49 protein-coding genes, 1 tRNA gene, 6 pseudogenes and 1 other annotated feature (1 of these 57 only partly in view) are annotated in these 57,671 nt (G+C 60.1%); of the genes and pseudogenes, 23 read left to right on the forward strand and 33 right to left on the reverse strand.

Annotated features, from left to right (window positions below; translation table 11 throughout):
* Positions 1–472: 472 nt before the first annotated feature.
* A complete protein-coding gene (locus tag E4K65_RS36305; RefSeq protein WP_135178180.1) occupies positions 473–1,816 on the reverse strand; it encodes a tyrosinase family protein in 1,344 nt (447 codons plus the stop codon).
* A 941-nt stretch (positions 1,817–2,757) separates the two neighbouring features.
* On the opposite strand from E4K65_RS36305, the pseudogene E4K65_RS36310 reads away from it, so the two are divergent.
* Positions 2,758–3,276 (forward strand): annotated as a pseudogene (locus E4K65_RS36310) (transposase family protein); the annotation flags it as partial.
* 1,146 nt (positions 3,277–4,422) lie between these two features.
* Positions 4,423–4,608 (forward strand): hypothetical protein, encoded by a 186-nt coding sequence (locus tag E4K65_RS36315; protein WP_135178181.1) that lies wholly within the window; start codon positions 4,423–4,425, stop codon positions 4,606–4,608.
* A 562-nt stretch (positions 4,609–5,170) separates the two neighbouring features.
* On the opposite strand, the gene E4K65_RS47825 is transcribed toward E4K65_RS36315, so the two are convergent.
* From E4K65_RS47825 to E4K65_RS36335, 5 genes are all read right to left on the reverse strand, one after another.
* Entirely contained in the window at positions 5,171–5,341 is a 171-nt protein-coding gene (locus E4K65_RS47825; protein WP_167771433.1) for a hypothetical protein, read from the reverse strand.
* Positions 5,342–5,374: 33 nt separating this feature from the next.
* On the reverse strand, positions 5,375–5,629 hold the full coding sequence (locus E4K65_RS36320) for a hypothetical protein (protein WP_347340979.1): 255 nt from the start codon (positions 5,627–5,629) through the stop codon (positions 5,375–5,377).
* Between the two features lie 704 nt (positions 5,630–6,333).
* Positions 6,334–6,582 (reverse strand): hypothetical protein, encoded by a 249-nt coding sequence (locus E4K65_RS36325; RefSeq protein WP_135178183.1) that lies wholly within the window; start codon positions 6,580–6,582, stop codon positions 6,334–6,336.
* 44 nt (positions 6,583–6,626) lie between these two features.
* Positions 6,627–6,884 (reverse strand): hypothetical protein, encoded by a 258-nt coding sequence (locus tag E4K65_RS36330; RefSeq protein WP_135178184.1) that lies wholly within the window; start codon positions 6,882–6,884, stop codon positions 6,627–6,629.
* A gap of 19 nt (positions 6,885–6,903) precedes the next feature.
* Positions 6,904–7,119 carry a hypothetical protein gene (locus E4K65_RS36335; RefSeq protein WP_135178185.1) on the reverse strand — a complete coding sequence of 72 codons (216 nt, stop codon included), beginning with the start codon at positions 7,117–7,119 and terminating at the stop codon, positions 6,904–6,906.
* A gap of 411 nt (positions 7,120–7,530) precedes the next feature.
* Between E4K65_RS36335 and E4K65_RS36345 the strand changes: the two genes are divergently transcribed.
* Positions 7,531–8,025, forward strand: a complete 495-nt coding sequence (locus E4K65_RS36345; protein ID WP_135178187.1) for a hypothetical protein — start codon at positions 7,531–7,533, stop codon at positions 8,023–8,025.
* A gap of 429 nt (positions 8,026–8,454) precedes the next feature.
* Here E4K65_RS36345 and E4K65_RS36355 read toward each other — a convergent pair whose 3' ends face one another.
* From E4K65_RS36355 to E4K65_RS49015, 5 genes are all read right to left on the reverse strand, one after another.
* Positions 8,455–8,697 carry a hypothetical protein gene (locus E4K65_RS36355; protein ID WP_135178188.1) on the reverse strand — a complete coding sequence of 81 codons (243 nt, stop codon included), beginning with the start codon at positions 8,695–8,697 and terminating at the stop codon, positions 8,455–8,457.
* A 60-nt stretch (positions 8,698–8,757) separates the two neighbouring features.
* Positions 8,758–8,982, reverse strand: coding sequence for a hypothetical protein (locus tag E4K65_RS36360; RefSeq protein ID WP_135178189.1), 225 nt, complete (start codon positions 8,980–8,982; stop codon positions 8,758–8,760).
* 15 nt (positions 8,983–8,997) lie between these two features.
* On the reverse strand, positions 8,998–9,462 hold the full coding sequence (locus tag E4K65_RS36365) for a hypothetical protein (RefSeq protein ID WP_135178190.1): 465 nt from the start codon (positions 9,460–9,462) through the stop codon (positions 8,998–9,000).
* An 854-nt stretch (positions 9,463–10,316) separates the two neighbouring features.
* Positions 10,317–10,493 carry a hypothetical protein gene (locus E4K65_RS47830; protein ID WP_167771434.1) on the reverse strand — a complete coding sequence of 59 codons (177 nt, stop codon included), beginning with the start codon at positions 10,491–10,493 and terminating at the stop codon, positions 10,317–10,319.
* Positions 10,494–10,668: 175 nt separating this feature from the next.
* Positions 10,669–10,947: a hypothetical protein gene (locus E4K65_RS49015; RefSeq protein ID WP_135178191.1), complete on the reverse strand. Its 279-nt coding sequence runs from the start codon at positions 10,945–10,947 to the stop codon at positions 10,669–10,671.
* Between the two features lie 204 nt (positions 10,948–11,151).
* On the opposite strand from E4K65_RS49015, the gene E4K65_RS50080 reads away from it, so the two are divergent.
* The 3 genes from E4K65_RS50080 (at position 11,152) to E4K65_RS36385 (ending at position 12,610) form a co-directional block, all read left to right on the forward strand.
* On the forward strand, positions 11,152–11,313 hold the full coding sequence (locus E4K65_RS50080) for an Arc family DNA-binding protein (RefSeq protein ID WP_135178192.1): 162 nt from the start codon (positions 11,152–11,154) through the stop codon (positions 11,311–11,313).
* A 131-nt stretch (positions 11,314–11,444) separates the two neighbouring features.
* On the forward strand, positions 11,445–11,570 hold the full coding sequence (locus E4K65_RS49580) for a hypothetical protein (RefSeq protein ID WP_283813916.1): 126 nt from the start codon (positions 11,445–11,447) through the stop codon (positions 11,568–11,570).
* A complete protein-coding gene (locus tag E4K65_RS36385) occupies positions 11,567–12,610 on the forward strand; it encodes a tyrosine-type recombinase/integrase (RefSeq protein WP_135178194.1) in 1,044 nt (347 codons plus the stop codon). Before E4K65_RS49580 ends, E4K65_RS36385 begins: the two co-directional genes overlap by 4 nt.
* 8 nt (positions 12,611–12,618) lie before the next feature.
* Here the strand turns inward: E4K65_RS36385 and E4K65_RS36390 are convergent, their stop codons facing one another.
* A complete protein-coding gene (locus tag E4K65_RS36390) occupies positions 12,619–13,431 on the reverse strand; it encodes a FadR/GntR family transcriptional regulator (protein ID WP_209312122.1) in 813 nt (270 codons plus the stop codon).
* A gap of 172 nt (positions 13,432–13,603) precedes the next feature.
* Here E4K65_RS36390 and E4K65_RS36395 point away from each other — a divergent pair, with 172 nt between their 5' ends.
* Genes E4K65_RS36395 through E4K65_RS36420 form a run of 6 tightly spaced genes read left to right on the forward strand, consistent with a single transcriptional unit; the run spans position 13,604 to position 20,819 of the window.
* A complete protein-coding gene (locus E4K65_RS36395; RefSeq protein ID WP_135178195.1) occupies positions 13,604–14,569 on the forward strand; it encodes a dihydrodipicolinate synthase family protein in 966 nt (321 codons plus the stop codon).
* Between the two features lie 23 nt (positions 14,570–14,592).
* Positions 14,593–15,705, forward strand: coding sequence for a BMP family ABC transporter substrate-binding protein (locus tag E4K65_RS36400; RefSeq protein WP_209312123.1), 1,113 nt, complete (start codon positions 14,593–14,595; stop codon positions 15,703–15,705).
* Between the two features lie 11 nt (positions 15,706–15,716).
* Positions 15,717–16,793 carry an ABC transporter permease gene (locus tag E4K65_RS36405; protein ID WP_135178197.1) on the forward strand — a complete coding sequence of 359 codons (1,077 nt, stop codon included), beginning with the start codon at positions 15,717–15,719 and terminating at the stop codon, positions 16,791–16,793.
* A 3-nt stretch (positions 16,794–16,796) separates the two neighbouring features.
* Positions 16,797–17,723 carry an ABC transporter permease gene (locus E4K65_RS36410; RefSeq protein WP_135178198.1) on the forward strand — a complete coding sequence of 309 codons (927 nt, stop codon included), beginning with the start codon at positions 16,797–16,799 and terminating at the stop codon, positions 17,721–17,723.
* 40 nt (positions 17,724–17,763) lie between these two features.
* Positions 17,764–19,278, forward strand: coding sequence for an ABC transporter ATP-binding protein (locus tag E4K65_RS36415; RefSeq protein WP_135178236.1), 1,515 nt, complete (start codon positions 17,764–17,766; stop codon positions 19,276–19,278).
* Between the two features lie 35 nt (positions 19,279–19,313).
* On the forward strand, positions 19,314–20,819 hold the full coding sequence (locus tag E4K65_RS36420; RefSeq protein ID WP_135178199.1) for a CoA-acylating methylmalonate-semialdehyde dehydrogenase: 1,506 nt from the start codon (positions 19,314–19,316) through the stop codon (positions 20,817–20,819).
* Positions 20,820–20,986: 167 nt separating this feature from the next.
* On the opposite strand, the gene E4K65_RS36425 is transcribed toward E4K65_RS36420, so the two are convergent.
* A tRNA-Ile gene (locus E4K65_RS36425) sits at positions 20,987–21,062 on the reverse strand.
* Positions 21,063–21,211: 149 nt separating this feature from the next.
* A pseudogene (locus tag E4K65_RS36430) lies at positions 21,212–21,352 on the reverse strand (IS3 family transposase); the annotation flags it as partial.
* 1,087 nt (positions 21,353–22,439) lie between these two features.
* On the opposite strand from E4K65_RS36430, the gene E4K65_RS36445 reads away from it, so the two are divergent.
* A complete protein-coding gene (locus E4K65_RS36445) occupies positions 22,440–23,483 on the forward strand; it encodes a GSU2403 family nucleotidyltransferase fold protein (RefSeq protein WP_135178200.1) in 1,044 nt (347 codons plus the stop codon).
* Positions 23,484–23,547: 64 nt separating this feature from the next.
* Complete coding sequence (locus E4K65_RS47835) at positions 23,548–23,700, forward strand: Sec-independent protein translocase family protein (RefSeq protein WP_167771436.1); 153 nt, start codon at positions 23,548–23,550, stop codon at positions 23,698–23,700.
* A 1,598-nt stretch (positions 23,701–25,298) separates the two neighbouring features.
* On the opposite strand, the gene E4K65_RS36455 is transcribed toward E4K65_RS47835, so the two are convergent.
* Positions 25,299–26,996: an outer membrane beta-barrel protein gene (locus E4K65_RS36455; protein WP_135178201.1), complete on the reverse strand. Its 1,698-nt coding sequence runs from the start codon at positions 26,994–26,996 to the stop codon at positions 25,299–25,301.
* A 1,165-nt stretch (positions 26,997–28,161) separates the two neighbouring features.
* Here E4K65_RS36455 and E4K65_RS49020 point away from each other — a divergent pair.
* From E4K65_RS49020 to E4K65_RS36465, 3 genes and pseudogenes are all read left to right on the forward strand, one after another.
* A pseudogene (locus tag E4K65_RS49020) lies at positions 28,162–28,279 on the forward strand (LabA-like NYN domain-containing protein); the annotation flags it as partial.
* A 463-nt stretch (positions 28,280–28,742) separates the two neighbouring features.
* Positions 28,743–31,781, forward strand: coding sequence for an EAL domain-containing protein (locus tag E4K65_RS36460; RefSeq protein ID WP_235885879.1), 3,039 nt, complete (start codon positions 28,743–28,745; stop codon positions 31,779–31,781).
* A gap of 541 nt (positions 31,782–32,322) precedes the next feature.
* Positions 32,323–32,616, forward strand: a pseudogene (locus E4K65_RS36465) (IS66 family transposase); the annotation flags it as partial.
* A 55-nt stretch (positions 32,617–32,671) separates the two neighbouring features.
* Here the strand turns inward: E4K65_RS36465 and E4K65_RS36470 are convergent.
* From E4K65_RS36470 to E4K65_RS36540, 15 genes and pseudogenes are all read right to left on the reverse strand, one after another.
* The gene (locus tag E4K65_RS36470) at positions 32,672–33,064 is read right to left on the reverse strand and encodes an avidin/streptavidin family protein (RefSeq protein WP_135178203.1); all 393 of its coding nucleotides are present in this window, start codon (positions 33,062–33,064) and stop codon (positions 32,672–32,674) included.
* A 473-nt stretch (positions 33,065–33,537) separates the two neighbouring features.
* Positions 33,538–34,893, reverse strand: a pseudogene (locus E4K65_RS36475) (IS3 family transposase).
* Positions 34,493–34,609, reverse strand: a sequence feature (AL1L pseudoknot). (Overlaps the previous pseudogene by 117 nt.)
* A gap of 314 nt (positions 34,894–35,207) precedes the next feature.
* Positions 35,208–36,455 carry an MFS transporter gene (locus E4K65_RS36480; protein ID WP_167771437.1) on the reverse strand — a complete coding sequence of 416 codons (1,248 nt, stop codon included), beginning with the start codon at positions 36,453–36,455 and terminating at the stop codon, positions 35,208–35,210.
* On the reverse strand, positions 36,452–37,687 hold the full coding sequence (locus E4K65_RS36485; protein WP_135178205.1) for an ATP-grasp domain-containing protein: 1,236 nt from the start codon (positions 37,685–37,687) through the stop codon (positions 36,452–36,454). Before E4K65_RS36485 ends, E4K65_RS36480 begins: the two co-directional genes overlap by 4 nt.
* A complete protein-coding gene (locus E4K65_RS36490; RefSeq protein WP_135178206.1) occupies positions 37,617–38,813 on the reverse strand; it encodes a saccharopine dehydrogenase C-terminal domain-containing protein in 1,197 nt (398 codons plus the stop codon). Before E4K65_RS36490 ends, E4K65_RS36485 begins: the two co-directional genes overlap by 71 nt.
* Positions 38,814–38,816: 3 nt before the next feature.
* A complete protein-coding gene (locus E4K65_RS36495; protein WP_167771438.1) occupies positions 38,817–40,055 on the reverse strand; it encodes an ATP-grasp domain-containing protein in 1,239 nt (412 codons plus the stop codon).
* The gene (locus E4K65_RS36500) at positions 40,052–41,947 is read right to left on the reverse strand and encodes a class I tRNA ligase family protein (protein WP_135178208.1); all 1,896 of its coding nucleotides are present in this window, start codon (positions 41,945–41,947) and stop codon (positions 40,052–40,054) included. The genes E4K65_RS36495 and E4K65_RS36500 overlap by 4 nt, the downstream gene beginning before the upstream one ends.
* Positions 41,944–43,206 (reverse strand): lysine N(6)-hydroxylase/L-ornithine N(5)-oxygenase family protein, encoded by a 1,263-nt coding sequence (locus E4K65_RS36505; RefSeq protein ID WP_135178209.1) that lies wholly within the window; start codon positions 43,204–43,206, stop codon positions 41,944–41,946. Before E4K65_RS36505 ends, E4K65_RS36500 begins: the two co-directional genes overlap by 4 nt.
* Positions 43,207–43,665: 459 nt before the next feature.
* The gene (locus E4K65_RS36510; RefSeq protein WP_135178210.1) at positions 43,666–43,986 is read right to left on the reverse strand and encodes a hypothetical protein; all 321 of its coding nucleotides are present in this window, start codon (positions 43,984–43,986) and stop codon (positions 43,666–43,668) included.
* A gap of 495 nt (positions 43,987–44,481) precedes the next feature.
* Positions 44,482–45,291: an ABC transporter ATP-binding protein gene (locus tag E4K65_RS36515; protein ID WP_135178211.1), complete on the reverse strand. Its 810-nt coding sequence runs from the start codon at positions 45,289–45,291 to the stop codon at positions 44,482–44,484.
* On the reverse strand, positions 45,288–46,079 hold the full coding sequence (gene rutD / locus E4K65_RS36520) for a pyrimidine utilization protein D (RefSeq protein ID WP_135178212.1): 792 nt from the start codon (positions 46,077–46,079) through the stop codon (positions 45,288–45,290). Before rutD ends, E4K65_RS36515 begins: the two co-directional genes overlap by 4 nt.
* A gap of 34 nt (positions 46,080–46,113) precedes the next feature.
* Positions 46,114–46,908 (reverse strand): ABC transporter permease, encoded by a 795-nt coding sequence (locus tag E4K65_RS36525; protein WP_135178213.1) that lies wholly within the window; start codon positions 46,906–46,908, stop codon positions 46,114–46,116.
* 1 nt (position 46,909) lies between these two features.
* Positions 46,910–47,296 (reverse strand): pyrimidine utilization protein C, encoded by a 387-nt coding sequence (gene rutC / locus E4K65_RS36530; RefSeq protein ID WP_135178214.1) that lies wholly within the window; start codon positions 47,294–47,296, stop codon positions 46,910–46,912.
* Positions 47,293–48,027 (reverse strand): pyrimidine utilization protein B, encoded by a 735-nt coding sequence (gene rutB / locus E4K65_RS36535; protein WP_235885880.1) that lies wholly within the window; start codon positions 48,025–48,027, stop codon positions 47,293–47,295. The genes rutC and rutB overlap by 4 nt, the downstream gene beginning before the upstream one ends.
* Positions 48,028–48,032: 5 nt before the next feature.
* On the reverse strand, positions 48,033–49,046 hold the full coding sequence (locus tag E4K65_RS36540) for an ABC transporter substrate-binding protein (protein ID WP_135178216.1): 1,014 nt from the start codon (positions 49,044–49,046) through the stop codon (positions 48,033–48,035).
* Positions 49,047–49,186: 140 nt separating this feature from the next.
* Between E4K65_RS36540 and E4K65_RS36545 the strand changes: the two genes are divergently transcribed.
* The 3 genes from E4K65_RS36545 to E4K65_RS47845 all read left to right on the forward strand — a co-directional run bounded on the left by E4K65_RS36545 (position 49,187) and on the right by E4K65_RS47845 (position 51,400).
* Positions 49,187–50,107: a LysR family transcriptional regulator gene (locus E4K65_RS36545; protein WP_135178217.1), complete on the forward strand. Its 921-nt coding sequence runs from the start codon at positions 49,187–49,189 to the stop codon at positions 50,105–50,107.
* A 278-nt stretch (positions 50,108–50,385) separates the two neighbouring features.
* Positions 50,386–50,814, forward strand: a complete 429-nt coding sequence (locus E4K65_RS47840) for a hypothetical protein (protein ID WP_167771439.1) — start codon at positions 50,386–50,388, stop codon at positions 50,812–50,814.
* A gap of 289 nt (positions 50,815–51,103) precedes the next feature.
* On the forward strand, positions 51,104–51,400 hold the full coding sequence (locus E4K65_RS47845; RefSeq protein ID WP_167771440.1) for a hypothetical protein: 297 nt from the start codon (positions 51,104–51,106) through the stop codon (positions 51,398–51,400).
* Between the two features lie 28 nt (positions 51,401–51,428).
* Here E4K65_RS47845 and E4K65_RS36555 read toward each other — a convergent pair whose 3' ends face one another.
* Together E4K65_RS36555 and E4K65_RS36560 are read right to left on the reverse strand one after the other, a co-directional pair.
* Positions 51,429–52,487, reverse strand: a complete 1,059-nt coding sequence (locus tag E4K65_RS36555) for a murein L,D-transpeptidase catalytic domain family protein (RefSeq protein WP_235885881.1) — start codon at positions 52,485–52,487, stop codon at positions 51,429–51,431.
* Positions 52,430–53,185: pseudogene (locus tag E4K65_RS36560) on the reverse strand (CobW family GTP-binding protein); the annotation flags it as partial. The gene E4K65_RS36555 and the pseudogene E4K65_RS36560, both read right to left, overlap by 58 nt.
* A gap of 66 nt (positions 53,186–53,251) precedes the next feature.
* Here E4K65_RS36560 and E4K65_RS36570 point away from each other — a divergent pair.
* Entirely contained in the window at positions 53,252–53,650 is a 399-nt protein-coding gene (locus E4K65_RS36570; RefSeq protein WP_135178219.1) for a TetR/AcrR family transcriptional regulator, read from the forward strand.
* A gap of 359 nt (positions 53,651–54,009) precedes the next feature.
* On the opposite strand, the gene E4K65_RS36575 is transcribed toward E4K65_RS36570, so the two are convergent.
* On the reverse strand, positions 54,010–54,237 hold the full coding sequence (locus E4K65_RS36575) for a hypothetical protein (RefSeq protein ID WP_135178220.1): 228 nt from the start codon (positions 54,235–54,237) through the stop codon (positions 54,010–54,012).
* Here E4K65_RS36575 and E4K65_RS36580 point away from each other — a divergent pair.
* Both E4K65_RS36580 and E4K65_RS36585 read left to right on the forward strand, forming a co-directional pair.
* Entirely contained in the window at positions 54,221–57,049 is a 2,829-nt protein-coding gene (locus E4K65_RS36580; RefSeq protein ID WP_135178221.1) for a S8 family serine peptidase, read from the forward strand. The genes E4K65_RS36575 and E4K65_RS36580 overlap by 17 nt on opposite strands.
* Position 57,050: 1 nt before the next feature.
* Positions 57,051–57,671: the 5' portion of a trypsin-like serine peptidase gene (locus E4K65_RS36585; RefSeq protein WP_135178222.1), read on the forward strand. The gene runs 1,443 nt beyond the window's last position; the window shows 621 of its 2,064 coding nt (coding positions 1–621); its start codon is at positions 57,051–57,053; the stop codon falls past the right edge of the window.

A 57,671-nucleotide genomic window follows, 5' to 3' on the forward strand; every position in this document is an offset into this window, starting at 1 on the left:
CAAAGGGCCTTCATCGTTCTGGTCTGCGGTTGCCTTCTTGAAAGACCTGCTGATCTTCAGGACTCTTAATCAGCGGGTCTCAGGTTCGAGCCACGGTGGCCAACCAAATATACCAATATTATCAGATGTTTAAGTCGTGTGATCCTTCACGGAGAAACCTAAGGAAGATTCTTGGGGCAAGCCTGGGTCACAATGCCTCGACGTCCCTTCGCAGCGATCGAATTTCGATCGAACAACATCGCGCCGACGTGATTGTCACGCTGTCGCAGGACAAACTGTCGTCACGGTTTAAGGGGGCGCCCCTTTCGGCCCGATATGACCAAGCTTGCATTTGCGCGGGCAGCGGCTTCCTCTTCCTGGTCGCTACTTGTTCAGCACCATCTTGATGCTAGGTTCTCGCAACGCCCGGTAATTAGGATCACCTGCTCCATCCGCGACATGTTTGGGCGAATTTTTCGGACTTCAACGTCACTTACCGATCCTGCGCGAGAACGGCGATGCTCGTGATCCTTAACGGGCTTCCTTGGAGATTCGGCCGGCCCGTACCGATGCTTTGCGTGAGCGCGACGGGCACGAAGGTGACGGCCGGAGACGCGGAATCGACGACTGTCGGGTCCTGAATCGTGAAATCCTGAAAGACCTCGTCGTCATGGTGTTCATGGACGAATAGATGTACGGAGCCAAGAAAACTCGGATCAGTGCGTTTCAACTCCCCGCTTGGAGCCGCGCGGGTCAGGTGAACATCGAAGCCGACGATCGGCAGTCTATTCAAGCCCGTTATCGCGATTCGGAGCAATAATCGTTTCTGAGAACGGTCGAAGGAGGCCGATCGTAAGGCATCAAGCATTCGAGAAGGAAATACGATCGTTGTGTTCTGAGCCGATCCCGCCTCAATTCTCGAATCAAGAATCGCGACCGCCTGAGTAGACTTTATTCTCGATGCCGTTCCGCTGTCTGCCACCACTAGCGCGGCGGGAAAGGAGGGTAAGGGAAGGGGCATGCTGGACAGGTCTTCGTACTTGAACTTCACTCCGAGCGCTCGGTGATCGAAGTATGATTTCCGCGGTTCGTTGATGCAGTTTCCCTTCGCATCGAAGAAGAACCATGGCCTCTCCATGAACCAAGAGGCGTCTGGAAGGGTACCCCACTTCTTGCCTGGCATGACGCTCCATTGCGTCCATATCCAATCGATATTGGTATGATGCACCGGAAAGATCGGATCGAAGCCCGCGGTCGGCGGTCGCGCCATGGCGCCAAGCGCATCGATCTCGATCTCATGGCCATTCTGATCATGGCCAACCGCAGCTCCGGGAATGATTCCCCCGACAACACGATGAATGTTGTCGTGAGGCCGGCTCTCGAGCAGTCCCCGCGTTCCAGGGGTGTTGTCCGCTATTCCCCCACCGATACCGGTATCCTCTGTGGCACCGAAGAAGACGTCCGTGGCCAGGACCGAAGTGTTGTCGACGACAGCGTCGGACAGCTCCAGCAGCGGCATGTTCGGTATTAGGGGATGTTCGTAGTAGGTCAGGTAGAAGTCGCGTTCCTTCATGAATAGCGGGTTTATGTTGTCGTCGGCGTCGTTGCCGGGATTGCCGTCCAGATGCTGTACTCCAAACGCCTTCGGAAATTTCCGGTTCGTGTTCGGGCCATAATTCCAATAGGGAAGCGAAAAGTTGCTGTCGCCGGTATGCTCCCGCAGAATTTGTTCGAAGTGGAACGGAGGCCCGATGCCAGGGTAGGAAGTCGGCGGAATGCTGCCCGAAGTGAGGACATTGGTTCCAGTACTTCTGATCGACCTGCGCCACTCCAGGATCCTGGTCCAAGGCCGCCTTGTAGTATTTGTAGCCTAGGTCCGTAGGATCCAGTTGGACGCCGTGGATCGCGGCTTGAAAGAACCAACTCAATGGATCGGACGGTTATCTTCCGGATGCGATCCACTGCGACCGTAACCGTGCCTTCGGATTCGATCTGCGTACCGTGCAATGGGTTGATCTCCACTGATTTTGGTCATCGACTGAGCTCCCCGCCTGAAATGAGAGCAAAGCCCTAGCCACCGACGATTGCAGAACCAATCGGGCGTGGCACTCGCGGCCGTAGTGCTTGAGCACTGCGAGCTGCGATCATCGATAGAAGCCGACCATGTAGCGGATTGCGACGAATGTGCCGACGGCAACTGCGGCTGTGATAGCGATTGAAAAGCGCTACTCGCGCCAAAAACTGGCCGGGGCTTAGTCCGTCCCATGAATTCATTTTCATGCTTTGCATTATAAACTCGGATTTGCGCCTGAGGCGTGAAGGCCTTCAGTTAGATGCGCGCGTAGATCCAGTCCCAGACCGATTGGGACAATCAACCACGATACTGACCACTCACCAGGTCGTGACCATATGCCTGTCGGCGCTGTCCATGTATTTTTGGATGTCGGCATATAGCGCCTCAGCGGTCGATGGTGCTTACATGAACCACACGGAATCGAGGCCCATCGTCTTAGTGTGACCCTAGCGTGAAATGTGATCGATCAGGTTCTGTCGCGCCTGCGCATAGTTCGCCCTATGTTTGTTTAGATCCCAAGTGACCAAGTACACAGCAATTACTGATTTCCATAGCTCACGTGACGCGCTCAGAATGAGCGTACCACACGCACTATGCGAGTAATCGACGGATGTGGGAATACAAACGCAGCTAATCATCGCGCGCGCTGAGAGCGCGCAGCAAATCGAGTAGCAATACGAGGTAGGCTGAGGTTTTCAGCTGCAGTGCGTCCCGGCAGAACCGTTGCCGATGCGCACGGTTCAGCCCACAGCAATCGCGGAGCGCGTCATCGCGAGAGCCCGAGAGCCCTCGCCAAGCGCTACGGAATCAACGAGAAGACTGTTCCGAAGTGGAAGCAGAGCGGGACTGTCACCGATCTGCCGACAGGCCCCAAGGAGACCAAGTCGACTGTCCTTTCCATCGCGGAGAAGGCGATCATCGTCGCTTTCCGGCGGCACACGCTGCTGCCACTCGACGATCGCGTCTATGCGCTGCAGCCGGCCATCCCGCATCTGACGCGGTCATCCCTGCATCGTTGCCTCCAGCGACACGGCATCAGCCAATTGCCGGAGGTAGAAGGCGGCGAGCCCTCGAAGAAGAAGTTCAAGGCTTGTCCGATCGGCTATTTCCACATCGATATCGCCGAGCTCCAGACCGCTGAAGGCAAGCTTTACCTCTACGTCGCAATCGATCGCACCAGCAAGTTCGCCTTCGTGCAACCGGCCAGCAAGACGGGACGCCTCGGCCTTCCTCGAAGCTCTGATCGCGGCCGCATCGGAGGTGACGCTTGCCATCGAGGACGCAGTCGTCGATCGCATTGGCCAGCGCAGGCCCCCAGGAAAGACTCGACGAACAACGACGTTGAGATCGACTTCGCGCTCAACCGGGTGGTCGGCTACCCGACATGCGCACAGCGCGGCACGAGTTTGAAGTTCGAGAGCGAAAGCCATCCCGCTCAGTCGGAGCTTCGAAAAATCTCAGACTTCATTCCTGGCGATAGGCTGTCGATTGGACAAAAGCTCGACGACCTTATGCCCGCGGCGCGGAGCATCGGGCCACATTCCGCTCCAATGCGGGATGCCGGCCGCGCGAAATTTCGATCCATTGATTAAGGACCAATACGATGTCTGATCCGACGCTAGGCTTTAATGTCGACACTGGCGGCCTCGAAAAAGGCCGCAGGCGTTGAGCGCTGCGGCCTTGTCCGGGAAAATTGTCTGTCAGTGCAATGTACGATACTTCCAGCCCGGTTGGCGACGATGATTCCAAAATCTGGCGGTGACGTTGAGTCCCGAAATCATGTTCCGAGTCGGAACACATCGGAGTGTGGCGGCCACGCTACATTAGTGCACGTTCGGTCGCAATCTTAGCAGCTGTCGAAAATTCGCGAGTGTTGCAGCGAGGCAATTTTCAGAACCGCATAGTTGGTACAATATCGACATCAGCCGGTCGGGAATTCGACCAGCGAGATCGGCTAGGCTCGGCACACGTTTCGGCGGGGGCAGTGTGCCGAGCCGCCGATCGCTAGCGACGGTGATGCCCGTTCAGGACGGCGCGAGTGGAAATCCAGCGCTGCACCCGTTTCGCGAACAGGGTCCGTGGTTACCCCGTCTCACGCTTGGGGCTGCCCTAATTCGGACACTCGTAAATCGAGATTAGGACACTTCAAGTTCTGCCCATGATCTGTTGGTGTTCAGGATTTGTAACGCCAACCTACCTCTAAGGGGTAGATTAGTTCATGTATGTTCCTGGCTGGCCGCACCCGCGGATGGGAAGTGAAGGCAGAGTGCGCTCTCCTCCTAAATGTCCCGTGGATCGTCCCAATCCGGCACATAAACGGTGGCACGACCCATGCTCGTCCAAAAGGCATCTTAGGAGACAGATGCCTCATGCCAACCTTTGTGGTGGGCTTTCAGGGGAAGGCCGATAGTGGGCTTGTTCAAGAACGTGTAACTGCGGATTCCGCAGCCGAGGCGGTGCGTCTCTTCCAAGCGAAATACCCGGCGCCCGCGTTCAAATTAGTGTTCATCACCCCGGCCCGCGGCGATAAGCCAAAGACAAAAGATGGCGACTGACTGCACTGTCCTAATTTGCGCCCGCGAGTATGGGACAGCACAACACCGGCTATTCTACGTGGACCGGCTTAACCGAAGACTCAGCACCATCACAAGAAAAGCCCCAGCCCGGGGGGCTATCCGGCTGGGACTCTAGTTTTCCGGCACAACCATTTGGATAGAAGTGCCAGCCTCCTCAAGATTCAACATCGCCGGTATGGCGAGAACTTGCGGAAAATAATCTAAGTTATGGCGCTCAAGGCGATTGTGTGATCCTCCCGCACTAGATGTGCCGTTTGGCGAATCCGCGCATGAAATTGCGAGTTTGGCGGCGGCACCTGAGTTGCCGCGCGGCCGGCATCCCGCGGCCCTTCAGCCAGACGAATGAGCTGTGCATCCTTCGGCGGCGCACAACAGCCTTTGTCTGGCGCTGCTTGCGACTCGCGGCTCTAATCAAAGAAAAAACTGACGAACTAGTCCACGGGGAACGGGACATGCTGGACGCCATCCAGATCAGCTGCGCGCTTTGGGGAATGATCGTCTGCGGCGCCATCAAAGCCGCGCAACTCGCCCACTATTTATTCTAGGGTAACAGCCAGATCACCAATGCTACTCCGCCCCAAATCAGGCCACCGATCCAGGCGGTCATGACAACGCCGGCTGTAGCGAGATGGGCTTCGCCGAGCAGGTCGGAGCCCCGAGGCGGCGCCGGCGTCTGCGTGTCGGTGGCTGCTGTGTTGACCTCTTGAGTCATGGTGTGTGTGCTGGCGACCCGTGGCAAACGGCCTCAGGCGGCGCGCTCCGATGCCGGTAGAAGGATGGTCTCCAGTTGCTTTTGCAGGGTGGCGACGGTCGTCCGCAGATTGTCGCGGCGTTCTCGCAACGTCAGAGCCAGCATCGGGTAGGAGTGGTTAGCGGGGTCGAAGACACGAGACTTGCGCTCTTCCTCCTCAATGTCGGCATCGAGGAATTGAACGCGCCGTCGGAGGTCGGAGATCAGCGCATGGAGCTGGGTTGGTGCGATCGCTTCGAAACGGGGCATCGGTTGCATCGGCTCGCCTCAATATGAAACAGGCCCACCTTGGGTCTGACGGATTGGGCATTGCAGAGCAAGTGGAGTGCCAGTCCTGAAGCGCGCTTAACTAACCCATTATATATATTGATGCCGGATTCGCGATCTGATCCCTTGGACGGGGAGGCGAATCACATGCGCGAACAGCTAGTGGTCACTCAATCATCGTGGACCGATTTGCGCCCCAGGTGCGAGGATTGCCACATCGTCACCGAGCTGCGATCCACCATTCTCGACCCCCGCGAAAGGCGTCAGATTTCGGTCTACCAATGCTCGAATTGCAGCCGGCTCGTCTGGAGGGATTATTAGTTCCGAGCGGTGCCCCAGTTTGATCTTGGAATGGCCTCGTTACACTGGCGGCTGGGGTTGGCCGACAAATTGCACGTGCATGTCGTGCAGGTACTGCACGTGGCGCTTTAAGGGGCCCGCCGGGGGCTGGCTGCGTGGCGGGTCCTCACCCCAAGCAAAAGGCCGCGTATGTCCCCCACGGCCCCGTCCCAGCACCGCACAGCGTTAAGGATGAATTGATGGTGCCGTTCACTGTCGCAGGCTGCGGTGCTAAATACCACGGAGCGATAGGTGTCCGCCTCTCGCTATCTGAATAACTCCCGCTGGCTCACAAGGCCGGCGGGTTTTTCTTTGGAGATCTTTCAGCGCAGCCGTGGGATAGCTTCCTAGATCGCGCCGATCTTCACGCAGATTGCATGGGCGACCATGAATACCGGGAGCGCAATCAGGAACCATAACATGGCGTCCGAGTCTCGATCCGGCGCAAACTCGCGGTTCGCGCCTGTCTCCTGGCCGTGAAGTACGATCGAAAAGGCCTGACTCGGTCTGGTGCGTTTGGCAGCGCGGCGCAAAAGCTGTTTGACAGTTGCTTCGCGGTTTTGCTCCGTCTCCGCGCGTTCTTCCAGGTCAGACATTGGCTCCACCTTTAACCCCGACTGGCCAGCCGGAACGATGCCGATCACTGCTTCTCTGCGGGGGCGTTGACGGCGCCGGGCGGTTCAGCCGGAGATGGCGGCGGTGACGTTTCCGACGCGGCCGCAGCAATGCAGTCACCCGCCCAGATCTTGATGCCTCGGACCGTGCCGACGAGTTTGCATCCTAATGGCGCCTGCGGCTTGGCCTGCACAGGCGGCTTTTTGGGGGCCTTCGGGGGAGATTGAGCAAGGGCGGCGGTAGTCGCAAAGAGCAGCACGACAAGTCCGATTAGCGGCTTCATGTTTCTTCCCCTCAGCACTTCATTTCCCCTTCGGCTTTGGCTTAAACCATTTCAATGGGAGCCCGATTGCGTAGGCGCGTGCCTTGACAGCGTGAACTGACCGATTCAGCGTTTTCGCGATCAGTTCGGGGTGAATGTTTGCCTCTGCCATCTTCCGAAAGGCATCATCCTCCGCTGGTGTCCACCGATTGCTGTGGGTAGACGTCATCTCACCAGCTTTTTGCGTATCGCTCATTTCCCCTTCGCCTTCAGCCCGATCTCGACCAGCCGGCGGATGGCCGTAGCTAACGCCGGCTTGTCATCCTGCTCGCTCGCCCAGGCGCGGATCTCCTTCTGAAAATCCTTAGACATCCGAACGCCAACCATCGGTTCCTTACCCGTAGCCGGACGCCCGCGTCCCTTTTTAGGATTATCCCTTATTGACTTCACCATGTTTTAGGATTATCATAAAATCAGGCCGAAAGGAAGCCCCAACTTCCTATCCGGCCCTAACCCAAGCCAGGAGTAGCCCCATGGCCCGAGCTGTGAATCAGTCTACCACACGTCTTTCCCAACTCTTCCGCGACCCATTCCTGCGCGCCGCTTTCAAGGCCGCTTGAGGACGATGGGCTAGCGCCTGTCGATATCGACCGGCCGAAGACGCTCCGTGGCGGCGACGCTGCGCTTCCTGAACTCGAAGCGGCATGAGGAGGGGACGATGCAGAAGCCCTCAAAGACCACTACAGCGCTTCCCCGGCGCGCCATCCTCGCCGGCCTTGCCGCGGCCGCCCCAGCCGCAGCAATCGCTTCCCTACCTTCCGCCGTGGCGACCGAACCCGACTCGATCTTTGCCGCCATAGCTGCCCATGAGCGAGCTGCCGAGGCCTACCCGGCGGCGTTAGAAAAGCAGTACGATGACGAGGCCGTCGAGCTTGCCGCAGAAGCCGACACGGAGACCGCCTGCGCCATGGTGGCTACCGTCCCGACGACATTGGCGGGCGCCATCGCGCTGATGAAGTATTCCATGACCGGTGAGCGTCGTTACGGATGTGAGTGGCCGGATCTTTTCGATCCAGAGGACCCCGACTATGAGCACGCCAAGACTTGGAGTTGGTTTCTCCAGCGCACCCTGATCCGGTCGCTTGAGGCCATTTCGGCATAGTCCGTCACTGACGGCAGGGCCGCCGGGGCTCCAACCGCCAGAATAGGAACACTTTTCGGCGCGGTGCATTTTTCCGATGCTTCAGGCCCGTCCCCCCACCCTGTCGGGCCTGGAGGCTCCGAGTACCTGGCGCGCGGCTCCAGCTTTTGCCCAAGGCTGGGGCCGTCGCCGTTTAAGGCCGCTTGACGACGGCAAATTGGGGCGGCGTGCCGCTCTCGAAATCGGGTCTGACTTCGGCCCCACGGTTGCCGCAACCGGCGCAAACGAAGCGCGGCTCTAGTTCAGAAAGTCGGACCTTGTCAGGTCAGCAATCGGCGCTCAGGGCAACGTGATGGCCGCAATGGCAATAGACCAGCACGCCGCGCACACCCATCTGCCGCATCTCGCCAAAGGTGATCTTCACCGGGCGCCCCTGGGTTTCCACCTCTCTTACCCCACATCCGAACCGGCTTCTCCTGCATGCCAACCCTTCTCTGTAGGCTGATAACGCTCTCCCTGTTTCACCAGCCAGCCGCCTTCAACCATCTTCTCTGCCAAAGCCTTCGAGCATGCCGGGTGGTTGCTACCGGGGTAATAGAGGCCGTCTCTGCGCTCGACCATAAAGCCGTAGACGCGCACCAGGCGAAGCGCCTTCAGCATGCCGGGAATGAGAACTACGGTCGTGCTCGTCATTGCTCTCCAAATTACGGCACCGCCGGAACGTTCCCGAGGCTACTTGGATTACGCCCTGATTTAATTTGTCAGTGGCGGCGGCGACTTGCTCTTTTCGAGCAGTTCCCGAACGAGTTTAAATTCAGATAGCAGCGCTGCGAGTCCAAATGTCATTACCGCAAACCCCATTGCCAGTGTGCCAAGTATTTCGTGGATCGCACTCTTGGCGACCACAAAGACTGAAAAGCCGCCCAAAATTTCCACAACTCCAAAAATAATTAAGAACGCAATCAACGCCGCCTCCATCGTTGAACCTCTGGGTCAGCGCCGACCCAGTTCGCGAAATGCTGTGTATTGCTGCTTCTCGCAGTAAACGCGCATGCGATAGTCGTCCGGCCAGTCAGCCGCACACTTGCTCCTGACGACGGAAGCTTTGTCACTCGGGACGTCTTGCGGGCTCCCCTCGGTCAGTGTGCGAGCCGCTTCGCGCTGTTGTTTTTCGCAATAGACCCTCATGCGGAAATCGTCGCGCCATTCCCCTTCGCACTTCTTACGAAGCGTGTTCTCAACTGCTGTATCGGGAAAGTCGCCGGGCCTAATGATTTGTACCTGGGTGATGCGTTGAGCCGGCGCCTGATCATCTGGTATCGGAGCTTGCGTCGAAGGCCTCGTCGCCGCAGTAGCGGCAGCCGGCGTTGTGGTGCCCACTTTCGGCGACATAAAGATTATTCCGCCGATTACCACGGCGATTGCAGTGACGATGTAAGAGCGAGCGCTGTCTGCCACTGCGTAAGTCCCCGACCACAGCCTGGAGCACGAAAATAGGACCATCGGAACCAATCGGAGTCGATGGCTATTTTGGGCTATTTCCCTTTCGTCCTCAGCCCCAGTTCTACCAGCCTGCGGATAGCCTCGGGGCGCCCCGGTAAATCCGGCTGGTTGCGGCGCCAATCATCAATGGCAGCAATGGCCTCCGGAGACCACCGCTCCCCCACCTGAATCCCTATTCCCGTAGGGGCGCGAAAAGTTGCTCAACCAAATCCTCAGCGGCGGGCCAGGCCGATTTCTTCCGTTTCGCCGCGATCTCGAGACGGTCACGATTGAGCTCGGCATGAAGCTGAGTCTTGATCTTGGGGGAATGTCGGTCGCCAGCAACTAGGCAATCATCTATCTCATCGTGCGAATGCAGATAGTTCGGCACACCTGGCGCCCTCATACCCCATTTCACACGCCCAGCTCGGCGGAATTCGTCCGCGATAGTCTCGATTAGTTCATCCCGAGCCTTCAGTGCCTCTCCATAGGCTTGGAGAGCGCTTGAAACGCTTCTGAACCCAGGCGCGTGACGCACTTGAAAAATGAAAGAGCCCGCCGGTTCACGCTGGCGGGCCTACTCTTGGGTCGCGCCAGCCTTGGCGAGCAGCTCTCTGATCCGCGCCACCTTCTCTTTGGCGCTACTCGGTCCCTCTATGGTCTTCCGGATGTCCTCGACCAGACCCTCTAATCTCAGTCGACGCGCGCAGTCAGCTTCGCGGCGGCGGGCATCTGCAATCTCATCGAGAGCAACCATACGGCGAGTATTGCCGATTTTTCCCGGTACGTCAAAGCGCCGTTGGCTGGCCCCAAGGGCGCCCAGCCCGCCTTCATCGGGTCTGCTTCACTCTGTCCGCGATTGCGCGTTCAACTTCTGAGGCGAGAACCGTCAGGTGATCGGCCAGCCTCGTGAAGAGCTCTCGTTTCTTCGGGTCAGTCGCCAGGTCTCGGATGAGGGCGGCGGCATCTGGCCGGAGCTTTTCCAACTGAGCCTGCATGTCTTTCATTGCAGCTACTCCGTTCTCTGAGGGGAACCGTACTGCCAAAAGTGTGAAAGCGAACAGAGCTGAATGCCGAGTTTTCCTAGGCTTGGGTGGCTGGACCGACGCAGTCCGGCACCTCCAGCGGCCCCGGCCTTCCACACCTCAAAAGCCCCCACGGCCGGGGCCGTCTTTTAAGCGGCTATCGATACCCCAAGCCACCGAAAGGCGCTTTGGCGTTCCAGTCGAAGTCCGGCCGAACGTCGGCACCGCGAGACCCACAGCCCTGGCAGACAAATCGCGGCTCGAGATCGGAGAGCCTTACATTGTCAGGCCAGCGGTCGGCGTCCAGAGCAATGTGATGGCCGCAATGGCAATAGACGAGCACGCCGCGCAAGCCCATCTCGCGCATTTCGCCAAAGGTGATCTTGATCGGCCGACCGTCTGCGTGGGTAGGTGTGTGGCGGACAGGGCGAGGCATGACGGCTATCGAAACGCGGCGCGAGCGAGAGTCAAATTGTCGATTCCTAGCGGCCCGTAAGGGTTTCGAGCTACTGCCGGTCGTGGGTGTGGAGCGCCAGCCCGCCGGTTCACGCTGGCGGGCCCCGTATTTTCCCGGCGTGCTCATGACTTCGGTGCCGCGCGAGTTCGTTGGCGAATGACTTCTGATATCGGAGAGTGTCGCATGTCTCAGCTAGAGTTCGAACGACAATTGGTTCGGCTGCCCGCGGACGTGAAACAATTCATACGTGAGCAGGCGGCGCGCAATTGTAGCAGTCAAAATTCTGAAATTGTGCGCGCTGTTCGCGCCCGGATGGAAGCAGAGCAGGAAAGGGCGGTGCGGTAATGTCCCTCGGCACTGGCGCACTGTCTCCGCGGGCGGCTTCCGCCCCGCGCTTCGCTATGAGGCGGGACGAGGCTGCGGCATCAGTGGCGGTCTCACCCAGCAAATTCGATGAGTGGGTCAAAGATGGCAGGATGCCGAAGGGCAGAAAGATTGATGGCGTCGTTTTGTGGGACGTGGGGCAGGTTCGTGAAGCCTGGGAGGCATTACGCGACAACCCGGCGGACGAAAGGAACCCGTTTGATGAGGTGGTCGCGTGATCAAAACGCGCCTGCGATACTGCGTCTATGACCCAGATCCCAGGGGAAATCCTCGTTATTACGTCCGCAAACCAGGATTCAAGAAGGTTCGAATTTGCGAGGTATTTGAGGATCGCAACGGCAATATCTCCCCCGAGTTCATGCAGGCGTACTTCGCCGCGCTCGATAGCTTGTCAAAGAAGGCCGCCGCGCCGCCTTCGACCCCGCGTGAGAAAACGTTCTACTGGCTCGTTGACCAGTACTGTCGCTCTGAAGAGTTCAAGCGCTTCGATGTGCTGACACAGAACGACAAGCGCGGGGTGCTCAATCGCTTTTGCGAGAGCGCGGGCAATCTGCCATACGAAGCGTTCCGAACCGAGGACGTGGAGCGCAGTCGAGACAAGCGCAGCGCGACGCCCGGCGCTGCTGACAAGCTGGTGAAGTATCTACGTTCATTGTTCAAGTGGGCAGTTCGCAAAAAGCACGCCAAGACCAATCCGGCGATCGGCGTGGAGAAGATCAACGAAACAGAGGGCTGGCATACTTGGACGCACTCTGAAGTCGAGAAGTATCGCAAGCACCACGAGATCGGCTCAAAGGCACGGCTCGCACTCGAGATAATGCTCAATATCGGCGCGCGTCGCTCGGATGCTTGCCGCATCGGCCGACAACACGAGGTTGATGGGTATCTGGAGTTTGTTGCGTGGAAGGGGCGTAACCGTGCCAGGACCCGCAAGACAATCGTCGCGAGATTCACCGCGGAGCTGAAACTCGCACTGTCGTCCACGCCGACTGGCGATCTTACCTACTTGGTAAACGATCTTGGCCGCCCATTCACTATTGCCAGTTTCGGCAACAAGATGCGCGAATGGTGTGATGCCGCGGGCCTTCCTCAATGCAGCTCCCACGGCTTACGCAAGGCAAGCGCAGTGGCGATGGCAGAAAGCGGCGCTCGTGCGCCGGAACTATGCGCGCTGTTCGGTTGGTCAAAGTTGGAGACAGCCGAGATCTACATTCGTGATACGCCGGACGAAGCTGAATTGACCGTCCTCTGTGAGTAGGACGTCCGTCACGACAGCGGTCGCAGGCGCGGCGCCATTTCCGAGTCAAGGATCAGTCGACCGTCGAGCCGGCCGTCCAGGCGCTTCACATATTGAGAAGCCTCTTCCATATGCGCCCTCATCAGCGCACGCACACGCTCGCTGTCTCGCGCGCGGGCGGCCTTCGCGATCTCCGCGTGAAACTTGACGTTGGCGCACCCGAATTTCGCGTGTTCCTCCGGCGGGGTCTGCGTGCTGAAGACAACCAGACGGCGGAGCATCTCGTTGATCAACTCGCACGCGAAGCGAAGAAACGGATTGGGGTTTGCGGCAGCCAGGATGTCATGAAAATCCAGATCTGCCTGACGTTGCCGAACGAGACGAGATGGTTCGTGAGAGGTCGGCTGGCAGGTTTCGATGTTGTGTTCCAAAGCATCTAGCTGTTCGTCGGAAAGAAACGGAACTGAGCCGGCGGCCAATTCCGGCTCCAGCAATCGCCGCGCCGCATAGATGTCCTCCATGCTGACTTCCTTAAAGAACAGATAGTTCTGCAACAGTTGAAACGTGCGTTCGAGCGGCACCTCGATAATCGTTGCTCCGCCGGTGGGACCCGTGCTGACCGTGATGAGTCCTTGGACCTCAAGAGATTTTAGCGCCTCGCGGATGGTGCTCTTGCTGACCGAAAACAGCCGCTGAAGCTCCTTCTCCATCGGGAGCTTGGCGCCCGGGCGAAGGTTTTTCTGGGTGATCAACTGCTTGATCTCTTCGGTGACGAGATCGGCCCGCTTTTGAATTTTCAGCCGCCCGGGCTGCTTCGGCATTTTTTCTAGTTCAAGCGTCATCCGAATTCTCCAAAGTCGTCAACAGGTTCCGCTGCCTGCTTCGGCCGGGTCAGGCGCGCGCCCACGAAACCAGCCGACTCGTCGATTGACACTTTTCCCATAATAGGCATATTCATGCAAATCCGGTTTATAATGATAAATAGGATGAACCGGTCAATAGCGGGAAACGAGCATGGCGGTCGGGCAAAACATTCCTGAAATCTGGGCGGCGATTCACACGCCTTTCGACGACTCTGGGGCCATCGACGAGGCCGGGGTTCGCCGGAATGTCCGCCACTACATCGCAGCTGGCCTCGCGGGAGTGTTCTGCAATGGGCTGATCGGCGAGGTCTGGTCGCTCACGTTGCAGGAGAGGAAGCGCGTTATCGAAGTGATCGCCAATGAGGCCGGAAGCCGCCTCGGGATCTCAGTGGTGATCTCGGGTCCTTCGGTTGAAGAGACCATCGAGCTTGGCGAGCACGCGCGTCGGCTCGGCGTCAGTCACGCCGTGCTGATGGTCCCGACCTCCGGGCCGCGATCCCCTGCGCAGCAGTTCGCGTATCTGCGCCACATTTGCACGCGTCTGGAGATGCCGATCGTCATCTTCAACGCCCGAACCGCTGCAGGCAGCCCATTGGATCCTGCCGTTTTCACGCAGCTTTGTTCGCTGCCCAACCTCAAGCTGCTGAAGACCACCGGCAATGCAGCCGAGAACGCTGCGCTTCGCCAAGCCGCGCGGAATGGCGTGCTCGTCTCCGATCCTCTGGAAGAGAACTTCTTCGGCAACATGCAGCGCGAAGGTCAGTCGATCCTGTATGCCGACCCTGAGCCCTACCTGTACCAACGCGGGGACTTTCGGCCGATCGCGAACTACGTGGCGCTGCTGGCGTCCGGACAAACGGAAGAGGCGGCGCGCATTTGCGCGTCACTCGCACCGCAACGGGTCGTCTTCAACAAGTGGATCATGGACCCACTGAAGAGCGGTCATATGCCGAACGCGGCGGTCAAGCACTGGTGCGATCTGATTGGCATCGCCGGTGGCGCCGTGCGCTCGCCCGTCACGCCCCTGTCCGCCGCCGAACGGAGAGAACTGGAAGCAGACCTCGTCGCATGTGATGCCCCAGGCCTGCTCTCTGCTGCCGAACGATCCTCGTCCTAGCCTGATCATCCAGGGAGAGAAAAATGACCTTGAAACCCTTCGACCGTCGCTCGTTCCTTCAGATGCTGGCCGCTGCCGGCTCCGCACCATTCGTGCTCGACATCGGGGCCGCCCACGCAGAAACGCCGCTCACGGTCGGGATCCTCTATTCTGGTTCAAAACAGGATTATGGCTTCAACCAGTCTCATGCGCAGGCCGCAGCGGCGCTGAAGAAGCAACCCGGCATCAAGGTGATCGAAGAGGAGCGCGTTCCGGAAACAATCGCCGCCCAGCGCAGCATGGAAGGGATGATCCGCCAGGATGGCGCTCAGCTCATCCTCGCGACGTCCTTCGGCTACTTCAAGCCTCACGTTCTGGAGATGGCGGCCAAATATCCGGATGTCACCTTCGCTCACACCGGCGGCGTCTGGACAGCGGGCATGCCCGAAAACATCGGCACGTTCTACGCCTACATTTTCGAGGCGCAGTACATTTCCGGAATCGTCGCGGGCCACATGACGAAGAGCAAGAAGCTCGGCCTCGTCGCTGCGAAGCCGACGCCCAATCTTCTGCGAAGCATCAACGCGTTCGCGATCGGCGCCCGTTCGGTCGATCCCGCCATTCAGGTGCAGGTCATCTTCACGGGCGACTGGGTGCTTCCCGTGCGCGAAGCAGAAGCGACGAATACGCTCGTCGACCAGGGCGCCGACGTCATCGCGGCCCAGGTGGATAGCCCGAAGGTAGTGATCGAGACGGCCGAGAAGCGCGGCGTCATGTCGTGCGGCTACCATTCGAGCCAAGCGGAGGTCGCTCCCAACGGTTATCTCACAGGAGCCGAATGGAACTGGATCACGCCATATCTTGTGTATGCCGGAAGCGTCCGGGGCGGCAAAAAGCCGGAGCACTATCTGCGTGCCGGCATCTCTGACCATTTCGTCAAGAATAGTCCTTTCGGAAAGCTCGTCACGCCCGAGGCCCGCGCGGCCGCCGATAAGGCAAGAGCAGACCTTATCGGCGGCACGCTCGTGGTCTACAGCGGCCCGCTCAAGGACAACAAAGGTAACGTGGTCATCCCTGCCGGCGTTATGCAGAGCAGCAACGACCGCGCGCTCGACGGTATCAACTACCTCGTTGAAGGCATCATCGGCCAAGTCTAAGGGGGGCGACCTTGTCTTCGATCTCTGGAATCGAGTCCCCGCCGTCGAACCCGCCGGGAACCGCAGCCCAGCTCAGCGTGGCCTTGCCCGTCCTGGCGGTGCTGCTTGCATCGGCGGTCTTTGCGGCCTTCGTCGCTTTGTATGGGCAAAACCCTTTCACGGTGTTCGGCCTGATCGTTCAAGGCGGCTTCGGCAGCAGCTTCGCTTGGCAGGATACTTTGTCGCGGGCCGCACCGTTGATCTTGGTTGGCTTGGCCGTTGCCATACCTGCACAGGCAGGGCTGGTGATCATCGGCGGCGAGGGGGCTCTGGTGCTCGGAGGACTTGCAGGGGCCGTCGTGACGTTGCCGTTTGCGGGAGCGCACGCACTTCCGATGCAAGTCATCATGTTGGTCGCCGGCGCTCTGGCCGGAGGACTCTGGTTCGGTCTGGCCAGTCTGCTCCGGCAATACCGGGGTGTGAATGAAACGATCTCGAGTCTGCTCCTGTCCTACATTGGGATCGCGATCTTTCACCATCTGACGGAAGGCCTGCTCCGGGATCCGGCGAGCCTCGACAAGCCGTCGACCCATCCGATCGATCCGTCCTACATGTTGCCCGTGCTGCCGGGGGTTGGCGTTCATGCCGGGCTTGCGGTCAGCCTGGCGCTGGCCATCATCGCCCACGTCGTGCTGCGCTACACACGATGGGGCTTTGCGCTGCGCGTGGTCGGCGGTAGCGCCAGGGTCGCGAGGATGGTCGGCCTGGCCGTGAATCGCTGGGTCATCGGTGCGACGTTTGTGGCGGGCGGAATGGCAGGAGTTGCCGGCGCGATCGAAGTGGCGGCCGTGCAGGGGACGGCCAACTCCTCACTTATCGTTGGATATGGCTATAGCGGAATCCTTGTCGCGTTCCTGGCGCGCCACCAGCCGCTCGCGATTGTCGCAGTCGCGCTCTTGATCGGCGGCATGCAGGCAAGTGCCAGCCTGCTGCAACGGCGCCTCGAGCTTCCCGACGCAACGATGCTGGTGTTTCAGGGCCTGATCTTCGTCTGCGTCCTCGTCGCGGATGCAATTGCGCAACAACTCCGAGAAAACACGCGGAGGTAAGGCATGGATGTGACATCAATCGGCTGGCTCACGCTGCCACTCGCAATTCTGGGAGGAGCGATTCGTGTCTCCACGCCCTTCATCTTCGTCAGCATCGGTGAGCTCATCACCGAAAAATCGGGGCGCATCAATCTGGGTCTCGAAGGTACGCTCATGCTGGGCGCCATGGCGGGATACGGGGTCTCCTATCTTTCTGGTTCGCCCTGGCTCGGCGTGCTCGCAGCGGGGCTGGCCGGAACCGCTTTCGGCCTGGTGCACGGTCTCCTCTGCAGCGTGAAGCGCGTCAACGATACGGCGATCGGCATCAGCCTCATCGTGCTCGGTACAGGCCTGGCGTTCTTCTTCGGCAAACCCTTGATCGAACCCAAGGCGCCAGCGCTTCCTTCGATATCTCTAGGATTCTGGTCGAGCGTGCCGCAAGTGCGAGCAGCGTCGGACGTGAACGCGCTGTTCTTTGTCGGAATTCTATTGGCCTTTGCAGTCTATGTCTTCCTGAACAGGACTGGCTGGGGACTGATGCTGCGCACCGTCGGAGACAGCGAGGATGCGGCACGCGCGCTTGGCTTTCCAGTGTTGCGGGTGCGCATCCTGGCGACGATGGCCGGCGGCTTCCTCGCAGGCATCGGTGGCAGCTTCCTGTCGCTCTCATATCCCGGGAGCTGGAGTGAGGGTCTTTCCAGCGGGCAGGGCATCATGGCGGTGGCACTCGTCATCTTTGCGCGTTGGCGTTCCATCAACGCCCTCGGTGCATCACTTCTGTTCGGCGGTGCAGGCGCCCTCGGGCCGGCGCTGCAGGGTGTTGGCGTCACCGGCTATTATTACCTGTTCAACGCGGCTCCCTACATCCTGACGCTGGCGATCATGGTGGCCTCGACTTCGCGCGCGGCTCCGTTCGCCGATGCGCCCGGCGAACTCAAGCTGCACCGATGAGAAACGCTGTAACAGGAATACATCCCCTGAGGATCGTCCGATGACCGCCCCGCAAGTCGAACTGTTGAACATGACGAAGCGTTTCGGAGCGAATCTCGCTCTGAACAACGTGTCGCTGCTGATCCGGTCGGGCACTGTCCATGCGCTGCTCGGGGAGAATGGCGCCGGAAAGAGCACGTTGGTCAAATGCCTTGTGGGGTTCTACCATCCGGAGAATGGCCATATCCAGGTCAACGGGCGCGAGCACAGGCTGAATTCGCCGAAGGATGCCGACGCGCTCGGCATCGGAATGGTGTACCAGCATTTCACGCTGGTTCCGTCCATGACGGTCGCGCAGAATCTCGTTGTCAGCGGGGCGAGACTGCCGGCCTACATCAACTGGCAAAGCGAGCTGAAGCGGCTGACCGAAGTCACCAAGAAGCTTCCGTTCCACGTCCCGCTCGACGTGCGAGTCTCTCAGCTCTCTGCGGGCGAGAAGCAGAAAGCCGAGATCGTCAAGCAGCTCTATCTCGGGCGCAAGCTTCTCATCCTGGACGAGCCGACATCCGTACTCACGCCGGCAGAAGCCGATGAGGTGCTCGGCTACGTTCGCAGCTTGACACGGGCCGGCGAGCTCAGCGCCGTTCTGATCAGCCACAAGTTTCACGAGGTCCGCCGATACGCCGATGACGTGACGGTGCTGCGGCGCGGCGCGTCAGTGCGAACGGGAGCCGTCGCGGACCTGTCGGACGATGCGCTCGCCGAAGCGATGATCGGCGAACCCGTCAGCAAGATGGTGCAGCACGCGCCGAAATCACCGCCGAAGCCCAACATTGTCCTCTCCATCAAGGACCTCTGCGTGAACGGGGACAATGGTCTTCCGGCCGTGAAGGATCTTTCGCTCGCGGTGCGCGAAGGCGAGATTGCCGGGATTGCCGGCGTATCCGGAAATGGACAGTTGGAGTTGGTCGAGGCCATGATGGGGCAGCGGGATCGCAACGGTACGATTACCGTCTCCGGCTCATCGTTCAACGGCACGCGAAAGGAGATCGCCCGCCTTGGCGTCTACGGGTTGCCGCAAGAGCCCCTGAAGAACGCCTGCATTGATCGCATGTCGCTGGCCGAGAACCTCGCCCTGCGCAATTTCGACCGGGCGCCACTCTGCCGCGGTATCGCGATGAATTATGGGGCGCTCGCTGTACAGGCCGAGAGGCTGGTTGCACAATTTCGTGTCAAAGCGCCTGGCCTGACCGCAAGCATGAACGCGCTGTCCGGAGGCAATGTTCAACGCGCCGTGCTGGCGCGAGAGCTCACCCAAGACGTTCGATTGCTGATCGCATCCAATCCGACGTTCGGTCTTGATTTCGTTGCCTGCGAAGAAACGTACCGCCGAATCGTTGAGGCACGGAACGGCGGAGCCGCAGTGCTGCTCATCTCGGAGGATCTCGACGAGTTGCTTGGCTTAGTCGACAGGGTCCTCGTCATGAGCGCGGGTCGCATCGTCCATGAAGTGTTAGCCGACTGCGCCGACAAGCGCGTGATCGGAAAATACATGGCGGGAATGAAAGCGGCCTGACTTGAGGCGCGCGTCAGATCAGAATCGAGAAGGAGATGTTCGTGGTCACGCAGATCAACCATTTCATCAATGGCAAGCGGGTGCCAGGCGGTACGGAGCGAAGGTTGCCTGTCTTCAACCCGGCAACGGGCGAGCAGACGGGTTCTGTCGCGGCCGCCAACGCGACCGATGTGGCGGACGCCGTGGCTGCGGCCAGCCGGGCAGCGCAGGGCTGGGCCGATACGACGCCCTTGCGACGGGCGCGCGTGTTGAATCGCTTTCTGCGGATCCTTGAAGACCGCGCAGGGCAGCTCGCCGACGTGATCGTATCGGAGCACGGTAAGGTTCATTCCGACGCCCTCGGAGAAGTTCAGCGCGGGATGGAAGTGGTCGAATTTGCGACGGCTGCCCCGCAGTTGCTCAAGGGCGAGCTCACCGAGAATGTCGGGACCCGCGTCGACAGCTATTCCACGCGCCAGCCGCTCGGGGCGGTCGCCGGAATCACGCCATTCAATTTTCCGGTCATGGTCCCGATGTGGATGTTTCCGGTCGCACTCGCCTGCGGAAACACCTTCATCCTGAAGCCGTCGGAACGTGATCCGTCCGCCTCGCTGATCATGGCTGAATGGCTGAAAGAAGCGGGCCTGCCGGATGGCGTCTTCAACGTGGTGCAGGGTGATAAGGAAGCCGTCGACGCGCTGCTGCATCATCCGGACGTCTCGGCGGTCAGCTTCGTAGGGTCCACGCCCATCGCGCAATACATCTATTCGACCGCCGCGAACACCGGGAAGCGTTGCCAGGCCCTCGGCGGGGCCAAGAACCACATGATCGTGATGCCCGATGCCGACATGGATCAGGCGGTCGATGCGCTGATGGGCGCCGCTTACGGCTCCGCCGGCGAACGCTGCATGGCGATTTCTGTTGCTGTACCGGTCGGCGAGAAGACCGCAGATAAGCTGATCGCCGCCTTGGAGCCGAAGGTTCGGGGCCTGAAGGTCGGGCCCGGTACTGATCCGGAAGCCGAGATGGGTCCTCTTATCACGCAGCAGCATCTGGAGAAGGTCCGAAGCTACATCGATGCGGGCGTTGCGGACGGGGCAAAGCTGCTCGTGGACGGACGCAAGTTCAGGATGCAGGGCTACGAGGACGGCTTCTTCCTGGGCGGGACGCTGTTCGATCATGTCAAGCCGAGCATGAAGATCTACAAGGAGGAGATCTTCGGGCCCGTGCTGTCGGTCGTTCGAGCGCCGGATTACGCGACGGCCGCGCGGCTGATCAATGAGCACGAATTCGGCAACGGAACATCGATCTTCACACGTGACGGCGATGCCGCGCGTGAATTTGCTCACCAGATCAAGGTCGGCATGGTCGGCATCAACGTGCCAATTCGCGTGCCGATGGCCTTTCACTCCTTCGGTGGATGGAAGGCGTCGATCTTCGGCGATCATCACATGCACGGACCGGAAGGCGTCCGCTTCAACACGCGAATGAAGACAGTGACAAGCCGCTGGCCAACCGGGATACGAGCCGGTGCCGAATTCGTCATGCCGATCATGTCGTAGCAGAAGTGCCGCCGAATCTATGTTCGTGTAGAGAAATCGTAGCCAACCCGAAGCCGGAGAAATAGTTTACGGACTGCTGAAGCGCGACTGCGAGCAACGAAGCGAGGCATTTCTGGTGCGGCGGCCGACAGGCTGTCAAATGAAAATCGGCTAAGTATTTGATTCGCTGGTGGGCCCGGCAGGACTCGAACCTGCAACCAGACCGTTATGAGCGGCCGGCTCTAACCATTGAGCTACAGGCCCTGCTGCGGGCGACGGCTGAATGACAGCCCGTAACCGTGCGGGGGCTCGTTTTACGGGGGGGCTGGCATTCTGGCAATACCATTGAAAGAAGTAGCGATTGAGTCTCGCCTTAGCTCCATTTTACGGAAGCGGCGACCATCGGTGAGCTAATCCGATAGGAAGTCGAGCGACCAGCGGCCGTTCGGCGCCATCGGCACCGTCATCGGCGCCCGGGTCCCGATCGCCCGCTTGCGGCCGCCACGGCGACGCACCGCAAGCTTCTCTTCCCGGTAGAGCCGGAACAGCTTCTTGGCCGCCAGTTCGATCCAGTCAATGTCGGGCTTGTTACGAAGACGAAAGCGGGCGATGCCTGTGCGGCCGGCCTGACGGACTTCAATGTATCACTGCTGGGAAATAGCAATCGTGGACATTCGTTTGAGGGCAAGGAGACCGATGTGACCAAGCTCCCGCCTGGCGTCATCGGACCAGAATTGACCGATGCCGAGCGACGAACACTTGTCGAGTACCTCAAGACGCTGTGAGAGATGCGTTGATAGGCGGTGGTTGCCCCGATCGAGGAGCAGTGCTGGCCCTCGTTGCCGGTTTTGTAAACCGGCCGACACGACGGCGGCCCGCGGCATTATCGCGCCAGATCGGGGTGCCCGCCGACCGTAGTCGAGCGGAAGGAAGGGTGAGATGGCGTTAAGTAATACGGAACTGAGCTACTACGACAGTAATGTCCTGCGCCGGCCGGACGACAGGCGGAAGAAATATCGCGAGCAGGTGGATCGCCTGATCGCCGAACTGTGCTAGGCGTGCGCGACAAGACCGAGTTCAAGATCACCAAGGTGGTGAAGGCGCCTCGGCCATCGAGACAGCGTACCCATCGAACATCGCCATTCTTCAGACGCTCGGCGCCTCGGCGATCGCGTAGGCTTCTTCTCTCGATCCGAACTCGTCAGGATGGCTCAACGTGCTGTACGCGCCCTCCATGACGCTTCGGGCACTATCGCGAGTACCATAAAAGTTGCTGAGATGAGGACCGTCAGCACCGCCCACAAAGCAATGCAGGAACTCCTGCGTAGCCGCTGTGCGAGTGATCGAAAACGAAGCCGTCGACCTGGTGCCTTCGTTGAACGATCGACAGTTGGCGGATCTCATCTACCAATTGGAACGTGATCTTGCCCTCGCGGGGGAAGCAACCGCTAGACAGGCGCTTGATCAGTGGTCTGATGGGGGCGGGTAGCGGAGCGGATGAAAGGCCACCGAAAGGGAACAAAAGTTCCCGGTTTCAACAGTTTGGCGTGATTATTCGATGGAGCTGTTGAAGTCATTGATATTTCATGATAAATGGCGTTTCAACACTAGCGCCGTAAACCAAATCCAAGTGTTGAAACCATGGATTTCCAAGAGCTTAACAACGACCAGCGCCGTGAGGTGGTCAACAGTCAGCAGCGTTTCCAAGCCCTGAGGGACGCCAAGGAGGCCCACGATGCTCATCGTGGTTCCCTGACTTGGGCGGAGTCCAAAGGTCGCGAATATCTCGTCCGGAGCTACTACGACAAAGCGGGCTTGCGGAAGCAAAGCTCGCTCGGCGCGCGTTCTCCCGAAACCGAAAAGATGAAATCTGACTTCGAGGCTAAGCGTGCCGCGGCAGAAGGCCGGGTGAAGAACTTGCGCGATACCATGGAGCGACAAGCCGCTGTCAATCGTGCGCTCGGCTTGGGTCGCGTGCCGTTGATCGGAGCCCGGATCATGCGCGCTCTCGATGGCTTCGGGATGTTAGGTTCTGGCATTCGGATTCTCGGAACGAACGCGATCTACGCTTATGAGGCCTCTTCCGGCGTCAGGATCGATCCGGGCTTGGCCACGACCGAAGACATCGATCTGCTGTTCGACGCGCGCGGCGGGCTTACGTTCGTAGCGGACGACGACGTCTCCGAGTCATCACTCCTGAAGATACTCCGACGAGTCGATACCAGCTTCCAACGCGCCAAGCAGACGTTCCGTGCTGTAAACCGGGATGGCTATCTCGTCGATTTGATCAAGCCGATGCAGAGCCCTCCCTGGAAGAAGGCTCCGGACAAGATCGGCTCGGACCCGGAAGACCTGACTGCCATTCAAATGGAAGGACTCGACTGGCTGCAGAATTCTCCGGCTTTCGAGGCGGTCGCAATCGACGAAAAGGGCGAACCGGTACGCATCGTCGCTCCAGACCCGCGGGTTTGGGCCGCCCATAAGCTTTGGTTGTCCCGGCGTGCGGATAGGGAGCCGCTCAAGCGACAACGAGATGCAGCACAGGCGGAAGCCGTGGGGGCTCTGGTCGCGAACTATCTCACTCACCTGCCATTCGACGCAGAGCAACTGAGGATGCTTCCGAAAGAAGTGGTAGACAGCGCGGCTCCACTTTTCGTTAAGAAAGACACCACGGCGCGAGGCTAGAAGGCTCGACAAGGAAGGGCCGGCGAAGCCGGCGCCGATCATCGGCGGCGCCATGATGATCAGCATGCTGCTGATCGTCGGCATGATCATCGGCATGCCGACGATCATCGTGGCCGGCATCATCATCCCCAGCGGCAGCAGCACCATCGGCACCAAACTTGGCCGCCGATCGGTCGATGATTTCGACCGGTCACGTAAGGCCGAGGAGCGAGCTTGATACCCGAAACAGTGGCGCAGCACTTAAGCGGTCAAGCAACACGCGCTCGTGCCCGAAAACTGAGACATGAGATGCCACGCTGCGATACGCTTGATTCCCGGGTTCGGGTGATCAATTTCGATGGATTTGACCGCTGCGACTGTGCGGAGTTGCGCTCCAGAACAGCCCACTTTGGAGGCCATGTCGAAGGCAATGTTTGACTTGAGAGTCCCACTGCCTAATCCACTCTCTTGGACCATGTTTGGCGCGAAAAACCAGCGCGCACGGCTCGTGGCTCTCTGTCCGAGGCGGTCTGTGTAGCGCCCAAGATCAACTCGCGAGTGATGCCGAAATGCTGGCGATAAAACCACCAGATGGCACAGCAGCGGTCCAGATCGGAGAGAAGGAGCAAGCGCTTCATTCTTCCGATGAACGTCATTACAAGTGTAAACAATCTGGAAACTCCTGTGGCATGTGCGGCACTTGTATCTATGAACGAGGGTCGATGATCCGTGCCGGCTGATGAGGGGCCGCTTCTGCAATGGAGCCTGAGTTCATGGTCGGAGACCTAGCGTTGCCTTTGAAGCTTAGAAACTGGCTAAGCACACGGGTATGAGCATCCGAAACTGCCCGGTATTACGATTGAAGTTCTGCTCGTGCAGCGACAAGATCTGGTAGGCGGCACCGAAACATCTCACCAGCCAGAGCGTTCAAGCGAGTCGAGGACATGCATCGCTTGACCCGAAATGAAGCGCGTAGGCAACGATTGCGAAATCTGCAGCCAGCGCCGCGACCGAGCAGTAGATGCCCGCGAGCGATAGGGCAGCTTCGTCTTTTCTCACATGTTTACCGAGGCCGAGTCGTGCCTACGCGGCCGCCAGTTGTATCGCAACAACGATGCAATCGTGACCACCTTAAGTTCATACACGACCTCGAATCCCCGATGGTCCAACCGCACTGTGGACGGCGCCGCACCTGTCCGCCGCAGTGTCACGGCTCGGGCTCGGTCGCGTTTATCCGGGTGACATCGCACACACGGCAGGTCGCAAGCGGTCTCCCGTCGGCATCCAGGGTCCTCTTTTGCGAAACTGAAAGAACCGACCGTAAGGGAGCCGGAAGACGCCCGTTACCCGGGGGCGATCTTCCCGGAACGATGGGCGACATTGAGCGGAATCCGCGGTGTCAACACGGCACGTCGAATATGTCGAAGATATCGGGAGAACTTCGCAAAATGAGCTTTAATGACGCGCCATTTACGAGGTCTCCTGATCTGAGCGCTTGGCTGAAAATCATCAAACCTTCACGTTGCTCACAAGCTCCATTAGTTATGGGACCGCAGCCACTTCGGGGTCATGTACGGCGGTCGGACCATGAACGCGTGTCTCTGACGGTCGACGCGCCGCCCCCAGTTGCGTTCTCACTCCCAACCAATTCTGGCCACCGTGCGCCCATGCGCGGGTTTGGGCCGCGTGCGAGAGGACAGGTCGAAGAGCGCCCCTCGATCTCGGAGAACTCCCCGTCAAGCGACCGCCGATTGTAGGCCCAAGACGACCGCTCTACCTTTCGCAGTCGTTCGGTCGCTGCTCTTCCCGAGCTTCGAGCTTGGCGTGGCAGCCCTCTCAATTTAACTTGTAGGAGGCCTGAAAGAACGTACCCCAGCGCTCCATGCTGAACTTTGCAAAACCGGTCGATGCGCCGAAGCAGTCGCTGCCTTTGCACGTGCTATTGCTGTGCTCTTCAGTCCACATGGCCCAATAGCGCCCGCCGACGCCGATGCTGAAGTTCTTGGTAATGAAGTAGGACAACACGCCTTCAATCTGGGCTCCCCCGCCACCGGTACCCCGTTGTTCATCAAAGGTGGTCAGGTCCCGCAAAAGATGATTGTCACGTCCCTTAAAATCAATCCAGGGCAGGTAAGCGACGTCAGTGCTTAAGCGCCAACGCTCGGTGAGCATGGTTTCGGCGCTTAGGCCGATACGAGGTGCATTCCATTGAGTATCCTGGCTGCCAACGATTTGATCAGCGGACGCTGGGCACCGATACATCGGGTTGGCAATCTGCACGCATCCGATCGTGTCGGAGCTCTGGGCGTAATAGGTCCAGCCAATAAATCCGCCAACCTTGTAGTTAGCGCCCCGCAAAAAATCGTAACCTAGATCCGCCGTGTAATAGGTGAACCTTCCGTTTGCCTGGCCCGATATTGTGTTGGCATACGACACTGATGTGGCGGCCCAATCTTCATCGTTCATGTTTCCTTTGTTGAAGCGCCCGGTGCCAACATTGCTCTTCAGAAATATTCCCCAAGGGCTGTCAAGACGGCCAAATAACTCCCCGGAAAATCCGTCAAGTCCGTGATAAGTCAGCCTCGATATGAGAATGCTGGGGTCTTCCAGGCGGCCAGAGGCCACAGCGCTGTGGTCCCATTGAAATCGTCCCCGGCTGAGCCAGAGCCGCGAGCCGCCTTCGAACGACCAACCGGGCGTGTAAGCCATCGGCGGCGCACCTGTGGGGGCTTTCGCGGACAGCGGCGCGTTGCCCCATTGCGCCGTCCACGGGTCGGTACCAAAATGGTAATTCAGGCCGATCTTTCCGATGTGATAGTTGCTGGACAGGCTAGTTGTGTTCGCCGGAAGAATGGCGAACGGGGGAAGCTGCACGGTCGGAGGCGTTTCGACCTTCGGCCCGCCGAAATGCAGGTAGTCATACTCAGCTGTGACGGACCATGCAGGCGTAAGCGCCTGCTCGACTCCCAGCCCGATGATGCCGCCGACACGACCATAAGCAAAATGGGTTGTCTCCTGTGGCATCCAGCCAAGCTCATAATTATTGACGACGTCGCCCTGATTGTTCTGCCAAGCGAGGCCTCCCTTGATGTAGGCCAGGGTGCGGCCCTGCGGGCCAAACGCGTAACCCATCCGACCGGTCCCCGTGGCAAAGACGTTGGGACCTGCCTTGCAGTTCGCGCTCACAACAGCGCTCGAGGCGGCAAGGCAGGTATTCGTGCCGTCGGAGACAGCACCGCTGGCATCCAACTGGACGCCAAACACCCAGCTGTTCTTCTGCCAATTGTAGCCGATCTGCCCACCTGCCAGGAAAACGGGGGTATCGATGATGTCGCCGTAGATCGGCGGACCGTAGGGATTACTGAAGGACGTCCTGCCGTAACCACCGCCGAGGTGCCCGCCAATATATCCCCCGGACCAGCTCCACACAGCCGGTGGCAGTTGCAATGATGGCTCAAGGTCTGCCGAAGTGGCCGCACCGCTTGCGACGAGCGCAATTGTTGTAGCTCCCCAAAAAAGAAGTGCAGATCGCATCAAATACTCCGCTGCGTTTCCCATCCACAACCGAGCGACGTCGTTCTGGCATCGGTGGTGACGCGGCGAATGAAGCAAGCAGCATGCCGCTTAAAAGCAGGCTCTCCAGGCGCCAGGTACGCGTCAAATTTGCGACATTGGGGCTCAAACCCGACAATCGTACTGTTAGCGTTCGACGGTAATGTCGCGCAACTCGAAGCCGCCATTCTCGCTGTAGCTACGACATTAGTTGTCGAGTCTCATATGAAGCGTTTGAGTCAGTGGACATTACAAATCGGAGCCGTGCGGCCTAGATGCCGGATCCGCCTATCTGCAGAGGGTGACACATGTACGCAGCGCCATCGAAGTCCGCACCCGTGGAAAGAAAGATCTGACGAGAGATTATTAGACAACGCGGCACCCGCAGGAGACGCTCGTCCATCAGCCTCGTCCGGCTTGTCATGAATACCTACGCGATAATCCGGCTCCGGCCTCAAATAGCTCTTGCTCGACCAAAATTTTCCAGTTGGAAATTCCGTGCTGGTGTCGTTTCCGCGTACGTCGATGGAAACGGTCGCGGCCGCGGAGCTATCCGAGCGCTACCGATTGTCGCCATTTATGACGTCGCAGAGAATTGCTAGCGGCGACTAAAAAATGCCGGCTGTTTGCAGCGTTGAACGAGGCGCAAAGTCTAGGGGACGCAGAATCAGGTCGTGGATCGAGGGCATTGGCGACCGCTTGCCCCAGCAACTCCGCGTCCGCCGCAGCGACCGACTCCGCACTCTTCGTCAAGGTGCGCTCGCGCGCGGGCGCTGCACGGTGATATTCTCGGCGAAGAAGCGCGTCTCGCCTCAGCGGAGGATAGGGCGTGGGTCTCGAACCGGCTTCGCGCAGGAAGTCCTCGACGCCTGCTGCGACTGATAGTCATCCTCGACGATGAGGATCCGTGGGGACTTTGGACACGCATTCACTCGCTTGTTGAAGCCCCCGGAAGGCTTGCCGCTTTGTGTAAAAGCGAACACGAAGCGAGGTTCCGGCTCTCATAGCAACTCCTTCGGCTGGCGAGAAACCAACGGATCTTGCCGCGGTGGCCCATGGGATGCGATCGGGAACCGGAAGATCGCATAGGCCAGTTGAGCTCCTTCGCTGATAAGATTACGTTGGGCGCCTCCTGCTTTCGTCGTGGGTCACGAAACCTGCCAAGCCAGTTTGTCAATTCCTTCGGGCGTCGCAAAGTCAAGGGCAACATGATCATCGAAATTGCGGTGCACGCAATGGAGCTTGCCGGCGAACTCGACGAGCTGGAGGCTCTCCGTTATCTCGCGAGCAAGCAATGTCGCGAGCCCGTCGCCTAGGCGTAGTACTACGGCGCCGCCGCGTTCGGAGCCGGACAAATCCATCCCGTAGTGAACCATTTCGTCGGCAGCGCCGAGCGGCGCAAGGCGCCGTTTAGGTTGCGGGGCCGGACTCCTAGGCACTCCGGCTCCCCTTCTGCCCTCGTTAGCTCGAGAGCAACTGCCGAATGGCGCGCCCAATGATGCTTTGATGGCAGGGTGCGACCGTGGAGCCAGCCGGGCGCCGGAGGGTGCTCTGCCGATCTCTGCTCCTGTTGCTAGTGAACTGCGGCTCCGCCCTCGCAATTTGCGCAGAGCCGTTAAGGCCAGAGATACCACATGTCTTTACGTGCCTTTCGGTACCCCCATCGTAGCCTGTGGCTCCTGGGCAGGGCACATGAGCTTACTTACGCGAGCGCGCGAGGCATTTTCCGTGGGCGACGTCGCCGATCCACTCGGCCGTTCGCTGCTCGTCGAACAATTTTCCATCCTTCGCAAGCAGGTCCCGGTTCTCTACGCGGTCCTGCTAGTTGACAGTATCAGCGTAGGGCTGGTCCTCCCATCAAGCATCTCGGCGTGGCTGAGGTTTGCCTTGCCTGGGGCCCTGCTCGCGGTCTGTCTGCTTCGCTTGAGCCAATGGCTCAGGCTGAAGGATACGGAATTCACACCCGAGCAAGCACATCACCAGCTCACTACGACACGCTTGTTTGCGGTTGTGCTGAATGGAGGGTTCGTCGTTTGGATCCTGGCACTTTTCGGTACGATTGAACCCAATCTGCGGGCGCCAATTGCCTTGCTGGTCTTCATGGGTTGCGTGGGTACCGCTTATTGCCTCGCCAGCTTTCCACCAGCCTCTCGCTTGACAATGCTGATTGCTGGCGCCCCGATCGCGACAATACTGCTCCCGTCGGCCAACGGTATGATGATCTCCCTTGGCATCAATCTTCTCCTGCTGCTGGCACTGCTTGGGCGGATGATCAACACCAACTTCCGGTCATTCGTCGAGCTGATCAAGGCGCATGGCCGGCTCAGCGAAGAAGGCGCTCGTGCGACCGCCTATGCGGAGCGCTTCGATACGGCGCTCAACAACATGTCACATGGCCTGTGCTTCTTTGACCAGGAGCAGCGCTTGATTGTGTGCAATCGGCAGTACCTGGAAATCTACGACCTCGATCCGGAAGTGGTTCGGCCCGGCATGAGGCTGAACGACATTGTAGATCTCCGGTATTCGGCCGGCAGTGCGCCCAAAATGTCGAAGGGAGAATATCTGGTCTGGCGCAACAGTGCCCCCGTTATTGCCCAGAGCTCCGATAGAACGGTCGAGCTGACAAACGGGCGCGTCGTGCGCATCCGGCATCGGCCTATGGAGGGTAACGGCTGGGTCGCAACCCACGAGGACATCTCCGAACGTTACCGAACCGAAGCGGCGCTTGCTGATGCGAAGGCTTCGGCCGAAAAAGCCGAAGTAGCCGCACGCGCCGCTCACACGCATCTCACAGAAGCACTCGACGTCGTTCCGGAGGGCCTCGCTGTATACGATAAGAACGACCGGCTTATTCTTTGGAATCGCCAATACGCGGAGTTCTATGAGGCAAGCCGAGAAGTTCTTGTATCCGGAACGTCGTTCGAACAGATCCTGAGGGGTGGGTTGGCTAGAGGCCAGTACCCAGAGGCGGCTGGGAGAGAGGAAGAGTGGCTCGCACAACGCATGGCCCACCATCAGTTGCCGCGGCACTCTCACGAGCAGCATCTGGCTGGAGACCGGTGGGTACGCGTCGAGGAGCGACGCACGGTTGATGGTGGAAGCATTGGCGTCCGGATCGACATCACCGACTTGAAGCGACGGGAGGCATCGTTCCGCCTCCTGTTCGAAGAAAATCCGCTTCCAATGTGGGTGGCCGACGGCAAGACGCGGCAACTGCTTGCGGTAAATGGTGCCATGTGCCGTCACTACGGATATGCTCGCGAAGCGCTTCTCGCCATGTCTGAACACCAGCTAGAATGCGAGGACTTGCACGGCCGCGGCGAACCCGACTACGCGCTGCACATCACGTCTGATGGCGAGGCCATCCAGGTGGTGATCGAGTCGCGACCGCTCGTCTACGACGGCCGCGCGGCTTACATGAGCGTTGCGTTCGACGTCACTGACCGCAACAGGGCGCAAGAGAAAATAAGTTATCTAGCCTGCCATGATGCGCTCACGGAGCTGCCCAACAGGGCGGCGCTCGATCAGCATCTCGCAGACGCTGTGGCGCGAGCGCAGGCGACAGACAACGGCTTTGCTGTGCTCTGCATCGATCTGGACCACTTCAAGGAAATCAACGATGTCTTTGGTCACGCAATCGGGGACGCCGTTCTGCGGGAAACATCCCGGCGACTGCAAGACGCTGCACAGGGATCCTATGTAGCGCGTGTCGGCGGCGACGAGTTCATTGGCATTGCGGATCAACTGCCTTTGTCTGCCAGCGCAGAGTTGTTGGCGACGCGAATGCGAGCCCAATTCGGGCGACCGATTGAGGTCGACGGCCATGCGCTCAAGATCGATTTGTGCGTCGGAGTCGCACTTTTTCCGAGAGACGCCGACAATACCGTCTCCCTGCTCGCAAACGCCGATGCCGCTCTGTACCGCGCCAAGCACGAGGGCAGGGGGGCCATTCGTCTCTTCACGAGCGCGATGGACCAACAGTTGCGTAATCGCCGGGCACTTGAGCAAGATCTACGGCTCGCCGTCGAGCGAGGAGAGCTCTACCTGGACTATCAGCCGCAGCAGGGTCGGGATGGAGGAACCAAGGGCTACGAGGCGCTGGTACGCTGGCGACACCCGACTAGAGGCATCATACCGCCTGGAGACTTCATCCCGATCGCGGAGCGGAGTGGATCGATCGCCCAGATCGATGATTGGGTCTTGATGGAGGCCTGCAGGGAGGCCGCTGGCTGGGAGCAGCCGCTCAGGATTGCTGTCAACGTTTCGGCGGCGCAGTTTCGCCGTGGAGACCTTGAGGCGCAGGTCCGCAAGGCGCTGCACGACACCGGGCTGTCGGCCTCGCGGCTCGAGCTCGAAATCACCGAGGGCGTCCTGATCGAGGACCTCTCGCGGGCGAAGAAGACGATGCAAGTTCTCAAGTCGCTCGGGATACTGATCGCTCTCGACGATTTCGGTACCGGGTACTCATCACTGTCGTACCTCGAAGCGTTCCCCCTGGACCGCATCAAGATCGACAGAGTCTTCGTTGCCGGCCTAGGCCAGAGCGAACGCGGGCTGGCCATCGTCAGGGCCGTGATCGGTCTCGCCCACGGACTTGGCGTTCCTGTTCTTGCAGAGGGCATTGAAACGGACGCTCAGATGTCGCTTTTGCTGTACGAGGGCTGTGATGAGATGCAGGGCTACTTCATCGGCCGGCCTCGGAGCTTAGCCGCAAAGGTTCCCTCAAGCCGTGGGAAATCTTTAGCGGCACTTCATAGCCAGCGGTAGCGTCGTACGGTCGAGAGCCACTGCCGACGCCGCACGCCTCGCGCCAAGGCACGCGCGCATGTTGAGTGCGTGGCCTTCGCAAACAGGGCAACCGAGCCACACGACGTTCAGATGAAGGCCTGAGGATTTCTTACGTTATGAGCGGCTGCGTTGTAAGTGCGATGTTGTTTTTCAATGACGCTGGTGGAGTCGTAGCGCAGCGCTGCAGGCAGTCAAACTCATTTGCGCTTCAGGGTGATCCGGCGCAATGGAATGCCATACTGCCAAGCTCGAACTCTGATCGATGCTTCGCTAGCCGCGGCCGTCCTTACGTTTGTCGCCGAGCCGCGGTGTCGGTTTGGCGAAGTGCACCCCATCCGACATCGCACTCCGTTCGCGCATCTAATCGAAGTGATCGACCACGACACCTTCAGGCCGGATGGCAACACCTTATTCTCACGTCCGGATCGAATATCTTCTCATTAGAAATTGATATCAGCCGTATAGTTGGCGTCTCCCAAGCGATTCCGGCATTAAGTTCAAGTAGGAATCGTCTGTGTACGAGAAAAATGCCCGCGAAGGGTGAAAAGGGAAAACCGTCTCTCCGATCGCGCTGGAGGCGATCAGACGCCTCGATGCGTTGTTCGATCCCGAACGCGCCATCAACGGCCGCGGCGCCGACCAGCGGCGCGCCCTGCGCCAGGAACAGAGCAAGCCGCCTCTCCAGGACATGCACACCAGGTTGCTACGTGAGCGCAAAACGCTCTCGCGTTCCTCCAGGGTCCTGAAGCCCCTGAATTACATGCTCAGGCCACGGGACGACTTCGCCCGCTTCCTCGACAACGGCTGGATCTGCTAGAGTTGCCACGGGCAGATTTTGGCCTCGCTAAGGTCGCGCAAGAAGGTTGAAATTACCGTACGCGCGTAAATACATCCGCGCCCTTCAACTTGCTAGGCCTACCTTTCTTATCAACATAAAAGAGCGTCCAAGACGTTGGCATCTGAGACCCGTTAATTTTTCCAACCCAGCGGGTAAAGGAATTGCACTGGGCAAAAGTAACAACAAAATACAAGCCGGTTGGACTAACGGCTCCCGCTGCAGGATAAGGGACGCCCTGGCACGCAAATCCTTGAGCATGGTTTGTGAAAATCCCTTGTATAGCCCCGCTATTGGCGGACCAAATAAAGAGTTCCGAACCTCGTTCATTTTTCCAATATGACGGAGCAGGAAGCCCCTGCGCCATGGCCTCGGCGGAAAGCAACAAGGATTGGACGAGCAGCAAGAGTCCCAGAAGTCTTTTCATGTTGAAGCCCCAAAAGCGTCGTCTGAAGATCATGTAATTTTGTACAACTTGAGGTGACGTTCGCGGCTCTTATCTCGCATTCGGCAAAGGAATGCGGCGCATATGCGCCAAGTCGCGCTGGATCGCAGCGCAGTCGGACTCAGTGAGTCCGCCCAGTCCGGGCACCGCACCCCTTTGCTTCATCTTTCTGCTTATGCCGGACAATTGCTTTGCCCCGCGCTGATCGGGCGGACGTCACGAAGAAACTGCCGTTCCACCTTCCGCTCGATGTGCGCGCCTCGCGGCTTTCTGCGGGCGAGAAGCAGAAAGCCGAGATCGTCAAGCAGTTCTGCGGCCCTCGAAGCTGCACAGCGTGTATTCGTTACGCCACAGCTTCAAAGACGGCCTATTCGCTGCGGAAGAGGTCGGCAACCGGAGGAAGCTCACCCTCTCCGCTGAATTCATATATCCGTCGAATATTGTGTCCACTTAAGCTATTGAAAATGTTGGACGTGAACCGTCCCGGGTTTGCCGGAGGCCATTTGGTTTAAGTTAAGCTGCCATGGCCGGTTGTTCAGCATGGCGTAGTAGCGTTGCTCGGCTTCGGCCGGCGGGATGTTTCCGATGGGCTCCAGGAGCCGTCGGTTGTTGAACCAGTCGACTTATTCGAGAGTGGCGAACTCGACGGCCTCGAAGCTGCGCCATGGCCCGCGCCGATGGATCACCTCGGCCTTGTAGAGACCGTTGATGGTTTCGGCGAGAGCGTTGTCGTAGAAATCTCCGACACTGCCGACAGAAGGCTCGACGCCGGTCTCAGCCAGGCGCTCGGTGTACTTAATGGATACGTATCGGCGCCTTACAACGTTCATCGCAACCTCCAACCTCCGAGTGTTGCGACGACCGTTTGAATCCGCCTTGGCTGCCCCTGTCGCTGTGGTGCACGAGCCCGCTACGATGGACCGGCCGTCGATCATGTAGTGCCTGCTCCAGCGCATCGAGCACGAAGCCTGCATGCGCCGTGCGCGAGGCCCGCCAGCCGACGATCCTGCGGGCATAGGCATCGATGACGAAGGCGACGTAGACGAAGCCGGCCCAGGTCGCGACATAGGTGAAGTCGGAGAGCCAAAGGACGTTCGGCCGTGGCGCCTTGAACTGGCGGTTGACGTGATCCAGCGGGCATGGCGCCGCCTTGTCGCTGATCGTGGTCTTGACGGATTTGCCGCGGATGACCCCTTGCAAACCCATGTCCCGCATTAATCGCGATACTGTGCAACGGGCAACATCGAAGCCTTCGCGTTTGAGCTGGCGCCAGACCTTGCGCACACCGTAGACGGAGAAGTTCTGGTCGAAGACGCGACGAACCTCGACCTTCAGAGCGGCATCCTGCCTGGCGCGCGCCGACCGCTTGGCCGGATCGCGCCGCTTGGCCACATGGGCGTGGTAGGTCGAGGGGGCGATCGGCAGGACCTTGCAGATCGGCTCGACCCCATGCGCCCCACGATGATCATCAATGAAGGCGATCATGGCTTGGACCGGCGGTCGAGCTCCGCCATCGCAAAATAAGCGCTCGCCTTGCGCAGGATCTCGTTGGCCTGTCGAAGCTCACGGTTCTCCCGTTCCAGGGCCTTCAGCTTCTCGGCCATCTAAGTCGGAACGCCGGTCCGCTGCCCGCTGTCGATCTCGGCCTTCTTGACCCAGTCATGAAGCGTTTGCCGTGTGCAGCCGATCTTGCCCGCAATCGATGTCACCGCCGCCCAGCGCGAAGGGTGCTCGCCGGCGTGATCCAGAACCATCCGAACCGCGCGGTCCCGGAACTCTGGCGAAAACTTGTTCGTCGTCTTGCTTGTCATGGCTCCATCCTCTCAGGAGTTGGAGCCTCCGGCAAACCCGGGGCGGTTCAGATCGCGCCTCCGTGGAGCTGCACGAGCTAGGTAGAAGCCGCTAACGTGCTTGACAGGTAAATGCACGCCTTACGAAGAACGATCTTAGTACTCGGATGGGATGCCCATCTTCCCAAATAGCGCAATGGGAGGCCACCACGGAACGATAGCAGATAGCCGTCGTAGAAATAGCTTTGCGCGGCGACTGGGGGCCGCCGCGCAGCAGGACCATGTGCTTGTCGAGCCGATCGTTGAAGTCCAGGCCGGCGGTGAAAAAGCATTCTCTAGGATCGCTCGACATCAATGCCATCCTGCGTGGCCTTCCGGCCACCAATATCCAGCATCTTGCTGCGAAAACGGTACAGCCACATCGCACCCAGACCATAAAGGGCGGCAATTCCCGCGAAAGCGAACGTGTTGTGAAGCTCCGCGCTGCCGAGCACAACGCCAACAAAGTTGCCGAGTGCTTCTCCGAGACCCATACCGATGGCGTTGATGCCGAGCAAGGCGAGGTGATCCCTTCCCGGGGTATTCTGGACAAGCAACACCGACAACGACGGCAGGGCGACAATCTCCACGACCGTCAACAATGCGACGGCGAGGTAGAGCGTGAACAGGTTCACGAACCCTGATAGCAGCGCGAAACACGCCAGGACCAGGACCGCCGACAAGATCAGCGACCCGACATCGTCGACATGCGCGCGCTCGAGCGTCTTCATCAGCGGCATCGATGCCCCTACCACCAAGGCGGCATTGAGGCCGGCAATCGTCCAAACGATTTCCGGGCCGGCCAACAAGCGGCCTAGCACGATCGGCGCAAACGAAAAGATCTGTGCCAGGGCGAACCACGTGAAGGCAGTCGCCACGAATACCAAGCGAAGGTCGGACCGCGTTGCGCTGTGCAGCAGCGACTTCCACCAGTTGCCGCCGCGGTCCAGTACTGGCAGCTCGTTCCCCAAAAAGGCATGGCAGACCAACCCACCCGACACCATCACCAAGCCGGTGACGAGGAAGGGGGCGTTCGGCGCCATTTGCACGTACAGCAGGCTCGAGAGCAACGGTCCGAGCGTGGCAGCGATATTCGTCCCCACGGCGAGCTTCACTAGCATCAAACGGAGAGATTGATCCTCGCGCAGGCGAACCGTAATTACGCGCAGCAGCAAGCTGCACGACCCGTAAGCGGTGCCGACCATAAACAGTCCGAGCGCGGTCCCGACAAACGCGGCGCTCTCCGCCACGATGATATAGCCCGCCCCCATCACGAGATAGGTTGTCGTCAGGGCACAACGCGTGGGAATGCGGTCCAGTAGTGGAGCGAATAAGGCGCGCGACGCTCGGCCGGAAGCGGACAGGAGCAGCAACAGAGTACCGACCTGAGCCGCCGAGAGCGATCGGTCGAGGAGATAGACGCCGAGCACAGAGAGCGGCGCAAAGTAGCCGTAGTTATTGAGAAAATTCTGAGCGAACACGTTCCAGAACATACGCTGCGCGGGCTTCGGTTGGAGCATGGTTGCGCGCGGGCTGTTCATCATTGAACGGTGATGGCGACCGCCATGATCATGCGCTCGAGCCGGTCCTTAACTTCGGTGGCGCTCGCCCCGGTGGCAAGCACATGACCAACGCGGTCGAACGAGTGGCGGACGGGCTTCACGGTGTCACCGACTTTGATCAACAGCGCGGCACCGGCATAGCCAGGCATTTCGGGCAGACGGTCATATCCGGTGATTTCCGTCACCCTGCCGGCGGGCGGGACGAAGTATCGGATGCCGGCGGCTCCGCAGTGGGCCGCGGGAAGCATCACCACGCCGGCATCAGCGCACAGCATCTGGGCAAACACGCTGCCGTAATAAGCGATCCCGGTCACGTGCTGTGTCAGGTGCGTAATGTAGTCGCCTCCGGGTCGGGAGTGAATTTCCCCCATGACGATCTCGCCGGCATCGCAAGCCCAGAACTCCGCATGAAACATGCCGAAAGTCAGACCGATGGCATGCACGGCGCTCTGCACGACCGTGATCGCGCGCTCACGCAAAGCAGACGGAAGATGGGCCGGCGCGACATGGCCGCACTCGACGAAATTGCCACCGCCGATCACGAATTTTTGCGTCAAGCTCAAGACCCTCGGCAAGCCACGGACACACAAGCCCTCCGCGCTGAACTCCCGGCCCTCGACGAACGATTCGAGCAAGAAGGGCCGCTCGCTTGCCGGCCTGAGCTGCGCAAGCGCAGTGGCAAGAGCCGTCGCGCTATCCACCAGAAAGACGTTCTCGCTGCCATACCCGATCATCGGCTTAAGGATGAGTTTGCGATGCCGGCGCGAGAGCTCGGCAAACGCCTGATCGATTGCCTCGCCGGATCGGCACAGCCTGGCTTCCGGCTGGGCAAATCCGGCCGCCCGCAAGGTGTCTCGGCAGACAAACTTGTTGGTGGTGCACTCATGCGCACGCTCGCTGGGGCCCTTGAATCCAAAGCGGCGAACGAGCGCGGCGATCGCCGGCTGCGCTTTTTCTTTGAAGCTGAATGCTCCGGCAAGAAGGTCGCGTCGGGGATATTTGCCAACCCACTTGAGACAGGCGCTCACATCCTCGAAGTCGAGGGGATGGACCTCATCGGCGAGATCATGCAATTGAATGGCCTGCTCGAGACGCTTGGGCGTGTCCGTCAACACCACCCGCAAGCCTTGCGCCCGCGCCTGATCATAGAGGTGACGGGACTGAATCTCGCTCTCTCCGCCCAAGACCAGCAGTGCCTTCTTCCGCATCGTCATCACATCTGTCCATTGTTATCTCGACACCTCGACGCGCGAGCCAGTCGAGCATGACCGGCGCTATCTGCGGGGTGATAATGGTCTCCGGATAGTGAAATCCGCCAACGGCTTTTCCGGCGCCCGTCAGCCAGTTGACCAGGAACACCACGGGCAAGCAGGTGGCCAGAGCCATCGAGCGCACGTCGACGCGGTCAGTGAAGGTGAGCCGCAAACCCTGCACAGACCGTCGCCCGTGCCGACTTCCGGCGAGATCGATTGCCAGAAGCGTCTTTGTCTGTTCGTTCTCCGCCAAGCCGAAGGTGCGCTGGGTGGCCCGCTCGAAAAGCTGCTTTGGGGTGAGGCCCGTATTTTCGTCCACGGCATCCTCGGCCAAGACGCCGAGTTGATCGAGCAATGCGACCAGTTCGACATATCTGGTCCAACGCAATGTGCGTTGGTCGGCATGGACACCCGGCCGCGACAATTTCGGATGCTCCGAGAGCCGCGGCTGCATCCCGTCATGCCAGTGCTCGAGCACCCCGATGCCGGGCCAAGCGAGTTGTTGAACATCGGAAAACCGCGGAACGACGCAAAGGGCGCCATCGCGGATGCAATAGGCGTCGCGCTTGGCGAGGGGGAGGTGCGAAGTGCCGAAGAGTCTTTTGTAGCCGAGAGGATTGGCCGGGCGTGGCACTACGATCCCACCGCAGCAGATACGAAGGGACTGCACCTCCTCTGTGGATTCCAGCAGATAGCCCGCCAGGATCTCCGTCAGCCCCGGCTCCAGCCCGCAGGGCAGAACCGTCGCAAGTCTCGGAGCTTGGATCAGCGCTTGCTGCACGCGTGGCACGTCCTCGGCAGCAGGCCGGCTGATACTCACCAGCAAACCACGTGTAGCGCGGCTCGCTAGGCTCTCGATCACACCCAGCGTGACCGGCCAAGTGGCGGCACAGATCACGACGGGTGCGAGTTCTGCCTGCTGCGGCTGGTCGGTGCACAAGATCTCACATTTCCATGCCTCGCGCGCAGCCGTGAGCGCGCTCATATCGCGGTCGATGAGGCGGACCGTCCAGTGCGGAAAGGCGTCGCGCAGCAGCGCCGCCATTCCCCTGCCCATCGCACCAGCGCCTATGACGTCCGTCTGCATGTGTCACTCGTGGGCGAAGACTGGGGTGATCGTCTCCGATACCCAATCGAGGTGCTTCGTGAGCAGTGCTTGGCTCGGCGCGGTGCTGATCACCGCGATCAGACGTTGAAGACGGAAATCGCTTGGCGGAAGCACAATGTGTGTACCGATCGATGTTTCGACGATCGCCTGCTCGACCCAAGGGTGATCGAGAACCGCCTCGAGGCCGCGGTAGCCGAGCAGCCGCCCTTCCTGTTTGGCCAAGACGTAATGGATCCCGGCCACCCGCTGCGGCGCGGGCGGAGGCAGAGGCGCCGTGCCCACCGCAATGCGAGCAAGGTTTTCGTAGAAGTCATAGTGCAACGCAAGCGGGACCAGATGCGACGCGATGTAATCGCCTCCCGGCCGGGCAGCAACCTCAATGAGCGCGAACTGCGGGCCGTCGTACTTGCCTTCGAGGTGGAAGGATGCATTGTCCAGGCACAGCGCCAGCACGTAGTCTTTGGTCTTTGCTTCAATCATGCTGCGCATCTCACCATCGAGGTCGGCAGGGAAAATATGCCGCACCTCCAGGCAATAAGGATCCGAGGTGAGCTTGTGCGTGATTCCGACAACGGTGACTTCACCGCTGCAAACGTACCCTTCCACACTCACCTCCTGCCCGCCGATATAACGTTCCGCCAGGAACGTAAGCGTTTCCCGGCGCAAAGTCGGGTCGTACGACGGATTGCCGATCTTCTTGCTAGTGGAATGAAAGACATTCAGGTCGGCAGGCTCGCGAAGGAGGTAGATTCCGGTGCTGCCCGAGGCGTTCACCGGTTTCACGATGACCGGGAGTCCCGCCACACCGATGAACTCTTCCAGATCGCTATCATTCTGCAAAAGGCGGTGCGTGAGGCCGGAAACCGACTGAGTTCGCTCGCGCAGTATCGATTTGTCCCGCACCGCGGACACGCATGCGAGCGGCAACCCGGGCAGCCGCAATTTCGCGGCAACGATGGCGCAGGCTTCCACAGCAGTTTCCGTAAAGCAGACCACACCGGCAATTTGGATACACTTTCTGATCTCCTCGACGGCGCTCTCGAGCGAGACAAGGCTTGCGGGATTACATTGGCGCCACTCGTCGACGTAGCAGGCAAGTTCCGGTGGCAGCGGCTGACCAAGCACAGCGACGCGGTATCCGAGCCGATGTGCCGCTTCGAATGCACGAATGCTTTCTCGTATGAGTCGGCGATAATTGATATAGAGGAGAAACTCCGTCATACAGCCCAGCCTCTGGTGTCGAAGGATCGCCCCGCCGGAACCCATTGCAAGGCGTGGTTCAGATATGGCGGTTCTCGAATGCCAAGGCGCGCCAGGAGTGCGGTGCAGAGCCCGGGCATCACCGGCCAGGCAAGCGTCGCCCACAGCCGCAGGCCGGCAACGCCGAGGGCGCAGGCGGCGCGCTCGATGCCCGGGTGATAGCGCGCGCCAAGCGCTTCTGTTGCGAATCCATCAAGGTCGTGAAGCAAGCGGTCGATTAGCTCCGCGATCCGCCGCGGGTCGAATCCTTCGACCGAGAATAGCCGCCGGCCCTCTTGCTGACGCTCGCAAAGCTGTTGATAGAATGCGCGATGCAGGCGTTCCCAAGTGCCGGCCTCCGGCACCGTCCCGCGGTGACGCGTTTCGACCGACTGGCTGATGTGATGAATGACGGATGCCAGCAGGCCGCGGCGCCGTTCGATCCAGTCAAAGGCCTCGCGAAAGCTAAAGTTCGTCGGGGCAACCGATGGACGGGTATGGCAGACATATAGGCGCAGCCAGTCGGCCGGAATTCCCTGGCGGGTGAGATCGTCGGCGTATATGACATGGCCCCGCGAGGTGGAGAGCTTACGGCCGTCAAGCTGGTAGAATTCGTTGCCAAAAAAACCCACGATGCGAAATCTGCTCGCGTCGTAAAGGTGGAGCAGGATTGGGAAGGTGATGCAGCGCAGATACGCGTTGTCGGAGCCAAAAAAGAGCACGAGCTCGACTTCGTCCGAGCCGAGCTCCGCACGGGAGGCAAGCATATCCTGTGCCGTCAAGAAGCGGGGGGCGAGCTCGACGGCCGAATAGAGGTTCTGGTTCTCTTGCCCGTGCAACGGCAGGGCAAGTCCGTCCGATGAACAGATTCCGAGCGGAATGTCCGGCAGCTTGCGCTGCAACACCCGGGCGACGAAATCCGGCATTTTGCCGACGTAGGCCCCCGACATCAGGTATCGCTCGAGCACGGCGCGATGCGGCTCCAGCGGCACGAACATGCGCTTCAGCGGCCGCCACGCTGCCGGCCGGTTGCAATGATTGCAGACCGGATCCATCAGCTCTTCATCCGGCACGAACAGCGCGCAGTTCTCGCATTCCGAGCTGATCCCTTCGCCACAGTGCGGACAGGAGCCGCGCACGTGGGCTTCGAACAAGTATCCGTGCCCGTGCTCACAATACGGAACGCGGGCAGTTTTCTCGATGAGATGGTCGCCGGCCTCCAGCGTGGCTAAGAACTCGCGAGCGACCCGTTCGAAACGCGGCAATTCGTCGAGCGTCGCGAACACATCGAAGTCTACCCCCAGCAGACGGTAGTTAGCGAGAAAATCATCCGAGTAGGCGCGCGAGGTTTCGTGGTAGCTCCGCCCTTCGCGCGCAGCGGTTATCGCCACATGTGTCTGAAAACCCAATGTCCCACAAAGCTGGTAACAGTCGAGCCCAAGTGTCCTTTGCGCTCGCGTAAACATGTCGGCAGCGACGACCGGCCCCGCCAGATGCCCAACATGCATCCGCCCGTTCGGCGTTGTAAAGCTCGGCAGAACAAGGCGCGTGCGCGGCGCCTTGGTGGGGGCTTTGACGCTTTCGTCAACGGTCTGCCGGTCTTCCCACCAAGCATTTCCCACGACCAGAAGTTCCGCCCCATCGTTCTTGATAAGATGGGCAGTGAACGGAGACATCAGCAGCATGTCTCCGGGGCCGAGCTGTGTGGTAGAGAGCGACCCGTCGCCATAGGTGACCGAGCCGGTGCCGGAGAACACGAACAACATCTCGTTGTCGGCGTGGCAATCCAAGCGCGTGGACTCGCCACTCTCGAGGGCAAATTTAGAGGCCCTAAAATGGCGTGCCACGATGTTATCGCGCAGCTTTCTCATCATTCCTCCTCCAGTTCAGCCAGACGCGACAACATCGATGGATCCATGTCCACCGGATAGAACTCCTTTCCCATGATGCTGTTGACGATCGTTGCGTTGCGATAGGCGACGAGAGACAGATTCGCGTTCTGCAAACCATGCTGGATGCGGGTTCTGTTCTGAAAGTAGATCTTGCCTGGCAGGGCTATCCGGCTCTCCAGTGAATAGTCCGATCTGATCCTGGGCAAACTATCCTCAATACAGGCGAGCTGCATGATGCGGTCGAAGAATGGCGGCGTGTGGGGGACAAAACCGGTGGCCAAGATCACACGGTCGACCGGCACCCTGCGTGTTGCTGCGGTCTCGGTGCACTTGAGCGTAACTTCGAAGCCCGCTCCATTCTGCCGCAGACCTTCGAGACAAGCACTGACGATCAACCGGACGCCGTTATTCTCACTGTCGACGAAGCGACGTTCATAGATTTTGTCGAAGAGTTGATTTGTGAGATCCAGCGATACGCCGTCGCTGCTCAGCCTCTTGACCTGCACCCATTCGCGCCGACGTGAGAGCGGCTGAGCTTGAAAGTGGCGGAAATAGGCAGGCGTATAATACTCGTTGGTGAATGCGCAGTCGTCCCTCGGTTCAAGGTTGTCGCGCGGCGTGACCCAAAGTATCTGCTTCAGGGGTGGGCCCGCGAGCAGCTGTTCCATCACCTCGCTGCCGCTTTGACCCCCGCCGACGAGCAAGACTCGTTCTCCTGCGGCCGGTGGCGCCCTATTGAGATAGTCTGCCACGTGATAGACGCGTTCGCCCAACAAGGGACGCACGCAATCCGGCACGTCGGGGCAGATTCCGAGCCCAAGTACGACATTTCGGGCCTGATGTTCCGCCTCAGTGGTCGTGACGCGGAAATGTGATATTTCGGGCCGCACATCCAGTGCCTTTTGCCCAAATCTAAGATACGGAAGCTGATCTGCGACCCAAGCGAAATACTGAAAAAACTCCTTGCGAGAGACTGCGCCGGACCGTCGATTGACGAACGCGTGGAGCCGCCCACTTCGGTGCAAAAAGTTGAGAAATGAAAACGAACTGGTTGGATCTACGAGCGACACACAGTCTTTGACATGTGACACTTGTAACTTAGCGTTCGAAAATGCCATTCCGGCGTGCCAGGAAAAACGCGGCTTATCGTCAATGAATAGGCACCGTAGTCCGGTCGGCTTCATGAGAGCGGCAAGGCTGAGATTAAACGGACCAATTCCGATACCAATTACGTCATACATGCGACGAAGCTCCCATGTGCCGGTCCTCTTCACGGCCAACTAGAAATGGTGCATGCGGTGCGTTGAATGCATGAGTCGAGCCAGCAGACAAACGTAGTCGGTTCATGCCGTCGTTGAGAGAGTACAAGAGGCGGCCCCGGCGCAGAGTAGGTGCGCTGGGTACACGCGCTGGGTCCGCCCCTACATCATCGGTTGCTTCGTGATGCTCCTTGCATGAAGCAAGCGGCGTGCCGAACTGAAATCGTGGCGCTTCTGCAAGCGCTTGATACAACTATCGGCGAGACGCTTGAATCGAGCGTCGCGTCACGTGCACGAATTGTCTCAAGGCTGACGATCGGGGCTGCGTCATATCCGACAAGGTCGGTGTGAGTTCGGTGGCCTGCACAGCCCGGCAATCGTTGGCTCCGGGAATCGCGCGGCGCGGGCGCGCGGTACCGCCGGTTGATCTGCCTCACCTACTCAGTGAGGCTTCTGCATTCCCTTTTTGGGCCTCGCAGCTCCCGTTCCCTGAGCGCCCTCGCCAGCTCCCGCTTCTTCGCGCGCGATAAACTCTGCAATTTGGGCATCAAGTTCGTCGTCTGTCATACCCGCGAAGTCGCCCGGCTTGCCGACCTCCTTGCGGTTAATGAACATGCCCAATTCTTTGCCGAGCAGCTCCAGCGCGCGGTACCCGACGTTTCCCTGGTACTGGTATTCGCCCTGCTCTTCCCCCTCCTTACCACGCACCGGGCGTGCCTGCAGCGCGCGCTCAACGTTCTCGATTAGCTTACCTAGAACCACTCTTTGGTCAGGGCCAGCTTCGACATAGCCTTCTCGGTGGCTTTCGCATCCGCCCTTTCGCGCTTCTCAAATAGCTCAGAGACCCGGGTTTGAATGGGTTGCGTGCGGGCTAGAGCGGAGGCGTTGTGCCTATTGGCCTTGTAGCCCGCCTCTACGTACGCCTGAGCAGCGGAGCGTCCTTTCACAAGCTCCTGGGCGACGCGCTCATGTTTGGGGTTCCTAAGGATTGGCATTGGATCGTTCTCCTTCTCAAGAGGCCAAGCTAATGTCTGGTTCTCGGCAACGCGCCAACGACTGGCTCCTGGTGCGAAGCGGGCCGTCGCCGCAGAAATTACAAAGCGCCTACAATGACATACCGGTGCCCAGTCTCATCCTGTCGGGCGCGCCAAATCTCAGGCATTCAATACAAAACACCGAACAATCCCTCACAGAGTGCCTCCTGCCCAAGTGAAGGCCACAACGGTTAAGCCCGAGGCCCGGTCAAGGTAAGCCGCCTCACGCCCCGCCAGCCGGCTTCTCCAAGTCGGCCCAGATCTTCGCAAAATAATCCTGGAACGCCGCGTCGGTCCGCAGCGCCGCCGGATCACGCCCCGCCCGTGGCAACTCGATCACGTGCCACGCGCGCACCGTGGCTGGGCGTGCGCTCAGGACCAGCACGCGGTCGGCCATGGCGATGGCCTCGCCGATGTCGTGGGTGACGAGAATGGCGCTCTTGCCGCGTTCGGCGATGATGCGGGAGACGTCGGCCTGCATCAGCAGGCGGGTCTGGAAGTCGAGCGCGGAGAACGGCTCGTCGAGCAGGATCACCTCGGGGTCGAAGGCGAGCGTGCGCATGATGGCGACGCGCTGGCGCATGCCGCCGGAGAGCGCCGCGGGTTTTGCGTGCTCGAAGCCGGAAAGGCCGTAAGTCCGGATCAGCTCCAGCGCGATCTCGCGCGCACGCGGCTTTGGTGTCTTGCGGATCTCCAGCCCGAGCATGACATTGTCGAGCACGCTGCGCCACGGCAGCAGCAGATCCTTTTGCAACATGTAGCCGACATGGCCGGCGGCATCGTCGACGCGCCGTCCGCCGACCTCGACATGGCCGCGGGTTGGCCGCAGCAGGCCGGCAATGGCGTTGAACAGCGTGGACTTGCCGCAGCCGGAGGGGCCGACGATCGCCAGCGTCTCTCCGCAGCGCAGCTCGAAGTCCACTTTGCGGATCGCCTCGACCGGGCGCCCCTCGCCATCGAAGGTGACGCCGACATTCTGGGCGCGCAGCACGATCGGCGCGGCCTCGGTGAGGTCATGCGCGAGCGCGTTCATCGGTCCACCTCCCTGCAGAAGTCGAGCAGCGTGTCGTTGAAGATCTTTGGCGTCACTACGCTGAAGGCGTGCGCGCCCCAATCGACCTCGTGCACGCGCGCATCGGGAATGGCAGCCGCAAGCTCGCGGGTCAGATACGCCGGCACCAGCGCGTCGTCCTTTGCGGAGGACAGCAGCGTCGGCACGTTGATCTCGGCGAGGCGCCTGCCGCCCTCGAACGCGAGGAACATGTCGATGCGCTGGTTGATCGTCGCGACCGAGGGGAAGTGCTTCAGGATCTTCTCTTCCTCGGCGTCGAGATGGGCGATGTTCTGCGAAATCCATTGCGGCGGATAGAGGAACAGCGGCTGCGCCCGGACATAGGCCTGCGGGCCGGACTGGTTGAGCAGGGCCTTGCGGATCTCGAAGCAGCGCCGCAGGAACGGATCGGCGCGGCCCCAGCCGTTGACCACAGTGAGGCTGCGCAGGCGCTTGGGGTGACGCAGCGCGAGCTCGATGCCGACGATGCCGCCGATCGCATGGCCGACCACATGCGCGGCATCGACGCCCGCATGGTCGAGCACGCAGGCGATGTCGTCGGCCATGCCGGCGATGCTGCGGCTGCTGCTTTCGCTGCGGCCGGTGCCGACGTGATCGTAGAGGATGACCTGGTGGCGCTCCGCCAGCGCATTGAGCTGCGGGCCCCAGAACGAACCACTGCCGCCCATGCCGGCCGAGAGCACGACCGGCGTGCCGCGCCCGTGAACTTCGTAATAGATCTCGGCGTCCTTGCCGCGTGCAAAAGCCATGACGTCCCAGCGATTGGAGTGACTTGATTTCGGATCAGGAGAGCAGGCGCCGCTCGATCAGATCGATCGCGCCGTACATCAAGAGCGCCACCACCATCAGCGTCGCGATGCCGACCCAGACCGCGTTGAGGTCGTAGAGCACGCCGGCGTAGTAGATCATGTAGCCGAGGCCCTCCTTGGAGGCGATGTACTCGCCGACCACGGCGCCGATCAGGGCGAAGCCGACATTGAGGCGGAAGGCCGCGACGATCCACGGCATCGCGCCCGGCACGATGACGGTGCGCCAGGTCTTCACCCGGCTGGCGCCGAGCGAGCGCAGCAGCTTGACCAGATCGGCGTCGACCTCCTTGGCGCCTTGCAGCGCCGTGATGACGGCGACGATGAAGGTGATGATCGCCGCGATCGCGATCTTCGAGGAGAGGCCGATGCCGAACCAGACGATGATCAGCGGCGCCAGCGCAATCTTCGGCAGGCCGTTGAGCGCGACCAGATAAGGCCGCAGCACGGCGGCGCCGGTCGGCACCAGCCACAACGCGAGCCCTGCCGCGCTGCCGAGCACCGTTCCGATCAGGAAGCCGGCGATGGCCTCCCACGCAGTGAGCGCGGCGTCGCGCAGCAGCTCGCCGCTGCCGATCAGCTTGGCGCCCTTCGCGATGATGCCGCTCGGCTGGCCGTAGAGATAGACCGCGATCAGGCCGAAGCGGATCGCGAGCTCCCACGCCGCAAGCAGCGCAACCAGCAGCGCGATCTGGAGCAGCGCGATGCGCAGCGCGGGCGGCAACTTGAACCGCGCGCCCGCAACTGCCTGCCCAGCGTCGAGCACGGCCACCTCACGGCCTCTTGTGTGCGATCGAGGCGATCTCGACGAGGCAGGCGGGCTTCACCAGGCCGCACTGGATGCAGTAGCGCGCCGGCTTCTCGCCGGGAAAATACTCGGCATAGACCTTGTTGACCGCGGCGTAGTTGGCCCAGTCGGTGATGAAGATCGAGTTGAAGGTGACATCCGCAAGGCTCGATCCCGCCGTCTCCAGCACGCGCTTGATGGTCTCGAGAATGTGCCGGGTCTGGCCTGCCGCATCGCCTTCGTGGACGACATCGTTGTTGGCATCGAAAGCCAGCGTGCCCGACACGTAGATGACGTTGTCGGCCATCATCCCCGGCGAGAACGGGGCGATGGGCGCGGTGGTGCCCGGCGGAATGATGGCGCGGTCGGTCATAGCGAGTCCTCTTCTGTGGGAACGGCTTCGGCCTGGGCAAAGGCGCGGCGGAAGTCGCTCGCGGACGAGACCCAGCCGAAGAATGTCTCGATGTTGAAAATTGAGGCCTTCTGGATGTAGTCGGGGCCGGCCTGATGGGTCGCGTCCTCCAGCATCACGCCGAAATATTCGAGATGGAACCCGTCGCGCAGCGTCGACTCCACGCAGACATTGGTGGCGATGCCGCAGAACACGAGGTTGCGGATGCCACGAGCGCGCAGGATACTGTCGAACTGGCTGTTGAAGAAGCCGCTGTAGCGCGTCTTCGGCACCACGATGTCGCCGGGCTTCGGCTGGAGATCGTCGACCAGCGCATAGTCCCAGCCGCCCTTGGCGAGCAGCTTGCCTTGCAGCTCGGGCCGCTTTCGCATGGTCTTTAGCGCGTTCGATTTGTGCCAGTTCGGCGAGCCCGGCCCGCCGGCCTCGACATAGTCCGCATCCCAGCCGTTCTGGAAGAAGATCACCGGGACGCCCGCGCCGCGCGCGACACCCAGCACGTCCCGGATCGCCGTGATCGCGGCCTTGGCGCCGGAGATGTCGAAACCGGCGAGGTCGAGATAGCCGTTCGGCGAGGCATAGGCATTCTGCATGTCGACGACGACCACGGCGGTCTCGTCGACTGCGAGGCGAAGCGGCTCGGGCCGTGCCGGCAGCGTGACGTAGCGCGGCTCGCGCGCGGGAGAGGTATTCACTATCATCACGCCAGACCGAACTGCCTGGTCGCCTGTTCGGCGAAACGGTTGTCGACCATCTGGGCGTAAGAAAGGACGGATTGCACCGCGCCGCCGCCCTGCTCGAGCTGCATCGCACGGTCCCATTCGTCCGCGGAGATGGTCGGGTTGCGCGGGATAGCCGTCTTCGAGCCGAAGAAGTTTTTCGTCGCGTTGGCGACGACGGATGGCGTGACCTTCGGGAAATACTTTTCCGCGACCTCGGTGAAGACCGCGTTGTTCTCGTGCATCAGCTTCTGCGCTTCCGCGATCGCGTTGCAAAAGCCCTGCACGGCGGCGGGACTGCTCGCGATCGTCTCTTCCGTCGCCATTGCGGTGGTGAAGCAGAGCGGGCCGAGCACGTCGGCAAAGGACAGCACGGGCACCAGGCCGAACTGCTCAGCGGCGATGCTGACGTCCCACTCGAAGGCGGTGGCGATGTCGGCGCGGCCGTCCTTTACCGCGGCGGCCTGCGCGCCGGGCGGCAGCTCGAGGAAGGTGACGCCCGCTTCCTTCGGGTGGAACTTGCCGACGGTCTTGATCGCGAAGGTCGGCACCTGAATCGTGGAGGACGGGAATTTCAGCGTCGCGATCGTCTTGCCGCGCAGATCGTCGATCGTCTTGATCTTGCTGTCGGGCTTGGCGATGCCCCACATCGACACGCCACCAACGATCTTTGCGATGTTCTTGATCTTGCCGCCCTCGCGGACCGCGTTGACCGACATGCCCGGGCTGGTCACGCCGATCTGGCCGCGGCCGGACAGCAGGATCGGCACCGGCAGCGCGATGCCGCCGGCGGTGGAGAGGTCGGCGGCGAGGCCATGCTTGGCGAACAGCCCCTTGTCCGCAGCGACGTAAAGCGAGTTGTACATGCCGAGCCGAAGCGCTTCGGCGATCGCCACCTTGGTGCCTTCAGCGGAAGCCGGGGCGCCGAGGCCTGCCAGCGGCGCCGTTGCCGCGCCGAGGAGCGAGTACTTGATGAGGTCGCGTCTGTTGATCACGTCCCAGTCCTTTGACTTATCAGAACAGTGAGTTACGCCCCGTTCTGCCCAATTGGTGGTCATTCCTGGTACTTCGCCCAAAATCCTTGCATTGGAGATTTTCATTAACAATCCGGAATAGAGAGATATATTTATAAGGCATGCTGATAGATCAGCTCGACCTGAAACAGCTCCGTGCCTTCGTCCGCGTCGTCGAGACCGGCAGCTTCAGCGCCGCGGCGCGCTCGCTCGGGATGTCGCAATCCGCCGTCAGCCAGGCGGTGCGCCAGCTCGAGGATGGGCTGCGGGTGCGGCTGCTCGACCGCACCACGCGAAAGCTCCAGCTCAGCAAGGTCGGCGCGGATTTCATGCCGGGCATTCAGCGCCTGCTCGCCGATCTCGATCGCCAGCTCCAGGATCTGCGCGATTTGCGCGAACATCGCCGCGGTCATGTCACGGTGGCCTGCGTGCCGTCGGTGGCGTTGCGGCTGATGCCGCGCGTGCTGGCCGCATTCCAGCGCGAGCATCCGATGGTCGCGGTGACGCTGAAGGAGATTTCACGGCACCAGATCTTTGCCGCGCTGCGCGGCGGCGATGTCGATCTCGGCATTGCCAACGTCCCCGGCGACGATCCCGAGCTCGATGCCACGCGCCTGCTCGTCGACAGTTTCGCGCTGGTGATGCGCCGCGATCATCCGCTCAGCGCACGCGACGCCGTGAGCTGGGTAGAGGCTTCGAAAGCAGGCCTCGTGGTGATGGCATCGGGCACCGGTATCCGTCTCGAGATTGAACGCGGTGTCGCTGAGCTCGGCCAGGGCACGCCGATCCATGAAGCCGAGCATCCGGCGACGCTGCTGGCGCTGGTCGAGGCCGGCGTCGGCGTTGCGCCTTTACCGAGTCTCGCCTGGCCGGAGGTCGATCATCCCGTGCTCACCTGGCGCAAGCTGGTCGAGCCCGTGATCGAGCGCGAGCTCTATCTGCTCTGGCGCATTGGTCGCGACCTCTCTCCGGCCGCACGCGCCCTCCAACGCGGCATCTTGGCGGGCGCGCAATCGATCCGCGATCGAACGGTCTCCGGTTGATGGCAATCGCGAACACCTAAGCGGCCAAGGTTCGAGACTTGGTCAACATACTCAGGGACAATCGGCGGGCGTCGAGGTTGCGAGCGGCGGTTTGCGAGCCATTTCTCTAATGCCGCCGCCCTATCCAGTCCTGCTTTTCACAGGGCTGCGCATCATCGATGAAGCTTGTCAGATCACTGGCAGGCTTGTCCGACCGCAAAGCCCGTCGACTTCAAGACGCTCACGGACCAGCGCCGCGGGACTAGGCTCAAAGGCACAGTCCCTGGTGGCACGCTGGCTTGGCGATATCGGCTTTCCGGCTTCGGCATCTGCTGGAGGCGCTTATTCAATCATCGCCGCATGATTCCAAGCAGATATTCCGTCCAGCGTTCCAGCGCATCTCGCATTTCGGCTTGGTAACGAGCCCGATTGTACACCCCAGCGACGCCTGCGCGGTGGCCGCTCACGTGGTTCAAGATCGCTTCCACGATATGCGGCAGGACGCCCAACTGATCGGCCATCACGGTTGCCGCAGTCCGACGAAGATCATGCACGGTCCAATGGGGGAGGGGCTTAGCATCCTCGTTGACCATTCTCCGCGCTGCAAGAATGCGCGCATCAAGGGTGACCTTCGATTTGGACCAACCGGAGAACCCTCGATGATTATCGCCCTTTCGGCGAGGACCATCACCAAAGACGCAGTCGCGATCATCCCGCCGCTGCGGTAGCGGGGCCGAGGCAGTTGAGATGAGCGGCAGCACGTGCTCACGGTGGTTCTTGGTCCTGGCGCTGAGCGGTTAAGAGCAGCAAGCGCACAATGCGTCCGTAGTCGTCATCCCCGCACGCCTGCCAAATCTCGATTAGCTCTGCATCGGATAGTACCCGGTCCCGGGATTTCGGTTGCTCTGGGCGGTTGGTGCCGAACACCGGGTTTCCTGGAATGTCGAGCCCCTCTCGAATAGCCCAATTGAACATTGTGGATAGGGCAGTCCGAGCGCGGGCTGCGGAGACTGTCCCTTGCTGCGCTGCGATTTCGGCGACTCGCGCTGCAACGTGGCGGATGAAAGTTCTGCCCAGGTAGGTCTTAGCCAGACGCCTCGTAGCGAGTCTTGGGTCCGAACTGTTGTGGTGATCGCAACGATCGCGGTCAGCGCGCGCGAGATCGCCGGCCGCATGGCCAAGGCTCAGGCCGGCTTTGGCATGCTCGCGATCCGCGCGGTCGAGGTCGCGGCCTCGGTGGCGATTGTTGCCTTCGGTGTCCTGCTCCTCGCCGGCTACATGGCAACGGAGCAGTTCTGGATGTTCTCGCGGTGATGCCCGAGACGAAGGAAGCGGAGAAGAGCTACGGCTTGCAAGTCGGCGCAGGACTGGCCTCCGGTTCAGGATCCCTATGGAATCGTGCAAGAATCGGCTCGAGGACCTCTCTCGCCCAGAACTTCGGGGCGCCGATTTGCCTCAAGCAAAAAGCGTTCCAATAAGGGCTGCTCGACGAAAGCGATCGGCGAGGCGAAACGGCTTGTGCAACCGCCTTGATGTCTTGCGATTCCGGGTAGATGTAGACCGTCGTCGGTTCCTCGAGCAGTGGAATGATCTTCTCTGCGTCGGATCGCGCCCAACTCGTGCATCCATTGCTGCGCCCGCTCGCGTAGTCCACGAGGGTTCCGACCGGAACGCAACCATTCACATTGGCATACGGACTACGCGCCATGCTTCGATAATGGATGCCCTTCAGGACAACGGCTGGATGCCCGCCGATCGCACGCTCTCTGGCGTTGGCGGTTTCTCCCTCGCCCTCGAACTGAACGAACGATCGCATCAGGACGGACTCCTGTTTCCCGGCGTTATGAAAGTAACCCTTGAAGGAGGATTTCGTCTCGGCCGTCACATAGGCGCCGCCGGTCGTCAGATTCGAGTCCAGTGCATTACCAAAATTCTTCGCACACTCCTTACCGTTCGCGAAATTCACCGCGCCCTTGATATTGCGGCCGCTGCCGTGCCCCGCGGACATCGCCCGAAAGGACTGGTCGGCTTCGCAGATCTCGTAGAAGCGCTTTCCCAATCCGCCATCGCTCGGCCGCGTTGCATCCATGGCGAAATAGCAGGGATTCTTGACGACGCCTGCTGCGACCTTTCGCAGGTACAGAGCGCGCGCTCTCTGCAAGACCACTGGGGCGATCTGCCCCGCGCCGTCACCGACATGACTCTTCAACCAGGCTGGGATCTCAGACGGCTGTTCCGCCGCAAAGGCTCCAGCCGCCAGCCACGCGGAGATCGTCACGCCAAGCGCGAACCGCCTGCGAAAGGGCAATCCAGACAGCAACGGATCGCCTCCACAACTGCCGTTCAGGCGGCTTGATCGGCACGCAGCCATGCTGGAAATGGATCTGGCAGCTTTGCCCATTCGGCAACATCCATTGTAGGCCTGCCCGGCACGAGGCAGGCATCGAGCCGCGCTCGGATCGCCCCTTCGTCCATGCCGACGCCGATGAATACGATTTCCTGGCGACGGTCGCCATAGATCTCGTTCCATTGCTTCCGCAGATCTTTGCGCCAGAGAGGATCGTCAGGCCAGCGCTCCGCAGGAACGGCCGCCCGCCAGAAGCCCAATGCTTCGGTTCGCACGATCGAGCCCGCTTGGCTGATTTCGCCGAGCCATTGCGGCCGGGTCGCCAACCAGAAATGCCCTTTCGCGCGGATGACACCCGGCCAAGACTGCTTGATGAACTGGTCGAACTTCACCGGATCGAATGGCCGAACGGCGCGGTAGACGAAGTTCTTCACACCATATTCTTCGCTTTCGGGGACGTGCTCGGCGAAGCCATAGAGTTCCTTGTACCGGGTGCTGCTGGGCCTTCTCGAAGTCGAAGCGGCCGGTGTCGAGCACCCGATTGAAGGGCACGCGGCTGTGGTTTGCTTCGATGATGTCGCCCTCCAGCGCCTCGCCGCGATCCTGCAGAAAGTCGGTCGACGAATAGTCTTGAGCAGATTCACTGCGTCGACAACGGTCACCATGGTGTCGAGACGAGCGACATCGGAAAGGCTCTCGCCGGCTTCCGAGCGAAAGTCGAACGTCGCGGCCATCGGAAGTGGCTCGGAGATGGAGCAACGTACGATCGGCGGTTGCGCAGCCGATCGTCCGTTGCGGTGAGGTGGGCGGCGTAGGCCATGGGTGTCAGGTATTTCAGCTCGTTGGACGCGGTCGCAAAAGCGGCCAACGTGACGCGCTTGACCGTCTACAACCAGTTCGGCTCGAGGCGCGGGTTGCTCGAAGCGGTCTTTGATGACATCGCTCGGCGAGGACGGCTGGGACGACTGGACGACGCCGTTGACGATCCTGACCCCGAAAAGGGCCTTGAGATGGTGGTCCGCATCTTCTGCGAATTTTGGGACAGCGACCCAGCCGTGGCACGACTCCATGGTGCCATGGCGATTGATCAGGAGTTCGCCCAAGCGCTCGTGGCGCGTAACGAGCGTCGGCTGCCGCTCATTGGCAACGTGCAAACCTCATCGGACGATCTCGCTCGTGAGAGCATCCGAAAGGTCGCGCAGCTGGTAAGGACGTAAATCAGATCGACAACGTCGCGCTTGGCCATGGGCGGTGTGTTTTCGGCAGCCAATCGTGCGATCAATTCCTCACGAATGCCACGAAGGCAGCTGTGGCAAAGATCAAATGAAGTGTAACGCCGCGGGGAGGTTGGCGGTCCGTTACGAGAGCGACAACCGTCTCGAGCGGACGTCCCACGCGTTTGTCCTCCCTCTCGGTTGAGCGCCTATCTGTCTCTTCGCCTTCGAGAGCAACAAGAGCGGCTTGTCGGCCAACAGTCCAAATTTCAGACAAAAATACGCGCCGGGGCTCCAATTCGAAGGCGCCACCTGACCCAACATGTCAACGCGTGCGCCTCCGGCTGATCCCGAACGGTCAATCATGCTGCCCGAGATGGGCAACGGACGCCCGCGTGAAGCGATTTACGCAAAAAAAACGTTCGAGATAACTCACGGGCGATGGACAATTGATTGATTTTACGTTTCAATTGATGGTTGAAACGGTCGGTGATTGCTCCGTTCCACATCGCATTTTCAAGCGGGCTTTTTGCCGGCGCCTGCAGCCGGTAACCAATAATTGTCGAGGAGAAAATGGCAGCGGAAGGCACCAGCGTCTCTATTTCAGAGACAGTTCTCAGGGAGATTGCGCGGCAGGCACATGGCACGGTCGATGGCCTTCCGATGCATATCATCAGGTTCGTCCTGGAATTTCCGAGCGCGCAGGACCTGGCAGAGGCCGGAGTACAGCTCAGATCCATTCTTGGGTCGGGTAAGTTCGATCTTCGCCCGTTGGATGACCAGCTACCAAAGTTTTTCGTGCTTCAATTCCCGGGTGTGCCACGCACCATTGCGCCGCCCAGGCTTTTTGCTGCGGCCGATTTCCTTTGCGATAAGCTCAGCCTTGTTTCTTGTGTGCCTGACATTGGATCAACTCTGTATGCCGAGCCCGATGCACGCCTTCTGCGCGATGGTGCGCCTGAGTCGGCGATCACGAATGCATTCTGCTGGTCAGATGCCGCTGCACCGGAGGACATGCACTGGGCTCCCAACGCGATCAAGGCAGACCTGGCTTGGACTCTGGAGAACGGCAAGGGTGATGGCATTCTCGTTGCTCAGCCCGATACGGGCATTGCTACACATCCCGAGTTGGAGCTGGGGATGTTCGACCTCGAGCGAGCCGCGAACGTGCTCGAGGGAGGCTCAGATCCTAAAGATCCGCTGCGCGCCGGAACTGCCAATCCAGGCCATGGTACAGCAACCTCCAGCGTTGTGGCCAGCAGAGTACAGGGCAAGATCGTCGGCGCGGCCCCTCTCGCCAAAGTCATTCCCATCAGGTGCATCGAGGATGTCAAGATTTTCGATGGTGCTCCGGTAGCTCGTGCAATCCTGCACGCAGTATCGGTCAATGCCGACATCATCTCGATGAGTCTCGGCGGAATCTATAGCCCTTCGATTGCTGCGGCGCTCGAAAAGGCGGTCGCCGCCGGCTGCATCGTGGTGGTTGCATCCGGAAATTGCGTTGGCTTCGTGGTTTATCCCGCGTCCGACCGCAACTCCATAGCACTTGCTGGCGTGAATGCCGGCGACGTGCCATGGAAGGGCACGAGCCGCGGTTCGGCCGTTGACGTCTCGGCTCCAGCTGAGAACGTCTTCGTCGCCCGTCGTACCCCTGAAGACAACGAAACTGGTGTCGTTGCCGGTGGCCAGGGCACGTCCTTCGCTACGGCGCTGACGGCCGGCGCGGCCGCAATTTGGCTTTCCCACTTTGGCCGGGATCGCGTTCGTGCCGAAGCGAAGCGCCGCAATGTCCACGTTCAGGAACTGTTTCGCGCGGCGTTACGGCGGACTGCTCGCAAACCTGCGGGCTGGAATGGGAATCTCTACGGCGCGGGGATCGTCGATGCGCAGTCGCTCCTGCAGCTACCGCTTGCCGAAATTCCGTCACCCTCTGCGACGGCCGAAGCCGCAGCGTCAACTGGCTTGTCAGAGGAAGACCGAGATACGGCGACGGTGTTCGAACTTGCAGCGTCGCGTGCAAAACTCGAGGGGTTCGATTGGGCAAGATACGGCGCCGAAGCGAGCTTCCTGGCCGCGGATGAGCGACGCCGGTCGGATCCGACAAAAGCGGGCCTTGTCGAGTCGCGCATTCGGCCGAAGCCGACGTCGGGGCTCAGCGCTAGTGCACCCCCCGTACTCCAACGGGTGCTGACGCGGTTGGAGTACGCTCCAGAGCTGATAGCACCACTCGATCGGCAACCAGAGGCCAAAAGCACGTTTCGAACGCTCTTGTCGCGACCTCGCATCGTGCGTCCCGGAGTCAGCGCAGAGTCTCCTCTTCGAGGAAGGAGTGCACAAGAGATACAGGATCGGCTCAACAGAGCCATCAAAAAAATGGATGATCGTCCCGACGCCACCCCCGAAAGCAAGTCGCGACGGCGTGACCTGTTCGATCGAAGTGAAAAACTGCTCAAAAAGGCCGAGGGATCGGGCGGCGGGCACAATCTGATCTGGACCGAGCGCGCAGACATAGAGGCACTTGTCCGACTAACCGGACGACCCGCCCTGAAGGTTACAGACGGGAAGATCGATCCGGCGGCGTTGGCGGCGACCGAATGGGAGGACACCTTCAAGGTCGACCCGAAGGGTCTGCAGACGCTTTTCGAAAGAGTCGGTCGCGTCGATCTGGATGGCGAGCATGTCGGAACGGGCTTCGTCGTCGGTGAAGGTCTGATTATGACGAACCGTCACGTGGCGGAAGCCATCGCAGACGAGATCCGCGGAAGAGGGCCGTCTACCTGGATTGTACAAGATAATGCCTCCATCAATTTCGACGATCGCGGCCTGGGCTCTGCGAAAAAGTTCCGAATAAAGTCGTTAGTGTTCGCCGGCAGCGAAACAATAGGGCGCGAGGTGAATTTCGGTCATCTGGACATGGCCTTGTTTGAGGTCGAGACTAGCAACGGAAGTTCGAGTTTTCCTACAAAGATGTCTCAAGTCGGCGACAGGGATGTTGGCGAGAGCAAAGTTGAGCTCATCGTCGTCGGCTATCCTGCGAGGCCAGACATATCTGCGCTCGAAGATCCCGAAACCCATCAAGTTCGCGACGATATTGCCAAACGGCTCGGCGAAATTTTTGGCCTCGATTACGGGCGTAAATACTTGGCGCCAGGACGCATTGAAGATGTCGCTGGCAGCCTAGGCGACGATCAATCCCATCGCTGGGTGTTCTCGCACGACTCGACGACGCTCGCTGGATGCTCCGGCTCGTGCGTGTCGCAACTTATCGACTTTTTCCCGATCCTTGGTCTGCATTTTGCTGGGCGAAATCTGACGGCGAACTACGCCCATTCTCTTGCGGCTGTGCGCGCATCCGGTCAGGTGCCAGCCGCGATCCTTGAGCGATTGGGATGGACAGCCTGAAATGCCGAACGGAGCCAGCACCGCTCTTAGTCCATCCAAGCTCGCCCAACAGGTCACTGCGTCGCGAGATATCTTCAAGAAGTGCTACGACGAATTTGCGGCGAATTATGAGGGCGCCAGGCGCTTTATGACTATCACGGCGCTTCGTCAAAGGGGCGCACCGGTGCCGTTGGGACCTGGCCTAAATCGCGCGGACTTCGAGGCTGCTTTGGAGGAAGCAGAACGAAAGGGATTCCTGGCTTCGTTCGTTAAGACGTACTCGGAGCGGCTGTTCACGTCGTCGGCAACAGAAGTTGAAGCCTCCGACCTGCTGGATGACGAAGAGGGAGAAGAAACGTACCGGGCGACGCTCCAGAAGATCCTCGATGATTTCACGCCCATGACCGATGCGGGCAAAATCAAAGAGGGAATGCCGAGGCTGGCAAGGAACACCTGCAAGCTCACCGTCAAGCTCTCGGACGGATCACTAGAGACCGGGACCGGTCTTCTGATCGGGCCGAGACTGGTGCTCACATGCTGGCATGTCATTAGTTCGCTCGTAACCTTCGAGACTGGCTTAGAAGGGCCCCAAGGGGAGCCCGATTGGCCCGGCGTTCCGGATAGACGGCTGTCTTCTCGTCTT

This window comes from Bradyrhizobium niftali, assembly GCF_004571025.1.
GTDB lineage: Bacteria > Pseudomonadota > Alphaproteobacteria > Rhizobiales > Xanthobacteraceae > Bradyrhizobium > Bradyrhizobium niftali.

Bases quoted from the DNA above. Each gene is read 5' to 3' on its own strand.
- E4K65_RS36315 (WP_135178181.1), top strand. From the start codon at position 4,423: ATGCCAACCTTTGTGGTGGGCTTTCAGGGGAAGGCCGATAGTGGGCTT.
- E4K65_RS47825 (WP_167771433.1), bottom strand. From the start codon at position 5,341: ATGACTCAAGAGGTCAACACAGCAGCCACCGACACGCAGACGCCGGCG.
- E4K65_RS36320 (WP_347340979.1), bottom strand. From the start codon at position 5,629: ATGCCCCGTTTCGAAGCGATCGCACCAACCCAGCTCCATGCGCTGATC.
- E4K65_RS36325 (WP_135178183.1), bottom strand. From the start codon at position 6,582: ATGTCTGACCTGGAAGAACGCGCGGAGACGGAGCAAAACCGCGAAGCA.
- E4K65_RS36330 (WP_135178184.1), bottom strand. From the start codon at position 6,884: ATGAAGCCGCTAATCGGACTTGTCGTGCTGCTCTTTGCGACTACCGCC.
- E4K65_RS36335 (WP_135178185.1), bottom strand. From the start codon at position 7,119: ATGAGCGATACGCAAAAAGCTGGTGAGATGACGTCTACCCACAGCAAT.
- E4K65_RS36355 (WP_135178188.1), bottom strand. From the start codon at position 8,697: ATGACGAGCACGACCGTAGTTCTCATTCCCGGCATGCTGAAGGCGCTT.
- E4K65_RS36360 (WP_135178189.1), bottom strand. From the start codon at position 8,982: ATGGAGGCGGCGTTGATTGCGTTCTTAATTATTTTTGGAGTTGTGGAA.
- E4K65_RS47830 (WP_167771434.1), bottom strand. From the start codon at position 10,493: ATGAAAGACATGCAGGCTCAGTTGGAAAAGCTCCGGCCAGATGCCGCC.
- E4K65_RS49015 (WP_135178191.1), bottom strand. From the start codon at position 10,947: ATGCCTCGCCCTGTCCGCCACACACCTACCCACGCAGACGGTCGGCCG.
- E4K65_RS50080 (WP_135178192.1), top strand. From the start codon at position 11,152: ATGTCTCAGCTAGAGTTCGAACGACAATTGGTTCGGCTGCCCGCGGAC.
- E4K65_RS49580 (WP_283813916.1), top strand. From the start codon at position 11,445: ATGCCGAAGGGCAGAAAGATTGATGGCGTCGTTTTGTGGGACGTGGGG.
- E4K65_RS36390 (WP_209312122.1), bottom strand. From the start codon at position 13,431: ATGACGCTTGAACTAGAAAAAATGCCGAAGCAGCCCGGGCGGCTGAAA.
- E4K65_RS36395 (WP_135178195.1), top strand. From the start codon at position 13,604: ATGGCGGTCGGGCAAAACATTCCTGAAATCTGGGCGGCGATTCACACG.
- E4K65_RS36400 (WP_209312123.1), top strand. From the start codon at position 14,593: ATGACCTTGAAACCCTTCGACCGTCGCTCGTTCCTTCAGATGCTGGCC.
- E4K65_RS36410 (WP_135178198.1), top strand. From the start codon at position 16,797: ATGGATGTGACATCAATCGGCTGGCTCACGCTGCCACTCGCAATTCTG.
- E4K65_RS36415 (WP_135178236.1), top strand. From the start codon at position 17,764: ATGACCGCCCCGCAAGTCGAACTGTTGAACATGACGAAGCGTTTCGGA.
- E4K65_RS36420 (WP_135178199.1), top strand. From the start codon at position 19,314: ATGTTCGTGGTCACGCAGATCAACCATTTCATCAATGGCAAGCGGGTG.
- E4K65_RS36445 (WP_135178200.1), top strand. From the start codon at position 22,440: ATGGATTTCCAAGAGCTTAACAACGACCAGCGCCGTGAGGTGGTCAAC.
- E4K65_RS47835 (WP_167771436.1), top strand. From the start codon at position 23,548: ATGCTGCTGATCGTCGGCATGATCATCGGCATGCCGACGATCATCGTG.
- E4K65_RS36455 (WP_135178201.1), bottom strand. From the start codon at position 26,996: ATGCGATCTGCACTTCTTTTTTGGGGAGCTACAACAATTGCGCTCGTC.
- E4K65_RS36470 (WP_135178203.1), bottom strand. From the start codon at position 33,064: ATGAAAAGACTTCTGGGACTCTTGCTGCTCGTCCAATCCTTGTTGCTT.
- E4K65_RS36480 (WP_167771437.1), bottom strand. From the start codon at position 36,455: ATGATGAACAGCCCGCGCGCAACCATGCTCCAACCGAAGCCCGCGCAG.
- E4K65_RS36485 (WP_135178205.1), bottom strand. From the start codon at position 37,687: ATGACGATGCGGAAGAAGGCACTGCTGGTCTTGGGCGGAGAGAGCGAG.
- E4K65_RS36490 (WP_135178206.1), bottom strand. From the start codon at position 38,813: ATGCAGACGGACGTCATAGGCGCTGGTGCGATGGGCAGGGGAATGGCG.
- E4K65_RS36495 (WP_167771438.1), bottom strand. From the start codon at position 40,055: ATGACGGAGTTTCTCCTCTATATCAATTATCGCCGACTCATACGAGAA.
- E4K65_RS36500 (WP_135178208.1), bottom strand. From the start codon at position 41,947: ATGATGAGAAAGCTGCGCGATAACATCGTGGCACGCCATTTTAGGGCC.
- E4K65_RS36505 (WP_135178209.1), bottom strand. From the start codon at position 43,206: ATGTATGACGTAATTGGTATCGGAATTGGTCCGTTTAATCTCAGCCTT.
- E4K65_RS36515 (WP_135178211.1), bottom strand. From the start codon at position 45,291: ATGAACGCGCTCGCGCATGACCTCACCGAGGCCGCGCCGATCGTGCTG.
- rutD (WP_135178212.1), bottom strand. From the start codon at position 46,079: ATGGCTTTTGCACGCGGCAAGGACGCCGAGATCTATTACGAAGTTCAC.
- rutC (WP_135178214.1), bottom strand. From the start codon at position 47,296: ATGACCGACCGCGCCATCATTCCGCCGGGCACCACCGCGCCCATCGCC.
- E4K65_RS36545 (WP_135178217.1), top strand. From the start codon at position 49,187: ATGCTGATAGATCAGCTCGACCTGAAACAGCTCCGTGCCTTCGTCCGC.
- E4K65_RS36555 (WP_235885881.1), bottom strand. From the start codon at position 52,487: ATGGGCAAAGCTGCCAGATCCATTTCCAGCATGGCTGCGTGCCGATCA.
- E4K65_RS36570 (WP_135178219.1), top strand. From the start codon at position 53,252: ATGGGTGTCAGGTATTTCAGCTCGTTGGACGCGGTCGCAAAAGCGGCC.
- E4K65_RS36580 (WP_135178221.1), top strand. From the start codon at position 54,221: ATGGCAGCGGAAGGCACCAGCGTCTCTATTTCAGAGACAGTTCTCAGG.